This is a genomic window from Undibacterium sp. 5I2 (genome assembly GCF_035019605.1).
Lineage (GTDB): Bacteria > Pseudomonadota > Gammaproteobacteria > Burkholderiales > Burkholderiaceae_D > Undibacterium.
This window is the reverse complement of sequence record NZ_JASJVS010000016.1, coordinates 1-57,671: the sequence shown is the minus strand read 5'-3', so window position 1 is coordinate 57,671 and position 57,671 is coordinate 1. Positions and strand designations below refer to the sequence as shown.

Below are 57,671 nucleotides of genomic sequence, written 5' to 3'. Positions count from 1 at the left end.
CAATTTGATGACACGTTCGAAAAATTCCAACTCCACACATTGTGCCGTCGGGTTCGATGGAAAACCGAAAATCATCATCTTCGGTTTCGGATAGGTTTCACGGATTGCCCTTTCGAGTTCGGCGAAAAAATCCACGCCGGGGCTCATCCGTATCGAGCGAATGTCGGCACCGGCGATGACAGCACCGTAAATGTGGATCGGGTAGCTCGGGTTCGGCACCAGCACGGTGTCGCCCTTATCGAGGGTCGCTAACATCAGATGCGCCAGACCCTCTTTCGAACCGATGGTGACGATGGCCTCGGTATCGGGATTGAGTTCGACCTCATAGCGTTCGCGGTACCAATGGGCGATTGCGCGGCGTAAGCGCGGTATGCCTTTCGAGGCTGAATAACCATGCGTATCGGGACGCTGTGCGACTTCGGTCAGTTTGGCGACGATGTGTGCCGGTGTGGCACCGTCGGGGTTACCCATAGACATGTCGATGATATCTTCGCCGCGGCGGCGCGCTGCCATTTTCAGTTCGGCAGTGATATTGAACACATAGGGGGGCAGACGATTGATGCGAGCAAAGGAAAAGTTAATCGAAGGCGTAGCGCTGCCTTCACTGACTGAACCCCGGCCCGGCGGAGTAGTGGTGGTGTTGTGCATGATCGAATTGTAAGTAATACCGTAACGCCCGGAACCGTCCGAGCGACGTTGAGGCTTCATACCTCTGCTCTGATTGTACGCAGCATTGAATAATTTTTACAAGGACTTTTTTTTTCTGGTAAAACGTTCTTGCGTTATATTTGTCAGCCAGTGGTAACACGCACAGTCTATCGGAGAAATTCATGTCCCAAGCTCAAGCGGGTATTTTACAAGCCTTACCGGCGCACGCGACTTACCTCAGTTTCACCCTCTCGCCGCAGGTCACGACCGCGGCGTTGGCGCAAGCCTTGCACCAATTGCATCCCTTAGCCGATGGTCAGCGTCTGGTGCTCGGCATCGGTGCCCCATTAGCCGCGGCAATCGGCGTGACGATTGCCGGCTTACGCGACTTCGTTGCTATTGAAGCCAGTAAAATGCGCTTGCCTGCCACCCCGGCGGCGCTATGGATTTGGCTGCGCGAAGCCGAGCGCGGCGAGTTGGTGCATCAACAGGGGCGCGTGCAGCAAGCCTTGGGTGCGGCATTTGAATTGTCACAGCAAGTCGCGGCATTTCATTACGCCGATGGTCGCGACTTGAGCGGCTATATCGATGGCACTGAAAATCCGCAAGATGAGCTGGCGCAGGAAGTCGCCATCGCTGCCGATGGCAGCAGCTACGTCGCGGTACAACAATGGCAACATCGTTTCGAACGCCTGGCGGTCTTGTCGGAAGCGGCACAGGATGACTTGATCGGTCGTCACAAAGCCGATAATGAAGAATTCGACAGTGCACCCGAATCCGCCCATGTGAAACGCACGGCACAAGAAAGCTTTACCCCGCCGGCATTCATGCTGCGCCGTTCCATGCCGTGGTCGGAAGGCGCGCGTGCCGGTTTGCAGTTTGTCGCCTTTGCCACTTCGTATGCGCCGTTCGAAGCGCAGTTGCGCCGCATGAGTGGTGCCGAAGATGGTGTGGTCGATGGCTTGTTCCAATTTAGCCAGCCACTGACGGGAAATTATTTTTGGTGTCCGCCGTGTATCAATGGTCGCGTTGCTTTGGATTGGCTCAGCGCCGTTTAATCCAAACCACGATACCACTGACAGCTAACAACAGCGGCATGAGGCCGCACAAGCTGATCAAAATACGGCCGAATTCGCCGCCGGCTTGGCCGCTGTGCAGTGGAAAAAAATACCCGAGCAAGCGTTCGCTGCCACTGGCCATGAGCGGATCGACCAAGCGCACGATGTCGGCATTGGCGGCATCGAAATACACCCGCGTGGCACCGGCACCGAGGCGTAATTCCTGTTCTTGCCGCAAGCGAATTTCATACTGGTTCACGCGCTCGCTGGGCAACACGATGCGAGTAATTTTTGCATCAGGAAACAACTCTTGCGCATGTTTCAGCGCCACGTACAACACCTCTTCGCGAGCGATGTGGCGATGAGTGGGCGAAACATCTCGATAGACTTTGCGTGCCTCAGCAGCGGGCCAGACCGCGTTGAGTAAGGGTGCGATCCAGTGTGGTTTGTTAAAATATATTCCGCTCATTGCCAGCATTAAAAGCAATGGCGAAAAATAGAATCCGGCGGCGCGATGAAAGCGAAAACTCACATGTTTCCATGAACCTCGACAGACCATAGTAAGCGCCCTTCTCCAGACTACATATTGACCCTGTGGCCACCACAAAATCAGGCCACTCACGGCCAGCAGCGCGAGCCCTATACCGTTAATGGCAACCAGGGTTTTACCAATCTCACCAGCGAGCAGATACCGATGCAGGTGAAATAACATGGGCATCAAGTGCGCGCGTGTCAAACCGATTTCGCCCCATATTCTTGAGCCGAGCACGGCACCGGTATACGGATTGATCATGATTTGACGGCGCGCCATGTTGTCGGTACTGCCAGCTCGATACCACGCCGTCAACGGTGCCTGCTCATGGCTTGGTAATTCGAGCATGCTCACGCCGGAGTAGGCCGGATCGGCCTGTAATTGCTCGAGCAGAGGCAGCACATCGGTGGCTTGAAATGGGGTATCGACGTTGCCGCTGAGTTGCAGTAATTCCGGGTTGAGTGCGGTATCGAGTTCATCGATATACACCAGTATACTACCGGATAGACCGAGTAAAATGAGACCCAGCGCCAGCGGCAAAGCGAGCGATAAATGTAAGCGTCGCAGTAAGCGTTTTTGAAAAAATGTCATGCGCGTGAGTCCGTGAAAGAAATCAGAAACGATAGCGTAAGCTGACATACAAGCCGCGCGTTTCACCGGGCATATTGTAATCATTGGCACCGCTGTGGGCCGCCACAAAATAGCGCCGATTGAGAGCGTTTTTTACGCTGAGATTGAGATCGAAAGTCTTACTCTGATAAGCGGCCGCCAGGTTAAGTACGGCATAGCCGGGTAAGCTGAGCAAGTTATCGGGTGAGGCAAAACGCGCCGATTCGGCGCGGCCGCCGGCGGCCAAATACCAGCTCGGCGTGAGCCTGTATTTGAGCCACAAGTGCGCACTGTGCTGTGGTGTCAACGCGGCGCGATTACCTTGGAACGGTGTGCCGACGCTGGTCAGTTCAGGCGAGTCGCTGATCTTGCCAATCATCGAGGCATAGCCGCTTAACAATTCCCACTTTTCACTCAGTTGTCCGGCAAAACTCAGCTCCAGACCTTGTGTGCTTTGTTGCCCTATCGGCAGCGATGCCAGGCTGTTTTCCGGGTCTTGTACGGCGATGCCGGTTTGCGACATGTGAAACAGTGCGGCCGTGATGCTGGCGCGTGCTGCGAGGTCGAGCTTGAGGCCGATTTCATTATTCACCGTCGCGGCTGCTGGCAATGTGTCGGTGTTGGCACGCAAAGTAAAACTGTCCGCCAGTGGTTGAAACGAGCGACTGTGCGAGGCATACCAAGACAGTTGTTCGGTGGGTTGAAATACCACGCCCACGCGCGGCGAAAATAATTTTTCGCCGCGTTTGAGATCGATATTTTTACTACTCAAATCATCGCGTATTTGTTGCAGATAATCGTAACGCACACCGGCTAAAATTTTCCAGTGCGCGCTCAGCGTCAGCAAGTCTTGCAGATACACGGCCGTGTTGTGAAAGCGGCTGCGCGTATCGGTGACCGGTGCACGATCGGTCGGTACCGGCGGCAGATTGACTAAGCTCGGATGGAACAATTGATAAACGGCGGAATTGTTACGGTTCCATAAAATTTCGCTTTTATTTTGCTGTGCTAATTCCACGCCATACAATAATTGATGGCGTGTTGTGCCCCAAGTGAATTGTTGTTGTAATTCGTTTTGCCAGAATACCCCACGTTCATCGCGTAAACGTTTAACCGCACCGATGGCGACGCTGGGGCTGGCACCGTCTTTGATTTCACCAATGCCGGTGTAATTGCGATCGAGAGAATAATCGAAGGCGCGCACCACGCTGTGCCAGCTCAAGCTCTCGTTGAAACGGTGATCGAGGGTAGCGGTGGTGCTGAGCACCTGCGATTGCACATAGCCCCGTTGAAAACCATTGGCAGCACCATAATTGGTACTCACCGGCACATCAACCGGACGGCCATGATAGCCCGGCAAACCTTGATCGGCCAAGCGGCGGTCGTGCAGGTAGTCGGCTTGCAGCAGCAAGGTGGTGGCGGAACTCAGATTGAGCAGCAGAGATGGTGCCAGCGTTTGTCGGCGTAAAAAATATTGGTCGCGAAAATTGCGGCTGTCTTCGAGTGCTCCGGTGAGTCGCCATGCCAGCGTGCCGTTGCTGTTGCCATTGCCGAGATCGATGTCGCTGCGCTGTTGGCCATGTGATCCTAAGGTGGCCGACCATTCGGCGCGCGCGGCCGTGGTCGGCTTTTTAGAAATTCGGTTGATCATGCCGCCGGCTGAACCACGCCCATATAAAACCGAGGCCGGACCCTTGAGTACTTCGATGCGTTCAATGTTGGACAAGTCGCGGTAGTAAAACGCATCGTCACGCACGCCATCGACATACTGATCGAGAATCGCCGTGAAGCCGCGTATCGTCACTTGATCGCGCTGACCATCGCCAACGCTGAAACTGAGCCCTGCGACATTTTGTAAGGCATCTTGAAACGATGAGGCATGTTGTTCACGCATAACAACTTGCGGTACCACATTGACGATCTGTGGAATATCGCGCAGTGCTGCCATGGTTTTGGTGGCGCTGCGCGCTGCGGTGGTTTCATAGCTGTCGACTGAGATAGCGCTGTCATTCACCTGAACTTCAGGTAAATCGGCCGCGCCGTTGCTTTCTGCTGCCAGCGGCTGGCACAGCACGATAGTCAACAAGCTAAGGAGGTAGAGAGATTTTGTCATGGCAGGAAGTAGTGAGGTTCACGTCAGCGAAGGATGAGCGGCCAGAGCCAGCCAGCGACGGCGTTGCTGGTGTATCAGCAGGGCGCACAGCAGATACTCGGCGCTGACTAGCCACCAGCGCCACGCTGGCGCCAAGTAGGCCAGCGCCAGTGCACCGGCTGACAGACCAAGCAGGGCACCGGTTTTAGCCGCGCTGTTGGCCAAGCCGAGCAGATAGCCGGCGGCCAGTGTTGGTGCGGCATGGTTCAACAAACTGTAGAACACCGGTAGCAAGGCCGCCAGACAGGCACCCCAGAGCAGGCGGCACAAGACAAACAGCGCGAGGTTGTGGCTCAGGGCTTGCCAAGCCAGCAGCAGTACGCAAGCCCAACAACAGCATTCCACGTCGCGCAATATCGCCGCCGGGCTGGCGTGTTTAAAACGGCGCACCCACAAGGGCGCGGCCAAACACAGACCGAGTGCGCTGGCCGCGTAACACAGGCCGGCCAGCCAAGGCGCGGCCAGCAGCACTTGCTCAACATGTAAGGCTAAGAAAACTTGTGGTGTCATTTTCGCGCTCTGTACGATGAAGATGGCAGCTAACAGCAGCGCTAACGGCGTCGGCGCTGGCACCGCCGCGGCTGTGGTCGGTGCAGTGGGCAGCGGCGCAGCGGCAGGCGGTGGCAGGCGCGGCAAGCAGCACAGCGTGGCGAGGGCAGCCAGCAGACACAGCAAGGCGGCCAGTAAGTTGAGTTGCGCAAAACTACTGTAGCCATAGACTGCCGCCCCGAGCAGGGGGCCAAGCAGCGAGCCGAGCGCATTGGCTTGCTGCAACTGCGTCAATAAGCCGGCGCGCCCGCTCGGGCCGACCAAGACGCTGCCATAAGCTTGGGCCGCGGTAATGTAACCGGCCAAGGCACCTTGCAGCAGGCGGGCGCACACAATACTGATGAGATCGTCGGAGCAGGCAATCCAGCACTGCGTGAGTGCCAAGGCCAATAAGGCACGCAAGAGCATGAGCTTATGGCCACGCCGGTCACCCAAACGACCCCAAAATGGGCTGCTGCAGATCGCCATCACGAGCGGGCCGGCGTACACTAAGAAGCTGACGCCGGCCAAGACCGGTCCAGATAAGCTGCTGATCTGGCGCAGATGCAGCGGCCAAAACGGTGCACTCATTTCCATGGCGGCGATGGTCAGTAACTGGATTAGAAACAGTCTGCGCAATGTGCTGACGCCAGCCGACGCGTTGGCGGCTAAGGAAAGTTGCGCAGCGGATTGGGCATGCTGCCGCATAGATCCTCCTTCGCATCTTCGCAACGCATACGTAGTAATGCTTTGACCGGCCAGTCAGCATGCAAGATGGCGTGCCGCTCGCGCTCCCAGTATGCCGGTTGGCAGCGTGGGCGTAGCCGTGAAAACAGATTGGCGCTGACATGCTGAATAATTTTCCAGTAGCAGTCTTGCTCTTGTTGATAAGTCTGCGCCAGTAGCATGCCGAGCTCGGCTAAGTGGCATAACATGGTCGCGTGCAGAAATTTTTCTCGTACCGGTGCGAGCTCGGTAAATAAAATTTGTCCGGCTTGGTAGTTGTCGAGTGTGCAGTGTTGTTCCGTCAGGCGCGCGCTGTGAATCCGCAGATCACCGAAATCGCGCAGCAGCAGGCGGCACGGTTGGCCGCGCCGGTTGACGATGATGGCGCTGTTTTGTTGGTGCGCTTCGAAGGCGATACCGTATAACAAGTAGGCGCTCAAACACGCCTTGAGGACGACATGGCAGTAATCACGGAAGTAGCTGAGCGCAGCGGCTGGATGGTCACCAACGGCTGCCGTAACGAGCTCGGTGATGAATGGACGGCCACTCACCGGTGAGCTGGCGAACAGGCTGGCGACCGGCAGCGGCAAGTGTAGTTGGTCGCGTTTTTCCAGCGGATTTTCCCGTAGCAGTAGTGTTAAGTGGCCATGTTTGTCGCTATCCTTGTTGGGATCGATAAAATGCATACCGAGCTCTTCGCCGAGAATATCGAGACTGCCGTTGAAATGCTGTTCACGTAACAGTATCGCGCGCAGCAGCGTGGTCAGACGCGGCCCCATGATGCAGGCCTTATTTGATACCGTGCGCACCGCACTGGTCAGTTGTACGCCTAAGGGCAGCTTGATATGCGGAGTGCCTGGTCGGTGCAGGGGTACCACAGTGCGCATCGACATGGTGGCTGCGGCGCGCAAGCTGATGCCGGTGTCTAACAACAACTGACCCGCAGCGATTTCGCTGGCGAATTTCTGTGGCAAAACGGCGCTGGCCTGATACGGATGCAGCGGCAGCGGCAGCCACTCGGACGGCTCGCGCCCGCTGGCCCTTAAGGCCTGCTCCCAAGCTTGTAGTTCGGTGCCGAAGTGACGACTCAGCCAAGCACGGCAGGCGCGTTCGGGGCGGCTCATGGTCACGCGCATACACGCGCGCCTGACCGCTGCCAAACGCAGTGGAAATTGCGCCTGAAATTCCGGTGCATACGCCAACACCTCGTGCTTGGTTAAGCCAAGCTTACTCTTGTGTGCGGGATGAAACGGATGTCCTTGGCTACCCCATTGTTCTAACAGTAGGCAGGGGTCGGGAACCAGTTCCTCGTGCCAGAGCAGGGAAAAAAAACTGGGATGGTGATGGGTGCTTGCCAAGCGCCGCAATTGCTCGCCCCATTGCCGCCGATAATGCAGCGACAGCGCATCGTTGGCCGCACTGTTGTCGAGTTCTGCGGCCAAGCGTCGCTGCGCCGCCGGCGTAAGCGGCAGATACGGCGTGCCGCTTAAGTGTGCCAGCAGCGCGCCGGCGCTACGCAACAGTTGCGGTGCCTGCGCATTTTTGTACAGTGTGATGGCACCGCTGATGTGACAATGGCCGGCTCGCCCGAGCCGCAAACCTTCGACGCGCAGCAGCATTTGTTCAGACCATAGCGGTATCCAAGTCAGCCCGGCATCGCTGATGAGCTCAGGTTTGAATAGAAAATTTTCGCGTAGCAGGGCTTGCAGAAAACGGTGCAGACCATCGCGCTGTGCTTGTTCTAGCATCAGATCGGTGCCCGACTGCAAAGGTGCTGGCGGCGTGTGGGTGCTCACATTCATCATCGACCTCAATACAAAGGGAGATGGATATCGTAATGTAAACGAGAATTATTCGCAATGAAGCTCAGCCAGCGAGCGACATTTTGTGCGGATTCGCGACAAAGAATTGAGTTGACGCAATGATAATGAAGCGCCGCAGCAATTTCTTTGCGGCGGCGCGATTAATTCCAGCGTTTTGTTTACGCCGCCAGATGACGACTTTGACGTTGCGGTACGGCAGTGCGCGGGGTCAGCGCCGTGACCGCAGTGTTTGATCCTTGCTTGTGCTTGGCATGGCCGGCGTAATCGCTGGCCAGCAGCAGTTCGACTGCAGTTTGTGGCATGCCGCGTTCTTGCTGCAAGAAGCGCATGACCAGACCGGCCAGGCGGTCGAGTGCAATGCGATGGGTGGCATCGGTATGGGCATACACCCAGTCGGCAAAAGCGATGAAATTTTCAAACGCTGCCGTGCCCAATAATACCGGCAAGGTATGCGCAAAGCGGCCGGAATTGGCCACCAAATCCCAGTAACGGGCGAAGCGTACCAAGCGCTGCATGTCGCTGAAACCGATATCGCGATTGGCCAGAATGGTATACGGCGGCAGCGGATCGAAGGCCAAGGCGAAGGCTTCGGTATGGCGGATCAGCGGCGTGCCGCGCAAGCGCTTGAGGATACCGAATTGAATTTCATGCGGGCCGAGGGCAACCAATTGATTGAAGCCGGCGGCAAAACTCTCCAACGTCTCTCCCGGCAAACCGGCGATCAGATCGACGTGCAAATGGGCGTGCGAGTGCGTGCATAACCAGCGGATATTCTCGGCCGCTTTCTCATTGTTTTGTTTGCGGCTGATCAGTTGCTGCACTTCGGGATTAAAACTCTGTATGCCGATTTCGAATTGCAGTGTGCCATCGGGGAATTTCTGTATGCCTTCTTTGAGCGCGTCAGGTAAATGATCGGGCACGACTTCAAAATGCGCGAACACCGGGTCATCTGGTGCGGCCGCCAGCTTGTCGAGAAAAAACTGCATGATCTTGAGGCTGGTTTTGATATTGAGATTGAATGTGCGATCAACGAATTTGAATAGCCGCGCGCCGCGTTGGTACAGTTCTTCCATCTCGACCAGAAACACATCGATATCAAACGGCCAAGCGGTTTTATCGAGTGCCGACAGACAGAATTCACATTTGAACGGACAGCCGCGCGAGGCTTCCACATACAAGGTGCGGTGGCGGATATCGTCGTCGCTGTAGAGTTGGTAGGGTAATTTGAGGTCTTGTAGCGGCGCTTGAACACCGGCGTGAATTTTCATCAAGGGTTGCGGGCCCTGAAGAATTTGTCGGCACAATTCGGCGAAACTGATATCGCCCCAACCGGTAATGACATAGTCGGCCAGACGAATGATTTCCTGATCATTGGTTTCATGCGAAACTTCCGGTCCTCCCAACACTACCACCACGTCTGGTGCCACCCGTTTGAGTACCGCCACCACTTGCGTGATCTCGACCACATTCCAGATATAAACGCCGAAGCCGACGATGAATTTTTCACCGGGCTGGCGTTGATCCAGGATTTTTTCGACGATGTCGGTGCTGCGCGCACCGATGACAAATTCGTGCAGACGGGTTTGTTCGGTGAGCTCGCCCATGTTGGCGAGTAAGTAACGCAAGCCCAGCGAAGCGTGGGCATAGCGTGCATTGAGAGTGGTCAGCAGAATAGTCATGGAGCGCAAAGAACAAAGAATAAGCCGCTATTGTACGCTGTGCCGCGCGCTGGCTTGGCGCGGCATAGAAATTCCTGCCACTCAGGCTGCTAGTGACTGCCAACGAGTTGTAAGCCCATGTCTTCGGCCGTCATGAGTTTTTTGATATCGATGAGGATGAGCATGCGTTCTTCCAGCGGTGCCAAACCGATGATGAAGCTCGCTTCGATGGTCGAGCCGATTTCCGGTGCCGGCTTGATTTGTGCTGGCTTGAGTGTGATGACGTCGGACACGCTGTCGACCACGATGCCCAGTGTTTGGCCGGCGACATTGAGAATGACGACGACGGTGAATTGATCATAGACGGCGTTACCGAGTGCGAATTTCATGCGCATATCGATGATGGGCACAATCACTCCGCGCAAATTCATTACGCCTTTCATGAAGTCGGGGGCGTTGGCAATGCGCGTGACGGCTTCGTAGCCGCGTAATTCTTGCACGCTTTGAATATCGATGCCGTATTCTTCACGACCGAGCGTAAAGGAAAGAAATTCCAGCGCCGCTCCCTGCGATGTTTCATCGTCAGATGAGGATGCCGATGTGTTACCTGGACCTGCGTTTTCATTGAACATCAATACATTCCTCCAAGGGAAGCAAGCCGTCGTGAGGCTTGCCGAAAATGAGAGCGAGGACTTCATAGTAGTGCAAGCAAGACGAATTTTCCAGCAATACATGTTGTGAGTCTGACCTCGGTGTTGTATGCCGTACTTTGCTGACAATTCCTCACAATTAAATGTCTACAGACCTTATCTGTTTGCCGCTGACAAAGAGTAGTAATCTGAGCGCGTTGCCGCTGTGGCATACTATGGCTCCATTTTGCACAATACTGTCAGCATACATAATGAATACCGAAGAACGTTTGATTGATTTGGAAATTCGTCTCGCGCGCCAAGATGATCTGGTCGAGACTTTAAATACTCAGGTGTATCGTCAGCAAAAAAAGCTCGACGAAATGGCCGGCTGGATGACTGCTTTAACCACGCGCATACGTGAACTGGCCGATACGTCCGGTGGACGTAACGGTGCGGCCGATGAACGTCCGCCCCACTACTGATCCTGCCGCACCAGATCCCCGCGAGCGGCAGGCTTGGACTTACTGTGCCGGTGCGTAATTGATCGGCGTCCAGGCGTAAGCCTGGTCTTGGCTGCGTACATACCCGAGACCCGGGAAGGACAGATGAGCGGCGCCGACCAAATATCCTTGGCGTGTCGCTTCGGCATAGGCTTTTTTGCGTTCTACCGCGGCGGCCTTGCTGTCGCTGTCGAAGGCAATGGTGACGGACGGTTGATCAAACTGTACCGCGGCGACATGCATCAAATCGCCCCATAACATCAAGACTTGGCCCTTGCTTTCAATTTTATAGATGCTGTGACCAGGCGTGTGGCCCGGTGCCGCAATCGCTGTGATCCCGGCAACGAGCTTGGTGTCGCCATCGAAAGGCAGGAATTTCCCGCTTTTCACATACGGATTAAGCGAATTCACGGCATTGCTGAACGCGTTCTTTTGGTCCGCCGGGGCGGCGTCGCGCTGCTGCGGGCTTAACCAAAAATCGGCATCATGGCGATCGACCCGTACCACTGCATTCGGATAGCGCATTTGTGCGCCATCGGCTAAACCGCCGACATGGTCAGCATGCATGTGGGTGATATAGATTTCATCGATTTGTTCCGGCTGGTAGCCGGCCGCTTGTAAGCTGGCTGGCAGTTTGCCCAGAGTCGGACCGAACAGGCCGCCGGCACCGCTGTCGATGAGGATGAGTTTGCTGCCGGTATTGATTAAGTAGGCATTGACCGAGGTATCGAGCGGGCTATGTTGGTGGTATTTTTCCAGCGCGCTGTGGGTTTTTTCTGCTGTGGTATTGGTCAGCAATTTATCCACTGGCAAAGCGACGGTGCCGTCGGACAGCGCGGTGACTTCAAAGTCGCCCAGCTTGATGCGGTAAAAGCCGGGGGCGGCAGTGTTGGCTTGTGGGGCTGCGGCCAGCGCAGTGCTGACCGTGCCGGTCAGCAGAACCGCGGCGCTGACGATGCCAGCGCAGAGTAAATGAGATAGTTTCATGAGAAAGTTTCCTTGTGTCGAATAGACGAGGCAAAAATATGCCGTTCCGATTATGCCTAAGAATGAAAAAGCTTGCTGCCGTTGAGCAATTGCTCAATTTTTCAATTGCTTAAGCAAGCCGTCAAGGATGCCAAGTCCGGTTCGGCCAGTACCAGCAGGGCGCGCAAGCTGGTATCGCCGACGGCAAAATCGATGCGTGCGGCCTGTGCGGCCGAGGCCACCGGATCACGCGGATCGAGTGGCGAGGGATAGCCGCAGAGTTCATTGGCTAACAGCAGGGTATCGCCGAGATTGTCGGGTGGCGTTGTGAGCGTGCCATACCACAGCGTTTCTATGGCACTGACGACGCGCTTGGGTACCAGGAGTTTGTGTAATACGGCGCGGCCGACCACAATTTCGTGGTCTTCGAGCAGCGCATCGTCTGGGGCGCAGCGCTGTGGCTCCAGCAAGGCGGGGAATTCCTCTGCACGTGCGAGCAAATAAAAGCCGCCGACCTCATGGACTACGCCGGCAAACAAGGCCGTTTCAGGATCGACTCGGCTGATTTTGCGCGCCAACAAATGTGCCATGGCGGCGACATGGGCACAATGTTGCCATAGCAATTCCATGCGCGCGCGTAGCTCGGCATTATTGACCGCCATGCTGATTTGGCGAATCACATGCGCTGCGGTGACGGAGCGTAAAGTACTGAAGCCGAGAATGCTGATGGCGGTGCGCACGTTGGTCACGCCACCGCCAAAGCGGCTGTAGGCGACCGAATTGGCGATGGCCACCACGCGTGCGGCAATCAGCGGTTCTTTCATGATCCATTTCGCCGCGGTTTCTATGCCGCAGTCGGGCGCATTGAGCGCCTCTTGTATGCCCAGGGTAGCGCTGACATTAGTGGGAAAATACAGTTCCCCCACGCTGACTTGAGCGACAATTTTTTCCAAGGCTTGCGACTTGTTCATCATGGCTCAGCTCGCTTCAGCTTAACTTTGTTGTAGCCCTAGTGCACGAACCATTTTTTGCCGCGTGTTCAAACCGGTTTCACTGACCGGCGGTGGGCTGGCGCGGCGTAATTGCTGACGCGGGTCGCTGCCGAGTTTGAACGCGGCCACCGCACGTGCCAAGTTACCGGCTTGTTCTTCCATGCTTTCCGCTGCCGCCGCCGCTTGCTCGACGAGGGCAGCATTTTGCTGGGTCATTTCATCCATCTGTGTAATGGCGCGGTTGACTTCTTCGATACCGGCGCTTTGCTCTTGGCCAGCGGCAGTGATTTCGGACATGATATCGGCCACATGTTTCACCGAGCTGACAATTTCGTGCATGGTTTGTCCGGCAGCATCGACCAGTTTGCCACCCGATTCGACTTTTTCAACCGAATCGCCGATCAGGGTTTTAATTTCTTTGGCGGCGCTGGCGCTGCGTTGTGCCAGATTGCGCACTTCCGAGGCCACCACGGCAAAACCACGCCCCTGTTCGCCGGCACGGGCCGCTTCGACGGCGGCGTTTAAGGCCAGGATATTGGTTTGAAAAGCAATGCCATCGATGACGCTGATGATATCGACGATTTTGCGCGAGCTTTCTTTAATCGAATTCATCGTGTGTACCACTTTACCGACTTCTTCGCCACCTTTGATGGCAAAGCCTGAGGCGGAATTGACCAAGGCATTGGCTTGTCGTGCGTTATCGGCATTGTGGCGTACCGTTGCCGTGATTTCTTCCATCGAGCTGGCGGTTTCTTCGAGTGCCCCGGCCTGGGTCTCGGTGCGCGAAGACAGGTCGCTGTTACCGCTGGAAATTTCGCCGGAAGCAATCGCGATGGCATCGGTACCTTGGCGTACTTCGCTGACGATATGGAACAGGTTGTCGCTCATCTCTTTGAGGGCATTGAGTAATTCGCTGATTTCATCATGCCCTGCGTCAGCATCGCGATGCGTGAGTTCGCCAGCGGCAACGCGTTGGGCAATCTGCACGGCGTCTTGCAACGGGCCGGTGATACTGCGGGTCAGAAAGATGGAAAAAGCAATCCCGATCAGCAGAATGGCGCTACCGATGAGCAGTAGGGTGATGACCAATTTGTTGGCATTACTGGAGGCGAGTACCGAAACTTCGGCCGAGGCACTATCTTCCAAGGCCACCAGTTTATTAATTTCTAACAAGGCTTTTTGCTGCAAGGGGTCGATTTGGGTCGCAATCAGTTTGACCGCCTCTTCACCATTGAATGACAACAGCATTTTGAAGGCTTCTTTGGTCGGTATTTCAACTTGTTGATCGAAACCGGAAATGACATCGACGATTTTTTTCTCATCGTTCGACAAGCCCAGTGCGATCAACTTGTTGCGCGCTTCATAGAAGTGTTCGTGCTGGGCCTTGAGGACGAGTTTTTGTTTTTCCATTTCGCCCAAATCGCTTTGCAGGCCGATATTGCGAATCGCCAGCCCACCTTCGAGCATACTGCTTTTCATGCTGGCAGCAAGGGCGGTCTTGGTATGTGCGAGTTCCATACCGTTCGTCATGTGGGTCCGATTACTGGCGCTCAGTACGCTGCCGATAATCAGTACCACGATCAGCGAAACCATAATGAAACCGAAGCCGACCGCCAGTCGTGTTCCGATACGCATTTGACGAAGATTCATGCTTTGCTCCTTAACTTAGTAAATGGGTATGTGTCAGTACTTGAAGGACGCAAGCGGGCGAGCTGTATGCGCCGCACTGTTGTCATCCATGCACCGCAAACTATTACGAAACAGGGTGAAGCCATACGAAGAATGGCAGCCGAAACTTCGCCAACCCAGACCATGGCTGGCCATCTCTGCGCAAGTGGAAATCCTTACGCAAAGTTCCGGCACGCAAGATTCTCGTGTTTGTCCCATACTATTCTAAAATAGCTGGGCGGCAAAGATGGTTTTATGAAACTTGGTTTACATACGACAGCGGCGCGCAGTGAGCTTGGCGTTTTGCCACTCAAAATATGGCAAACAGTAGGGAGTCTCGATGTTTTATCAGTGCGGTGATAACTTGACCGAATAATACGTGGCTCGCAAAAAAATATTTTGCGGGCCACGTAAGCATCTAATTAGCTTTCCCGGTTCGGGCATTCTCTTGCTCTTGCAAGCTGCGCCACATTACTTTGCCGGTTGCTGATTTAGGTAGGGTGTCGATGAACTCGATCAAACGCGGTACTTTATAGGCCGCCATTTTTTCATGCGCCCAGAAGCTGATGTCTTCGGCAGTGACGCTGACACCGGGTTTTTTGACGATCATCGCTTTGACGGTTTCGCCGCGATAAGGATCGGCACTGGCAATAATGCAACATTCTTGTATCGCCGGATGCTGATACATCATGCTTTCCACTTCGGCCGGCCAGACCTTGAAACCGCTGGCATTGATCATGCGTTTGAGGCGATCGGTAAAGAAGAAGAAACCTTCCTCATCGATATAGCCGAGGTCACCGGAGCGAAAAAATTGTTTACCGTCGAGTTCGGCGAAGGCCTCGGCGGTTTTTTTCGCATCATTCCAATAGCCTTGGAAAACTTGCGGACCATGTATCCAAATTTCACCGCTCTGCCCTTGTGCTACTTCGAGCAGGGTCAGCGGATCAACCACGCGGGCATCGACGTTGAAGAAGGGAATGCCCAGACATTGTTGCTTCATGCGCTGTGGTGGATTGAGATGGGACGGTGCCATGGTTTCCGATAAACCGTAGCCCTCCATATAAATTTGCCCCGACAAATCGAGTAATTTTTGCGCAATCGCGGCCGGCATCGCCGCTCCGCCGCCAGAGACGCGGGTCAGGCTGGAAATATCGTACTCGCCCAAGCGTGGATTGGATAAAAAATCGATCATCATCGACGGGACCAAGGTCCAGTTGGTGACGCCATAACGGGTGATGAGCTCGCCGGCGGCGTTCCTATCCCAACGTGGCAAAATCACCAGCGTGGCACCACAGTAGATCATGCTGTTCATGACCGATTGCATGCCGGTGACGTGAAAAAATGGTAACACGGCCAAGGCCACATGATTCGGCACCACGGCACCCGACCAGGTCGGACTGGCGACGATGTTGAACATCACCGAGCGATGGCTATGGATGCAACCCTTGGGGTGGCCGGTTGTGCCTGAGGTATAGGGCATGCAAGCGAGGTCGTCTGGTCCGGCTTGATGTGGGGCTGGAATCCGTGTCGCCGCGATGGCGGCACGCCAAGTGTGGATGCCGGTTTGTTGTGGAGCATCCATTTTGGCGCGCACGAAATCCGGCACAGTCAAGTCTGTGCTGGCCGGCAGATAATCGGCGTAACTGGCGACGAGCAAATGGGATAAGGTGCCGCTGTCGAGAAAGTCGCTCAGACGCGGCATGATTTCTTGTGCGACGATGGCGACGCGAGCACCACTATCGTCCAGGTAATGCGCCAACTCATCGTGCATGAGCATGGGGTTGACCGGTACGATCATGGCATCGGCACGCAGGATGGCATAGTAGGCGATGACAAATTGCGGGCAATTTTGCATGTCGAGTAAGACCCGATCACCCTTGCGCACTCCTGCAACTTGTTGCAACCACGCCGCCAGCGCCAGCACTTCCTCATGCAGTTGGCGATAGCTGAGCACGCCATCATAAAAAATCAGCGCCGGCTTGTCTGGATAGCGCAGCGCCGAAATCTGCAGGTTGTGATAGACACTGGTGGCCGGGACTTGCAATTGATGTGGCAAGCCAATTGGCCAGTGAGGATAGTGCAAGGTATTCATCAGACGCTCCGTAAAGGAATCAGATCAGCGTCCAGAGTGCCACAGTTACGTTTGATTTGCAGCATGCACTGCAACATCGCTGCAGAATGTCAGTGTTGCGAGCGGCGGATTTTATCGCGCTGATGCTGGCGCGAGAGAGTTTGGGTGGCGACGAAAATTTCGCGCATAAAGAAAATAAAACTGCCTATCAGGGACAAGATGCCGCCGACAAACAGGGCGGCGATGAACTTGTCCAAACTCAGGCCGGTGGCGTCGCCTAGAAACAGCGCGGCAATCACCAGGCAAATCAGTAAGCCGGTGCCGGTACTGAGGGTAATGGCGCGATTGATCAGGTGCGAGCGGCGGTAGAGTTCGTCGAGTTCTTCTTCGAGCTCGTCGCGGTTACGTGCATCCTTGAGCAGCAACTCTTCCACCACACGGGCGCGATCGATGATGCGTGCCAAGCGACTGGTCAAGACCGAGAGTTTGGTACCGACGCCGGTGAGTAAAAATACCGGGGCAATGGCCAACTGTATGATGTGGCTGACATCGCCGAGTTGAAGGTTGATCATGAGAAGGCATCCTGTTGTCGTTCAAATTATCAACATGGTAGTGCAAACCCGTTGTACTCAACAAACTTTTGCTGTTCTTGCTGTCAATTAAATGCTTAAAGGCAAGCTCAGCACGACTTGCAGTCCTCCTTGCGGCAGGTTGATCAACTGTATCTCGCCGCCGTGTTGTTGCGCAATGTTTTGGGCAATGCTCAAGCCTAGTCCGGTACCGCCCGATTCACGTGAGCGCGAGGTTTCCAAGCGAAAAAACGGTTCGAATACCTTGCGGTGAAACTCAGGCGCAATGCCGCTGCCGCCGTCAGCGATCCGAATATTGAGTAAGCTGCGTTTGTTTTGTTTACTGATATCGAGGGTGATCTGCGCGTAATTGCCGTATTTCACCGCATTATCGATCAAATTAGTCAAACAGCGACGCAAGGCCTGCGGCCGGGCTTGCACGGTGATGCCTGGGTGATTGTCAAAACGTACATCTTGACCAGCTTCGACGGCATCGCTGCACATACTGTCGAGCAAAGAGTCGATGTCGACCGCGCGCAAGGCTTCGCTGCTATCCATGCTGCGTGCCAAGTCCAAGCCTTCTTTGATCATGCTTTGCATGGCAGACAAATCGCCGATCAGACGCTGGCGCAGCTCTTCATCGCTGACTTTCTCCAAGCGTAAGCGCAGGCGCGTCAGCGGTGTTTGTAAATCATGCGTGATAGCACCGAGCATATGGGTGCGCTGGGAAATATGTTCGCGCAGGCGCGCTTGCATGGCGTTGAAGGCACGGGTCGCTTGTACGATTTCGCTGGCGCCTTGTTCCGGCAAGGCTGGGCTATTGAAGTCTTGCCCCAGTGCTGTGGCCGCTTCGGCCATGCGCTGCAAGGGCTTCATGGTCATGCGTGCAACCAAGTAGGCGAGCAAGGCGATACAGAGAAGAAAGACTAATAGGAATTGCAGGAAATCAGTGTGTAGCGGTGCCGGTGCCGGGCGCGGCGGCATGATGGTCAAGCGCAATGAGGTGCCGTCGTGCAAGGTGATGCCGAGTGCCTCGCACGGCGGCGGTATCGGGCCCTTGCCCGGGCGCGGCGGTCGATCGTCGCCGCGCGGATTCGGGCAATTGCTGGCGTCATCGGGCAGAGGAATGACGCGAAAGCTTTTACTTAGTCGTTCACTGACGGCGCGCGCGTACTCGGAGTGCGAGGGCGAAGTGCTGGCGGCGGTGTTGGCTGGCAGCGAGGTGACTTGCATACCGAACGGTGGTGCGGTTGCCAGAAAGGTCTCGCGATTCGCACGCGGCAAGACGTCGAGCGCGAGCGCGAGTTGCTCAGTGCGCTCGATCGAATGCGAAACGCGGTATTGCATCAGGGTTTTTTCACGCTCGCCGAAGGCCAACCAACCGGTCAGGGCGGTCGAACTCAACATGCCGAGCAAGATGATGGCAAATACCCGGCCCCACATGGACGACCACATTTTCATAGGGATTTTTCGCTGCTCACGGCCACGGCCAAGACATAACCGCCATTGCGCACGGTTTTGATGATTTGCGGCGAGCGCGCATCTTCGCGCAATTTCTGACGCAGACGACTGATTTGGATGTCGATTGAACGATCGAAAGGATCGGCATCGCGGCCATGTGTCATATTGAGCAACTGATCACGGTTAAGAATGCGGTTCGGGTGTTCCAAGAAAATATTCAACATCCGGTATTCGGCACCGGATAAAGAAACGATCATGCCCTCGGGGCTGAGCAAATGGCGTGCCGTCATATCGAGTATCCAGCCGGCAAATTTAATTTTTTGCAGGGTTTCATGGCCCGGTGCGCTGGCAGAACTATGGGTGCGGCGCAATACGCTGCGTATCCGCGCCAGTAACTCACGTGGTTCGAACGGTTTGGCCAAGTAATCGTCGGCACCCATTTCTAGGCCGATGATACGGTCCAGCGGTTCGCCGCGTGCCGTCAGCATGATCACCGGGGTGTTCGATTTTCCGCGCAAATTACGGCATAAGGTGAGACCATCGTCACCGGGCAAATTGAGGTCGAGCACGATGAGTGTGATCTCATGTTCCAGCAGGGCCGCCCACATGGCATTGCCATCGCCGGCCATCACTGCCGTATAGCCGTTCTGGTCTAAGTATTCGGCCAACAGGCTGCGTATCTCACGATCGTCGTCGACGATCAGAATTTTATTTTGTGTATCCATAGCTTCCATTATGAGCTTGGCCCCCAAGAAAAAAAGTGTGGTTTTGTATCGGCTTGTTGTCCGGCCTTAGTCCGCGCTTCCCTAGAGTTACACAGGGATACAAAGCAAGATGAAATGGATATGATACCGTTACAAGCATAGGGCAACATAGCTCCATCGTTTGATCTCTGCAAAATTGCGATGAGCGAACGGTTTGGCTCAGCGTATCGACCCGCAGTGTGCGGTCGGGCTATAAAGTATGAGCGTTTTCCGTCTATTGAGAAAGAAAAACCATGAAAAATTGTAAACCCGCTTTGCGTGCTTGCTTGCTCGCTGTCAGTTTAGCCGCCAGTGCTTTGGTTCATGCCCAGACTGCTATGAATGATGCTCCACCTCAACACAGTGAGGCCGATCGTGCAAAATGGCAAGATCGCATGGCACAAAAACGTGCCAAGCATGAGGCGCAATTGCATGAGCAATTGAAAATCACGGCGGCCCAAGAACCTGCTTGGAAAAACTTTACCCAAGCCATGACGCCACCAGCCGGGCTGCCACCGCATGAGGCACGGGCAACGGAAGACAAGTTGACTACACCGCAAAGGATGGAAAAAATGCTGGCTCGCATGCAAGAGCACCAGCAACAGTTGCAGACACACTTGAATGCCGTGAAGACCTTCTATGCCGTATTAACACCGGAGCAACAAAAGACTTTCGATGAAAATCATCAGCGTATGAAAAAAGAAATGCAAGAGCGCATGGCGGCACACATGCATGGCAAAGATGGGATGATGGGTAGACCCTGATGCTAATGGCTAAGGGAGACGCGGAGTTAGTCCGCGCTTCCCTTCGCGCCATGATTTACTTCGCGCCGCCAAAACGGCGCGCGGCATCGAGCCCGAGTCCGGCACCAATGCTGCCGAACAAATCCCCTTCGACCTGACGTGCATTCGGCACGATCGCCGCGATTTGCTGGCGTAAGCCGCGCACGCCGCTGGAGCCACCGGTAAAAAAGACGGTATCAATTTGCTCCGGACGCAGACCGGCATGGCGCAGGACGTCAGCAACCGTATTGGCCACGCTGGTGCTGAGGTGATGAATCGCCGTTTCCAGTTCGACACGCTCAAGCGTGAGCACGCAGGGTGCCGCTACTTGCTTGCTGCGCAAGCGTTCCAGCGGCAAGCTGATACGTTCTTGGTCGGACAACAGGATCTTGGCTTCCTCTGCCTTGATGGCCAGCCAGTGGCCGTCGCGTTGTTCTACCAAATTGAGCAGACGCTCGAAGCGCTGGCGCAGTTCCGCTTGGCGGATATCGCGGTACACCTCGAGCAATTCGCGGTTGACCTTGTGGGCGTAGACCTGATTAATGGTATGCCAAGTAGCGAGGTTGAAGTAATAACTGGATGGCACCTCAATCTCACTGGCGAGCCGACCACCGAGGCCGAGCAGGGGCATGATATGCGTGAGGCTCAGATATTTATCGAAATCGGTACCGCCGATGTGCACGCCACCATTGCCTAGAATATCATCGCGCCGGTCGGTGCGATGCGAACGTTCGGGCGCGAGGCGGACGATGGAAAAATCTGAGGTACCACCGCCGATATCGGCAATGAGTACCAACTCTTCTTTGGTGATACGCGATTCATAATCGAAGGCGGCGGCGATCGGTTCAAACTGAAACAACACTTCCTTATAACCGGCTGCCCGGGCGATTTCTTCCAGCGTATCTTCGGCCAACTGATCGGCATCGCTGTTGTCATCGATGAAATGCACGGGCCGCCCGAAGACGGCATAGTCAAACTGGCGCCCGGCCGCGGTTTCGGCACGTCGTTTCAATTCGGCAATGAATTGTTCCAGCAAACCGCGAAACGGCACGGCTTTTCCCAGCACCTCGGTTTGACCATCGATGAGGCTGGTACCGAGCAGACTTTTCATCGAACGCATCAAGCGTCCTTCGTAGCCGAGCAGATAGGTGCTCAATGCCTTGCGGCCGTAACTGACCTCATTCTCCTCAGCATTGAAAAACACCACCGATGGCAGGGTGACTTTGTCTTCTTCGAGCGCCAACAACGCCGGTTGCCCGGCGCGATGCCAGCCGACGGTTGAATTTGAGGTCCCGAAATCTACTCCACAAGCTTGCGACATGAAACGTTCCTGATTAGTGTTCGATGAGATGACAAGGCTACCATTCCCGCAGCCGCTGGCCATGCATCGGATCAGCGTTTCGTTTATTCGGCGTCAGCCGGCGGCGTATCTACGCGTATGACCAATAATTGGTCGATGCGGTAGTGATCGATATCGACCACTTCAAATTTATACTCGCCGACCATCACGAAATCGGTACGTTTCGGGATTTTCTTGAGCATCGTCATCATGAAGCCGGCAATAGTCTCATAGCTGCCTTGCTCGGGCAAGGAATCAATGTCGAGGGCACGACAAACATCTTCTATCGTCGTGGCACCGTCGATCAACCATGAATTGCCGTCGCGCTGGACAATCTGGTCTTCGAGAAAAGGATGCACCAAATTACCCATCAGGGTACTGAGTACATCATTGAGTGTGATCACGCCGACGACGAGTGCGTATTCATTGAAAATGACGGCAAAATCTTCGCGTGTGCCCTTGAATTGCTCCAGCATTTCCGATAGCGTCAGCGAATCCGGCACCGCCAGTGCGGTGCGCAGCGAGAGTTCCTGCACCTTGGAAAAGGCTTGATTGGTCAACACGCGCTTGAGAATATCTTTCGACTCGACATAACCGACGACGTTATCGATATGACCATCGCAGACCAAAAACTTGGTATGGGGATGTTCGGCGATTTTTTGCCGTATCACGACATCGCTGTCTTGTAGGGTGAAATACACAATACTGTCGCGCTGCGACATCGCACTCGGCACCGTGCGGCTTTCGAGCTCAAACACATTGCCTATCATATGGTGTTCGCGCGCTTGCAAAATACCGGCTTCGGCACCGGCATCAACCATCGCGTAAATTTCATCGGAAGTGATCTGCTCATCGCGGGCAGTGGGCAAATTGAACAAGGTGAACAGCAGATTGGCAAGGCCGTTGAAGGCCCAGACCAAGGGTTTGAACAGACGCACGCATAACAACATCGGCCGCACCACAAAAATTGCCACCGATTCCGGCGCGATCATGGCCAATCGCTTCGGCATCAGATCGGCGAACAGGATGAACACCGAGGTGACGAAGGCGAAGGAAGTAAAAAATCCCAGCGTATCGACCCATACGGCGCTACCGAAAACCAGCTTGAACCAGCTGGCAAAATACGGAGTCAGGGCTTGTTCGCCAAGAATACCGCCGAGTATCGCCACGGCATTGAGGCCGATTTGCACCACCGTGAAAAAATGCCCCGGTTCTTGTTGTAATTGAAGAATGCGCGCGGCGCGCGGCTCGCCCTCGGCTTCCAGTACTTGTAATTTCACCTTGCGGGAGGCCGCCAAAGAAATTTCTGACATGGAAAAAAATGCACTGATGGCAACCAATACGCCGATAATCAGAAGGTGATCAATCAAAGCCATATTCTATCCTTCTCGCTGTTTATTTAATCTCAATCATATACTATTGAGTCTGGCGAAAAAAAGCAGCTTCGGTTCAAAGCGCCTGTCTGTCCAAATTCCTCATCGAAAGTCCGTCCTCATGCCTCTCTCCGCTCCGCCCCCGGTCATTGCGCCGGATGTACGTTTTGTTCTCATCACCGTGTTTCTCGACATTTTAGGAATAGGCTTGATTATTCCGGTGCTGCCGCGTTTGGTCGGCTCCCTCACCAGTGAAGGCAACGCCTACTGGTACGGGGCAATCGTCGCCGCCTATGGCGTCATGCAATTTTTTTTCGCGCCCTTAATCGGCGCGCTCAGTGATCGTTACGGGCGTCGCCCGGTACTACTGATCTGTGTCTTTGGTTTGGGGATGAATTTTCTGTTGCTCACGCAAGCGAGCAACATTTATTGGCTGTTAGTGATACGCGCCTTAGGCGGCGTGACGGCCGGTAACTTGTCGGTGGCGAATGCGTATATTGCCGATGTGTCGACACCGGAAAACCGCAGCAAGGCCTTGGGGAAAATCGGTGCCATGTTCGGGCTCGGCTTCATTTGTGGCCCGGTCAGCGGCGGCTTGTTGGGTGAGATCAATATCCATTACCCCTTCCATCTGGCCGCTGCCGTAGCGCTGGCCAATGTGGCGTACGGCTACTTCGCCTTGCCGGAATCATTGCCGCCCAGCCAGCGCAAAACCTTTGCGCTCAGCGCTGCCAATCCCTTCGCCGGCTTGCGCGGCTTGGCACATTTGCGTGGCACCGGTGGCTTGGTCTGGGTATACGCTTTGACCATGTTTGCTCAGTTCACTCTACAGACCACTTGGGTCTTATCGACGGAATTGCGGTTCGGCTGGAGCCCCATGCAAAACGGCTTTGCCCTGTTTTTGGTCGGTATGTCCAGCGTGTTGATGCAAGGCGTGTTTCTGGGTCGCTACATCAAGCGGGTCGGCGATGCCAATGCGATTCTGTTCGGTTTGGCATCATCGTGCGTGGTCTTGAGCTTGTACGGTCTGGCTACACAAGGCTGGATGATGTATGCGCTGATCGTTTGCAATGTCTTTGCTTTTGCCGCCGGGCCGGCGCTGCAGGCTTACTTTTCCCGCGCCGTCGATGCCAGTTCGCAAGGCATGGCGATGGGATCCTTGAGCGCTTTGGCGAGCATGATGAGTGTCTTGGCAACACTGAGCGGGACTACCCTACTCGGCCAAGTCAGCCACGCCGGTGCCGGCAGCTTGCTGCTCGGTGCGCCATTCTTTCTTGCCGCGACCATGCAATTACTGGCACTCAGCATAGCCTTCAGGCACTTGCGCGCGCACTGACCTTGCATAAAAAAAGCGGATCAGACGATCCGCTTTTTTGGGCTGCTGAGAGCAAACTTATTTATCTGAAACGTCTTTACCATTCAAGACATTATTCAGTTTCAGCATATCGACATCATTGCCCCATTTGCCGACCACAATCGTCGCCACGCCATTGCCGACCAAATTGGTCAAAGCCCGTGCTTCCGACATGAAACGGTCTATTCCCAAGATCAAAGCCAGACCAGCTACCGGAATCCCGCCGACGGCCGACAAAGTGGCGGCCAAGACAATGAAGCCGCTGCCGGTAATGCCTGCCGCGCCTTTGGAAGTCAGTAACAAGACCGCCAACAAAGTGACTTGTTGCATCAGACTCATAGGCGTATCGGTGGCTTGCGCAATGAAGACGGCTGCCATAGTCAGGTAGATCGACGTGCCGTCGAGATTGAACGAATAACCGGTAGGGATGACCAAACCGACTACCGATTTTTTCACGCCGAGTTTTTCGAGCTTGCTGATAATGCCAGGCAAGGCCGATTCCGAAGATGACGTACCCAAAACGATGAGCAATTCTTCTTTGATGTATTTAACGAACTTCCAGATACTGAAGCCATGTAATTTGGCAATCGTACCAAGTACGCCGAAGACAAAGATCAGGCAAGTCAGATAGAAGGCTGCCATCAAATAACCGAGTGAGAGCAAGGAAGCAACGCCGAATTTACCGATGGTGAAAGCCATCGCGCCAAACGCGCCTATCGGTGCAACTTTCATGATGTAACCAACGATGGTAAACAAGACTTGCGAGACTTTTTCGATCAAATCAAATACCGGTGTACCGCGGCCACCGAAGCGATGGAGTGCAAAACCGAAGAATACCGCAATCAGCAATACTTGCAGAATCTCGCCCTTGGCAAAGGCGTCGACGAAGGTGGTCGGAATGATTTGCATGAAAAAATCGGTCGTGGTCTGCATCTTACCTGGCGCAGTGAAGGCGGCAATGCCTTTGGTATCGAGCGTCAGAACGTCGATGTGCATGCCGCTACCTGGCTTGAGCACGTTGACGACGATCAAGCCGACGATGAGCGCCAGCGTACTGACAATTTCAAAGTACAACAAGGCCATGCCGCCGGTTTTACCGACTTTTTTCATATCTTCCATACCGGCAATACCGACGACGACGGTACAGAAAATAATCGGTGCGATCATCATCTTGATGAGTTTGATAAAGCCGTCACCGAGTGGTTTCATTGCGGCACCCGATTCCGGGTAATAATGGCCGAGCAGAACGCCGAGAATAATTGCCGTGATGACCTGGAAATAGAGGGATTTGTAAAGGGGTTGCTGGCGCATGCCTGGTCTCCGATGTAAGAGTAGAGGTGTCAGTCGGCCGTATGGACGCAATGACAACTGTGCAGAATTATTGTTTCCGTCACGTTGACATTATTAAAAAATGCATGGTTCACAGCAATTGTGGCTTTCCACACCCGAGCTGGTTTTGTCGGATTTACGCTGCAATGTGTTGCTTAAATGCAGATAATTTGTGAACGATTGTTCCTAAAGTGTGGATCGCTTCGTTTAATACCGGCGTATGCTCGCCGCCACAGTTGATGCGCAGGAAATGATCAAAGCGATTCGAGTTGGAATACAGTAAGCCCGGCGAAATCAGTATGTTTTCGCGCAAAGCGGCGTCGAACACCGCTTGTGACGAAATATGTTCCGGCATTTCCACCCATACCGACACGCCGCCGTCGGGAACCGTCAAGCGTGTACCGCTGGGAAAATACAAGGCAATCGCTTCGGCCATCTTGTCGCGCTGCTGGCGCAGTGCGGTACGTAATTTGCGCAAATGGCGATCATACGCAGGCGACTGCAAAAAGCTGGCAATAATACGTTGCGATAATTCTTCGTTATACCGAGTTTGTGCATATTTGAACATCGCCACTCGGGCATGCCAGCGGCCCGCCAGCATCCAGCCCAAACGCATGCCGGGGGCCAGGGTTTTGTGCAAGGACGCGCAATAAATCACATTGCCACTGCGATCCCAATGTTTGGCCGCGGTAGGAATCTTGTCGTCATTGACCAAGGCGCTGTAGGAATCATCCTCGATCACCGGAATATTTTTTTCTTCACACAGCGCCAGCAATCTTTGCTTGTGCTGGTCAGGCATGATGCTGCCGAGCGGATTTTGCAGATGCGGCACCACTACCACCGCTTTGATATTGCCATAGGTTTGCATAGCCAGTTCCAAGGCTTCGATGGAAATGCCGGTCCGCGGGCTGGTGGGAATTTCCAAGGCTTTCAGGCCCAGGCTTTCCAAGACTTGCAGCAGGCCATAAAAAGTCGGCGACTCGACCGCGATCACATCACCGGCATGGGCGACGGCACGCAAGGCCAGGTTGAGTGCTTCGATGCAACCGCTGGTGACGATCACCTCCTCGGCCGCGCAACTGATGCCGACATCGAGCGCACGCTTGGCCAGTGCCGCTTTGAGTTCGCGGTTGCCGCCCGGCGAGATGGCTTTGGTCAACAGAAAGGGATTTTGACGCAGTATGCTGCCGGCCAATTGGTGTAATTGCTTGTGCGGATACAGTTCCGGCGCGCCGGTGGCACGTGCCAGGTTGACTTTAACCGGCCGCTGTCCTTGCGCGATGATGGCTGAAACCCGTTCGTGGATGCCGACAAACTGGGCCGGATCGATGGCGCTGCTTGGCACCGGTTCGGTCACCGGTGCCAGCCGCAGTCGGCGTGGCTGGCGCACGAAATAGCCGGAGCGCGGGCGCGCTTCCAACCATCCCTCGGCTTCGAGCCAGCGACACATCTGCAAAGCCGTCGACAAACTGACGCCATGCAGTTGCATGAGCTTGCGTACCGATGGCACGCGATCACCGCAAGCCAAGGTGCCGCAGCGGATTGCGCTCAAATAATGGTCGGCCAGTTGGCGGTAAAGAGTAGACATGCTGCGATCTTCCATGATTGATGCATTTAAGCAAAGATACAGTCAGGGCAAATTTTAACAATAACAGAGCGTTATTTTCGCATGTGCTGCGATACAGAAACTACTTTTCTGTGCCTGTAATTAATTGCTCTGATTCACTATGCTGATCTTTTCAGTCAAACAAGGTGCCGTATCATGCACATTCTCGCCATCCGCAGCCAGCACAGTCTGCGTTGCTATGCCAAAGCCGGTAGCCGTTTTTACGTCAGTATCGGTGCACTCTTGTTATGCGAAACGGTGTTATATCTCGATGGTTACAGCGTGGCGCTAGAAGCGCCGCTCGCCGCTGGCGCCATTCATACCGTGCAGCGCGACGGTTGGGTGCTGTTACAGGCGCTGGAATCGAGCGAAGTGCTGTTCGATGACGCCGTGATATCACTCGCGGCTCGACTGCTCGGGGCGATTAAAAGAATTCTCGGACCAAGAAATTTTCGAGTTCGGCACTATCCTGCGGCCGTGCCGATAAAGTCACCACCCGACCGAGTCGACGCGACTCCCAACTGAAGTCGCCCGGATAGTGGCTACGAATTAACTCTATCATGCGCCGCACCATGGCGAGTTCGATATTGCCACCTAGTCCGGCATCGACTTCGATGACTTGTTTCCAGCTGCTGCCCGAATTAGCGCGCCAACCGCGGAAAGAAAAACTGCCAACCCGCGTGCTCTTGCTCAGAATTTGGAACACCCCATTGGTGCCGGCGCGCCCGGCCGCTTGCTGCATACTGTGCTTGACATTGGCTTCGGCCACTTCTTGCGGACTCATGCCTTGCGCGCTTTGATTGGCTGGCGGATTATCTTGCTGCGTTGCTTGTTCTTGGGCCTGTCGCCGCGCGCGCGCAGCATTGGCCATACTCATCATGTCTTGTTGTGGTGGCGGTTCAACAATCGGTGCCGCTGGCGTGACTGTTGTTTGTGCCACTATCGGAGCGGGCTTGGCTTGCGCGGGGGCCGATTGTTTACTGCGTGCTATGGCGGGCGTGGGCGGTTTGGGTGGGCTTTTCTGTGGCGCTGGGGCGGCTTTTTTAGCCACAGTCACCGTGTCGAGTATCAAGGTGATGGGGTTTTGCGAGGCCGCCTCATCCCCTTGTTTTTGTTTTTGCGGGGCCGCCATATGTAGTAAAAAATACAATAACACCAGATGGATCAAGAGAACCGCGACGATACCGATCAAACTGACCGGCCGGAACCGCAGATGCAGGTGAATTTCACCGGGCTGTGCCACTTCGTTATCGGGTGTTTCTAGACTCAACTTCATGGGGCGTGATCAACAATGTCAGAACTTTAAGTTGGCAAGGATACCGCAATCCTGTCCGAGCTCTGTAACAAAGATGTCGGAAAGCGGCCCTGAAAGCTGATTTTATGCGATTCACGCAGAAGTAATGTGTAACAAAAAATGACAAAAACATGGCCGGACTTGGATCAACGCCCTATGACAAGTTCGAAATGTTGACAATTAGTCTGCACTGCAATGATTTTCTTCCTGAAATACCGATAGGAAAGTATCGCTGATTCCATTAATCTATCTTTGAATCAACATTGCGGCAGCCCACTGCCATGAGTTTATTCATTCATTTCTTCATTGTTTAATTGTTTGCTATCGATAGGTCCTCCATGGAAACCCCGTCCCCCGCTGTTCTTACCGAGGCCGTGCCGCCGAGCGTTCAGACCGAGAGCGCCGCCATCGCCGCGGCCTTGTTGCTCAGTGCCTGCGGTGGCAGCGCGCCTGGCAGCGCGGCCGACAGCACGGCCGGCACTGCGCCAGTGACACCAGTGACACCAGTCACACCGCCGGTGACGAGTGCACCACCGGTACCGGTGAGCGATATCGCCGCCGCCCGTTTTCTGGCGCAGGCATCGGTCGGCGGTAGCCGCAGCCTGATGGCACGGGTACAGGCGCTCGGCTATGCCGGCTGGATCGATGAGCAAATCGCCCTGCCGGCCAGTGGCACGCGCTGGGATTGGCTGATGACCAAATCATATAATGTAGCGACCAATATTTTTACCCAAAACGGCTTTGATGCCGTCACCTGGTATAAGTTGATTAACTCGCCCGATGTGTTGAAGCAGCGCGTGGTCCATGCCTTGTCTGAAATCATCGTCGTTGGCATCGATGGCTTGGTGGGAGCTGGCTGGCAAGCCTTTTCTGCCGCCCATTTTCTCGATATTCTGGAAACCTATGCCTTCGGTAATTATCGACAATTGCTTGAAGCCGTCTCGACCAGCACGGCCATGGGCCAATACCTGACTTTCCGCGGCAATAGTAAATATAATGCGAGCACTGGCGCGCTGCCGGATGAGAATTACGCGCGCGAAATCATGCAATTGTTTTCGATAGGCTTACTCAAGCTCAATCTGGATGGCACGCCTGTGCTGGCGAATGGCGTACAGCAGGAAACCTATACGCTGACCGATATCACCGGTTTGGCGCGGATTTTTACCGGCTGGGACTTTGATTTAAGCCTGAGCAAGACCGATACCCCGGATTTCTTGAAACGGCCGATGAGCCAAGTTGCCAGCCGTCACGAGACGGCGGCATCAACTTTTCTCGGCAGCACCGTGCCGGCCGGCTTGAACGGTGCCCAAAGTTTAAGCGCCGCCCTCGACATCTTGTTTGCCCATCCGAATGTGGCACCGTTCATCAGTCGTCAATTGATTCAACGCTTGGTTACCAGCAATCCATCGGCCGCCTATGTCGGACGGGTGACGGCCGTGTTTCTCAATGATGGCAGTGGCGTGAAAGGCAACTTGGCGGCCGTAGTCAAAGCTTTGCTGCTCGACGATGAGGCGCGCAACAGCAGTAATCTCAGTAATCCGCAATTTGGTAAGCTGCGCGAACCGATTTTGCGTTTGCTGGCATGGGCGCGCGCGTATGCGCTCAAGTCCGTCAGCGATACTTGGGCCGTTGGCAACACCAGTGACCCAGCCAGTCGGCTTGGTCAGAGTCCCTTACGCTCTTCCAGCGTATTCAATTTTTTTCGTCCCGGCTATGTGCCGCCCAACAGCGCCATCGCTACAGCCAGCTTGGTCGCACCGGAATTTCAAATTACCAATGAATCGACGGTCATCGGCTATGTCAATTACATGCAGCGTTTGGTCAGCCTGGGTAACAGCGATCTGGTGCCGGACTACAGCAGTTTGCTGCCGCTGGCGGATACACCGGCCGCCTTGCTGGCCGAAATCAATCTCGTGTTAGCGGCCGGGCAACTCAGTGCTGCCACCCTGGCCGCGCTGGTCACTGCTGTCAGCACATTGGCCAGTGGCACCGATGCCAAGCGCAGCAATCGCATCTACGCGGCACTCACTTTGGTGTTGGCGGCACCGGAATTCATTGTGCTCAAGTAATTTTCCGACTTGATCGTCGGTATAAAGAGAAGGAAACTGTATGATGGACAAACACAGCAACGCTTCGCGGCGCGCTTTCTTACAACGTGCCGCCAGTTTATCGGTAGCTGGCGTGGCCACCCCTTGGGCCATCAACTTGGCGGCGATTGCCGAGGCAGCTGCGGCTGGTGCCACCGATTACAAAGCCATCGTCTGCGTGTTTTTGTACGGCGGCAACGATTACGGCAATACCTTGGTTCCTTACGATACCAGTGCTTACAATGCCTATTACAATTTGCGTCCGACTTTAGCCTATACGCATGATGCCCTGACCGGTACGGTACTCAAACCGATCAGCGATCCGCGTGACAGCGCCGGCTTTGCGCACCAGTATGCCCTGGCACCGGAACTCGCGCCACTGCTGCCGGCCTTTAACAATGGCCAGATGGCGGTCTTGCTCAACGTCGGCACCCTGATCACACCGACGAGCAAACTGCAGTACACCAATAAAAACGTGCCTTTGCCACCGAAATTGTTTTCGCATAATGATCAGCAATCGGTTTGGCAATCTTCCTCGCCGGAAGGCGCGAGTGCCGGTTGGGGCGGTCGTATCGGCGATTTGTTTCAGTCTGGCAATACCCAATCAACCTTTACCTGCATCAATGTCTCGGGCAATGCGGTCTTTCTGTCCGGTAACACCGCCGTGCAATACCAAGTCTCGACCAGCGGTTCGGTGCCCTTGGCCGGTTTGCAATCATCACTGTTCGGTTCGGCCGCCTGTTCCAGCGCCCTACAGGCCTTGGTGACGCAGAGTCGCAGCCACATGCTGGAAAACGAATATAGTCGCATCAGCAAACGCGCCATCGATGCCAATGGAATTTTGACGACGGCATTGAGTACGGCACCGGCACTCAAAACCACGTTTCCGCTGAAAAACAATCTCGGTGACCAATTGAAGCTGGTCGCTCGCATGATTTCCAGCGCCAGTACCTTGGGTGCCAAGCGACAGGTATTCTTTGTTTCCATGGGTGGTTTCGATACCCATGATGGTTTGACCACCGTGCATCCTACCCTCATGACCGGCGTCGCCGATGCCATGGCGGCCTTTTATGCCGCCACGGTCGAACTCAACGTGGCCTCACAGGTGACCAGTTTCACCGCATCTGATTTCGGTCGTACCTTGAGTGGTAACAATGACGGTTCCGATCACGGTTGGGGCAGCATGCATTTTGTCTTGGGTGGCGCGGTGAATGGCCAGCGTTATTACGGCACCGCACCGGTGATCGCCTCGAACGGCCCCGATGACGTCGGCCAAGGACGATTATTACCGACCACCTCAGTCGATCAATATGCGGCTACGCTGGCGAAATGGATGGGGGTCTCCGACACCGACTTGCTGACACTGTTGCCGAATTTGGTGAATTTCAATGTCAGTAGCCGTACGCTCGGCTTTGTTTGAGTAAGTCAGTCTGAACTCAGACGATGCCGCTCCAGCCGAGCACGGCACCGAGCGCTAACAGCCACAGCAAATGGGTGCGCGTGCGCCAGACCACCAGTGCGCATAAGGCTGCCAGCAAGCACAGCGGCAGATTGAAATGCGGTTGATTGTGTGAGTTAGCCATGATGAAGCCGGTCGAGAGCAAGAGACCGATCACAATCGGTGCCATGCCGAGTTTGAAGCTGCGCACGATTTTCAGCTCTCGGTTGGCATGGCCCCAACGAGCAGTTAAAAACGTCAGGGTGGCGCTGGGCAGCAGAATTCCGCTCATAGTGACCAGGGTGCCGAACAAACCGACCCACATGCTGCCGTTGTTGAGGCCGACATGCCAACCCATCAGGGCGACGAACAGTACGTTCGGGCCTGGGGCAGCTTGAGCAATGGCGACCGAGGCATTGAATTGCGCATCGCTGAGCCAGTGCTGTTGATCGACCAAATAGCGATGCATATCGGGCAAGGTCGAGACCGCCCCGCCGACCGAAAGTAAGGATAGCATCAGATAATGCAGCCACAGATCGACCCAGTCGGCCCAGTGCAAGTTCAGTTGCAGCAAATGTTGTGCGGTATCACTCATCGGTCCAGCTTTCGATACACTAAAAACCAGACCAAGGGGCCGAGCACCAATAACACATACACCAGCGGCAAGCGCAGCAAGGCGATGCAGACAAAACAAAAGGCGCTGATGCACAGTGCGAAACGCTGGCCCAAAGGATGTCGTTTCAGCGCCGGCAGCAATTTCAAGCCACTTGCAAAGATCAGGCCGGCCGTTACCGCACTCATGCCGCGCAAAGCGCCGGCCACGCCCGGATGGTCGGCCCAGTGGGCGTAGACCATCGCCAGCAGCAGGACCAAAATCAGCGGCACCGTCAGCAATCCGGCCAGCGCGGTGAGTGCGCCGGCCAAACCGAAATAGCGGTTGCCAACCATCATAGACAGATTGATCACGTTGGGGCCAGGCAAAATCTGTGCGACCGCCCAGTCTTCGACAAACTCTTCTGTCGTCAGCCATTGCTTTCGGTCAATTAGTTCGCGCTGCACGATCGCCAACACCCCGCCGAAGCCTTGTAAGGCCAGCAGGGTGAAAGAAAAAAACAAATCACTCAGAGAGTGCGGCCGCGGCCGTGAATCGACAGGAAGTTGGGACATGGGACTGTAGGCATCGACAAGATTGCGCATTGTAAATCAGTCTGCTCACCGCTGTACAGGTAGCATTAGTCACGTGCTTTATGATGCGCGCGTAGCCGGGCACGCCATTCACCCAGCACCGTCAAGGCGGCTTGGAATTCGCGTTCGATCAGATCAGCCTCGACATCGGTGATGACACCGTCGAGCAGCGATGTCGACACCGCTGCGGCGACGTTGCCGACCCGACTCATGACCCGGCACACCGTCTGCGACAGGTCATCTTCACTCACGGTGCCCGGTTCCGGCACCACAAACGCTGCCAAGCCGTGCCGCCCTAACAGGGCATGCAAGGGTAAATGAGCATCTTTGACACCGGCCGCTTGGCACAGCTCGATGATTTGCGAAAATTCTTCAAACGAGGGGTAATGCGATTCAATCCCCGGTGCCAGCTTATTCCGCAGTACATTGGCCGAAATACCGAGTTTTGTGGCCAAGGCTTCCAAACCGCCGGGATAGCTGCGCGCGACCTTATAGAGCGCATCATGCTGGTTCATATCGGAATACTGGCGCGTCATGCCGGTTGCCGCGGCAGATGAGGGCGTGCGCGCAGCGCCAAACCGCTGAGCCAACGGTCGGCTTCCTCGGCTTCGCTGACGACCTGAGAAAAATCGGTGACGGTACGGGCGGCGCGCTCGAGTAGCTGGATATCGGCTTCATGTTGGCGCGCGACATGCGGGTCTTCCAAAAACAAAATACGGCGGATTTTCCGTTCCAACACTAACTCGGCAATCTGGGCATCGCCACCCAGCGGACCGGAGCGAAACGCATGCACCCAATTGCGCCCGGCTTCTTGACCCTTAATTTTTTGCGCTAATTCATTGAGCAGCCCGCCGGTGGTACCGGTGGCATAGCGATGGGAAAATTGATCGAGCAGGGTGAAATGTTTTTCCGCTAAAAACAGTATTTTCTCTTTCATGGCATCATGGGCGATCAGTGCCAAACCTTCGTGGGCGAAATCAAAGCTCTGCGCCAGGCTGAGATCAGCCGGCGCACCAAGTGCGCAAGCTTCCAATTCCAGCCATTCACGCGCACCGGCCAAGGTGGCGAGAAACGGCTTTTTATGAATCACGCATTGCCGTTTCAGTGCTACCGCTTCCGGAAAAATCGATGAAGGGTCGACCGGATCGATGAGGTAGATCACGGCGTCGACGGCGCGTACCGGATCATCGTCGACTACCCGCGCGACCAGCTTCATCAAGCCGCCATCGCGCCCGTAGGGAAAGCGTTCGATCTGCATGTCAGAACTGATCAGCCCATGGTTGCTGAGGGCATCGAGGGTACGTCCGATCACCACGAATTCCGGCTGTAGCCAAGAAATGGCACCGGCGGCAGCGCGACAGAGCTGTACCAGGGCAGAATTTCCAGCCTCTTGATGACGCCGGTTGGCAATCAGGCCTATGCGTAATTTCTTGGGAGCAGCGAGAGTCACAGCAAAATCCTTTTCGGCGGAGATGAGAGTTACACTGTCATTGGCGCGGCGATGACGGCAGAAAGTGAGTGAGTACGTGAGTAAGTAAGCATCAGGCTAACATTTCGTTACCTTTTTACGCAATAAGGAAATATGTTTTTCTTTAATTTGAACGTACCATCAATTTACCTCACATGCCGTGAAAGAAAATGATGAAAAAATTGCGCCATCTGTTTTTAGCCCTCGGCATTCTGGCATCATGTGCCAGCGCCCTCGGTGATGATGACTTTGATGATGATGACAATGAGGTACAACGTTGGGCTTTACTCGGTGACCGGCAAGCGCAGAATACCTTGGCGCTGGCCTATCTCAACGGCGACTTCGGTTATCCAGATCTCGGCCAAGCGCAGTTATGGTTTGCCCGCGCTGCCGAGCAGGGACATCCGGGTGCGGCTACCAACCTCGGTTTGCTGTATTTGAGCGGAGAACTGGAAGCGAGCGATGATGCCTATGCGCTGAACTTGCTGACCGCAGCGGCACAACATGATTTTTCTCCGGCACAGTTGGTGCTCGGGACCTTGTACGAAGCCGGGCGCCATGTGCCACAAGACTACGCGCAAGCGCGTTCTTGGTACCAAGCCGCGGCCGCGCACGGTAACTCGGCGGCCCAATACCATCTCGGGATGTTGTACTGCGACGGTCATGGGGTGCCAAAAGACGATGTGCAAGCAGTGCAATGGTGGGCGCTGGCAGCCGAGCAGAATTCCGCTGCCGCCCAATTTCAGTTGGGCCGCCATTATCTTTACGGCAGTGGGGTGCGCAAAGATGTGTTTCAGGCTTACGGATTATTAATCCAAGCGAGCATGAATGTCGGTAGAAAATCGATCGACAGTCGCGATTTGGTCAGCGCCGATCTGACGGTAGAACAACTGACCGATATTCAAGAACTCAGTCGCAACTGGCCAGCCAAATCCTGATCGCAAGCTGCCGCTCAATGCAGCTCGTTCGGCTGCTGCACAGTGAGAAAGCGCGCGGTAAACTGTTCAGCCGGCAGGGCTGCAGCAAACAAATACCCTTGCATCTCGTCGCACTGCACGGCGCACAAGGAAGATTTCTGCTCCTCCGTTTCCACTCCTTCGGCGATCACCTGCAATTTCAGTGCATGTGCCAGATGCACGATGGCCGTGACGATGGCCATATCGTTTTCATCGGTGGCTAAATCATTGACAAAGGAGCGATCGATTTTGAGCTTGTGAATCGGAAAGCGCTTCAGATAGCTGAGACTCGAATAGCCTGTACCGAAGTCGTCGATAGCCAGTTTAACCCCGAGTGCGGCCAGTGCTTCCAACTTTTTCAGAGTTTCTTCGGCATCACGAATGAGCACTGATTCAGTCAATTCCAGTTCTATCGCCGCCGCCGTAACTTGATGTTCGATCAAGGCGCTGGCAACACTGTCGACGAAATTACTTTGTTGGAATTGCAGCGCTGAGACATTGAAGCCGACCCGCAGATGGTAGCCGGCGCGCTGCCATGCGGCGGCTTGGCGCAGAGCCGTCTGCATGACCCATTTACCGATAGGAACAATGAGCCCCGATTCTTCGGCGATGGGGATGAAGCGCGCCGGACTGATCTCGCCGAGTTCTTTATCATGCCAGCGCAACAGCGCCTCGACACCGAAAATTTTTCCGCTCGCCAGATCGACCTGGGCTTGGTAATGCAAGCGAAACAGTTGGTTTTCCAGCGCCCCACGCATCGCTTGATCGAGCTTCATGCGCGACAGCAGACCGACATTCATCTGCCGTTGATAAAAACGGAAGTCGGCCCGGCCGTGCTCCTTGGTATGGTACATCGCGCTGTCAGCGTTTTTAATCAGATCAGCCATATTGCTACCATCCTCAGGATACAAGGCCACGCCTATGCTGGCGGTGATGGTGAACTGCATGCCATCGAGGGTAATCGCTTGGCCCAAGGCTGCCAGCACACGTTTGGCACAGATTTCGGCACCCTCGGCATTGGCTTCATGCAGCAACAGCACAAATTCATCGCCACCGAGACGGGCGGCGGTATCGACCACACGTATGCAGCGTTTCAGCCGTTCGCTCACTTCCAGCAGCACGCGGTCACCGAAGGGATGGCCGAGCGAATCATTGATTTGCTTGAAATGATCGAGATCGAGAAACAACAAAGCAAAACACGCATTCTTACGGCTGGCAAGGGAGATCGCTTGTTGGATTCGTTCGCTCAGCAATAAGCGGTTCGGTAAGCCGGTCAGCACATCGGAAAAAGCCAGTTCTTTGATGCGTTGGCTGGCGGTGTGATTTTCCGTTCTATCCTTAAGAAAGCCGATGTAATGCAGCGTATTTCCTGCTTCATCGACGACCCGCACCAGCGTGACCATGCTCAGATAAGCTTGGCCATCTTGGCGGTGGTTCCATAGTTCGCCTTCCCAATGCCCGGCGCATTCCAATTGCTGCAGCATCTGTGTGATCAGATCGGCGTTGTTGGCATCGACAAAGAAAGTTCTCGGGGTTTTTCCTTGCACATCGCTTTCCGCATAACCGGAAATTTTTGCAAAACTGGGGTTGGTAGTAACGATGTGTTGATCGGCATCGGTGATGAAAATCGCATCGGTACTGGCCTCGAACACCTTGGCTGCCAACTGCAAGCGCGCCTCATCGGTGAGCCGACGGGTGATGTCACGATACGAAAAAACCCGGCCGATCGGGCGTCCGCGTGCCATATGCGGCATGCTCACCCGTTCGAGTATGGTTCCCGATTGCAGCACCAGCATATCGGTGGTTTCTACCAAGGGCGAACGCAAGATCATTTCCAGGCGCTCGGTGTAATGGACTTGGTCGATGAGGCAGCGATCCATCCAAGCATAGATGCCGGCATCATCGCGTTGCGTCATCAAATGATCGGGCAAGCCCCACAGTTCGGCGAACAAATGGTTATAGCTGCGTATGCTGCCGTCGAGTGTGGTCACGAGGATGCCGTCAGCGGTTGATTCCAGCGTCGCCCGTAATTCGGCGATCAGCATTTCCAGTTCGTTTTCTACCTTGTGTTGGCCGCTCTGATCGCGGATCGCCACCACGAACACCGGATGGTCGCTACCGATCTGCACCAGGCTGACGCGCCGTTCGACCTGTAAGATCACGTTATTGGCAGCGCGCAACACGGTTTCCGAATAAATATCGTGCGACAGCCCGGCCCGCACTTCTTCCCAAAAAAACACATCTTCCGGGGCCGCCGCCAAATCGACGATGGCGCTGCCGATCAGGCTCGCGCTATCTTGTTGCAGCAACTGATGCGCTGCGCGGTTGGCCGATACCACCCGCAGTTGTTCGGTATCGACCAACAGCACAGCTTCGAGCATACCCTCGATCAAGGCTTGTAATGGGTGTGAGTTCATACCCCGCCTTCGAGCAGCGTCAGGCTGCCGGCATCGACACCGCGTTCGAAAAAATAGCACAAGCGCTTGCGCGGCGATAAATAATCGTAAGCGGCTCGCGGTAATTGCAACGGTTTCAGGCTGCGTCGTATCCCCAACTGCGGTTCGCGTTCCAAATACATCAGCAAGGCATCCTCGCGCGGTACGGCCGGGTCATGCACGATTACCACCGGCTTGAGCGGTCGGGTGGCATTCACCGACATCACCATCGCATAGCGCTCATCTGTAAGTTGCACCAAGGAGCCAGGTGGGTAGACCCCCATCATGCGTATGAATGCCGTGAGCATGGGCAGATCAAAACGCGTCTTATGCTGGGCGAAAATCTGCGCCAAGGCTTCGTGCGGAGTGACCGCCAGCGCCGGATTGGTCGGATTGCACAAATTATCGTAGTGGTTAACCAAGGAAACAATCCGGCTCAGCGGCACCATCTTTTCGCCGCTGACACCGGCTGGATAACCGCTGGCATCGACATGTTCATGGTGTTGGGCGATCAGCAGCACCACATTCGGTGGCAGTTGCATCTTGCGCGCCAAATTCACACCTTGCACTACGTGGGTGCGGTAGAGTTGTTTTTCCGCTGAACTGAAGTGCTCATCGAACCAGCGTAAGCGGTCGGGCAAGTCAATTTTACCGATGTCATGCAGCATGGCACCTATGCCGAGATCAAACATTTCACTTTTTGACAAGCCTAAAGTCTTTCCCAGCAAGAGGGAAATCACCGTGACATTGATGGCGTGTAGAGAATTTTTTTCGCCGCCTTTTTCCGACAAGACGCGAATTGCTGCCTCATCCTCGTTGAGTAACTGTGCCAGAAATCCCTGTATCAGTTGCTCCGCGGCTTGCTTGGCGTGTTCCGGTTGAGCGTGGACTTGATCGCTGACTTGTCGAAAGCCCGAGGCGGCGTGGCTGAATTGCCGTTCGCACACTTGTAAGCTGGCCGCTTGCTCCGCCAGCAGCGTACGGCGCTGTTGTGCGGCCAATTGGACGGCGCTGGGCGGATTGGCGGCCTTCGGCACGACCGCTGGCAAGCTGACCATGGCTGGCTCTACTGTCACACTGCTTTTGGCCGGCGCATAACGCAGGCGCGTCAGGCCAAGACTGCGAATCGTGGCAATTTGCTCGGCGTTGCTGATTTTAAAGTTACTAGATGGAAACGGGTGCTCGAGCCAACTGATATCGAGATAGATAAACATTCCTATCTTCAATTCCGCCGGTTCGATGAACAGTGTGGAAATATCAGTCATGAGGTCGCCGTTAAGATGAAAAATAGCTAACTATTATGTTTAGCATTTTACAACTGAAAAAGCGAATTTTTTTCGCGCCAGCGACCCATTATTGTGCAAAAAACTAGAAAAAAAGACTCGCCCGACAACATGGTTACCAGGCAAGTTTCACCGCAGAAAATGCCTTACAAATTCGGTGCCAGCCAGCGCTCGACCTCCTCTTTACTCACGTCGCGGCGACGCGCCATATCGCTGACTTGATCGGCACCGATTTTACCGACGCTGAAATATTTCGACTGCGGGTGCGCAAAATAAAAACCCGATACGGCAGCACCAGGAATCATGGCCCACGACTCGGTAATCTGCATATCAATATCGGAACATTGCATTTGCGCAAACATAGCAGTTTTCACCGTATGCTCAGGACACGCCGGGTAGCCTGGGGCCGGGCGAATACCGCGGTAGGCTTCGGCAATCAATTCACTGTTGCCCAGTGTTTCTGCCGCGTCATACCCCCACAAATCCTGACGCACTCGTTGGTGCAAGTATTCGGCAAAGGCTTCCGCGAGGCGATCGGCCAGTGATTTGAGCATGATACTGCTGTAATCATCGTGCGCCGCTTCGAAACGCTGTTCATACTTTTCTATGCCCAGACCGGCCGTGACCGCGAACATGCCTATATAGTCGGCAATGCCGCTAGCTTTCGGCGCAATGAAGTCAGACAAGCACTGATTCGGCCGTGCCACGCCATCGATGATCGGTTTCTCGGTTTGCTGGCGCAGGCCGTAATAGGTCAGGGCAACTTGGCTGCGGCTGTCATCGGTATAAATCTCGATGTCATCCTCATTGACGGTATTGGCTGGCAGCAAGCTGATCACGCCATTTGCCGTCAGCCAGCGCCCGGCGATGATTTTTGCCAGCATCACCTGAGCTTCGGCAAATACCTTGCTGGCAGCCTCACCGACCACTTCATCAGTGAGAATGGCTGGATAAGGCCCGGCCAAATCCCAAGTTTGAAAGAACGGACCCCAGTCGATGTACTGGGCGATCACGCCGAGGTCGACATTTTTAAACAAACGGCGGCCGATGAATTTCGGTTTGACCGGTGTCGCATCGCCATCGAAGCGTAACTGCATTTTGTTGGCGCGCGCCTGTGCCAGGGTCAGCAGCGGCGTGGTTTTTTTATTCGCATGGGCGACGCGGATGCGTTCGTAATCGCTACCCAGATCAGCGATATATTGATCGCGGCTTTCCGGCGTGAGCAGTGACTGTGCCACCGATACCGAGCGCGAGGCATCGGCCACATACACCACCGGACCTTCGTAATTCGGTGCGATTTTCACCGCAGTATGCGCGCGGCTGGTAGTGGCACCGCCGATCAACAAAGGAATTTTCAGCATGCGGAAATGCGGATCGCGTTGCATTTCTTTGGCGACGTAAGCCATTTCTTCCAGCGACGGCGTGATCAGCCCCGACAAGCCGATGATGTCGGCATTTTCCGCCTTGGCGCGCGCCAGAATTTCCGAGCACGGCACCATCACACCCATATTCACGACTTCAAAATTATTACACTGCAACACCACCGTGACGATATTCTTACCGATATCATGCACATCACCCTTGACCGTGGCGATGACGATCTTACCCTTGGCCTTGGTATCACCACTGCGGCGTTTTTCTTCTTCGATGAACGGCACCAGATGGGCCACCGCCTGCTTCATCACACGCGCTGATTTCACCACCTGCGGCAGAAACATCTTGCCCTGTCCGAACAGATCACCGACGATATTCATGCCATCCATCAGCGGACCTTCGATCACCTGTATCGGCCGACCGCCCTGCCCCATGATTTCTTGGCGCGCTTCTTCGGTATCCTCGACAATCCACGTCGTGATGCCATGCACCATCGCATGCGCCAAACGTTTGCCGACTGGCTCGCCGCGCCATTCCAGCGTCGCTTCTTCTTTTTTTCCGCCGGCTTTCAAGGTGGCGGCAATTTCTATCATGCGCTCGGTGGCGTCGTCGCGGCGGTTCAGCACCACATCTTCGACCCGCTCGCGCAGTTCCGCGCTCAGTTCGCTGTAGACCCCGACCATACCGGCATTGACGATGCCCATGGTCATGCCGGCCTGAATCGCATGGTAGAGAAACACCGTATGGATTGCTTCGCGCGCCGGGTCATTGCCGCGGAACGAAAAGCTGACATTCGACACACCACCGCTGATTTTTGCGCCTGGCAGATTATGCCGAATCCAGCGCGTCGCCTCGATGAAATCGACGGCGTAATTATTATGTTCTTCGATACCAGTCGCCACCGCGAAAATATTCGGATCGAAAATAATATCCTGCGGATCAAAATCGAGGCTATCGATGAGCAAATGATAAGCGCGGGCACAAATCTCGATTTTGCGTTGATAGGTATCAGCCTGACCTTGTTCATCGAAGGCCATCACAATCACCGCGGCACCGTAGCGTTTGCATAAGCGCGCTTGACGCAAAAACTCAGCTTCGCCTTCCTTCATCGAAATCGAGTTGACGATGGCCTTACCCTGAACGCATTTGAGACCGGCTTCGATCACGCTCCACTTTGAGGAATCGATCATCAGCGGCACGCGTGCGATATCGGGTTCGGAAGCGATCAAATGCAGAAAGCGCGTCATCGCGGCGAGCGAATCGAGCATCGCCTCATCCATATTGATATCGATAACTTGGGCACCGTTTTCGACCTGCTGACGCGCCACCGCCAAAGCCTCATCATATTGTTCGTTGAGAATCAGCCGCGCGAACGCTTTCGAACCGGTGACATTGGTACGTTCACCGACATTGACGAACAAAGAACTTTGATCGACCGTAAACGGTTCCAGGCCCGACAAACGCAAGGCCGGCGCAACGCTCGGCAAAGTCCGTGGGCTTTGCGTTTGCAACAGATTGGCGATGGCTTCGATGTGCGCAGGTGTGGTACCGCAGCAGCCGCCGGCAATATTGATGAAACCGGCTTGGGCAAACTCGAGCAACAAGGCCGAGGTATCGGCCGGCAATTCATCGAAACCGGTATCGCTCATCGGATTGGGCAAACCGGCATTGGGATAAATACACACAAAGGTGTCGGCGATGCTCGAGAGTTCTTGTGCGTACGGCCGCATCAAGGCAGCACCGAGGGCGCAATTCAAACCGATAGTCAGCGGCTTGGCATGCCGTACAGAATTCCAAAATGCCGGCACCGTTTGGCCCGACAAAATACGTCCCGAGGCATCGGTGACGGTACCGGAAATCATGATCGGCAAAGTCTGGCCACTCTCTTCGAAAAACGCATCGATCGCAAACAAGGCGGCTTTACAGTTGAGCGTGTCGAACACGGTTTCCACCAATAATACATCGGCACCACCCTCGACCAGTGCGCGGGTTTGTTCCAGATAGGCCGCGACGAGTTGATCGAAGCTGACATTGCGTGCCGCCGGGTCGTTGACGTCCGGTGAAATCGATGCCGTTTTCGGCGTCGGTCCGAGTGCGCCGGCGACGAAGCGCGGTTTATCGGCACTGCTGTATTTGTCACAAGCCGCGCGCGCGATGCGCGCCGCTTGCAGATTCATTTCATAGGCCAACTGCGGCATATGATAATCATCCTGCGCCACCGTAGTGGCACCGAAGGTATTGGTTTCGATCAGATCGGCACCGGCGGCCAGGTATTGTTCGTGGATTTCTTGAATAATCTGCGGTTGTGTCAGCGTCAGCAGTTCATTATTCCCTTTGACGAATAATTCTTTGCCCGTCACGGCATAGTCTTTGAAACGCTCGCCGCGGTAGTCGGCTTCGCTCAAATGGTAGCGCTGTATCATGGTGCCCATCGCGCCATCGAGGATCAGTATGCGTTCTTGCAAAATCTTGCGCAAACGGGTTTCGGTGGCATTGGCAATTTTGATCATGATCTACACTCGCTTGAACAAGGATGGCCAGTCGCGCCGCACGACTAATAGCAATCCTAATAACAAAAAACCCGATCGGCTCATGCATACTGGCGGATCGGGCAACATCCTTTTAGCAGCATTTATAAGGCGCCCGCAATCTGAATCTCAAATCGGCGCAATCAGGCGTAAATTATACGTCAAATCAAGGGCTTGGGTCGTCGGCTGCGAGCTTTGGCCGTATTTCCCTTATACATTGTGGTTAGATCGATATGCGGCAAGCGCCTGGCCGCTGACGAAAAAAGAGCCTATCTCTATTGCCAGAGATAGGCCCAAAGGGAACTGAAACCAAGCGAATGATCAGTGTTTGCCGCCGCGAGTGGCAAACAGACTGGCCAAGATAGAGCCACCGAGTATGATGCCGATGACTAACAAAGAAATATTGGTCGGGATATGCATTTGTTCAACGATAAGCATCTTGATACCGACGAACATGAGTACGAAAGCCAAGCCGAATTTCAGCAAATGGAAGCGGTCTGCCATGTCGGCCAGCAGGAAATACAAAGCGCGCAAACCCATGATGGCAAAAATATTCGAAGTGAAGACGATGAAAGGGTCGGTCGTCACCGCAAAAATAGCCGGAATCGAATCGACTGCAAAGACCACATCCGAGACTTCAATGAGCAGTAACACCAACAACAGTGGCGTGAAAAAACGCTTGCCATTGATTTTGACGCTGAACTTTTCTTCATGAAACTCTTTGGTGAACGGTAGTAATTTTTTTGCCAGACGCAAAACCGGATTGGCTTCGAGATCAGGCTTGTGCTCGGCCGAGACCAGCATACGAAAGCCGGTGATGACGAGGAATATACCGAACAGATACAAGACCCAAGCAAATTGCGTGACCACCCAACTGCCAGCGAGAATCATGATGATGCGCATGACGATGGCACCGACCACGCCGTACAGCAAGACCTTACGCTGATATTGCACGGGGACAGAAAAATGGCCGAAGATCAGCAGAAACACGAATACATTGTCGATCGACAGCGATTTTTCAATCACATAACCGGTCAAAAATTCCATCGCTTTGATGCTGGCAAATTCACGGCCCACGGTTTCCGACAGATACAGCCATAAACCGAGGTCAAACAACAAGGCCAGACTGACCCAAACCAGCGACCAAGCAGCGGCTTCGCGGATACTGACCTTGTGGGCGCGCGAGCCGCCCAGTGCCAACACGTCGATGGCCAACATGCCGAGCACAAAGGCGATAAAAACAGCCCACATCCAGGGCTGTGCGATGGAATGCAACATGAATCAGTCTCTTTCTACGAAGCCAAGCAACTGCAGCAGGCTGGTGAACAGATTGAAAATTGTCACATACAGACTGACGGTCGCCATGATGTAATTGGTTTCGCCACCATTGATGATGTTGCTGGTTTCAAACAAAATCATACCTGACATCAGCAATACCATCACGGCCGAGATCGTCAGCGACAAGGCGGGGATTTGGAAGAAAATCGCGCCCAGACTGGCGACCAAGGCGACGATCATACCGATCATCAAAAAGCCGCCGATAAAGCTGAAATCACGTTTGCTGATCAGCACGTAGGCCGACAAACCGAAGAAAATCAAGCCAGTCATCGCCATCGCCGTCATCACGATACCTGTACCGCCCGGCATACCCAAATAACGCGTCAGGATAGGACCGAGCGAATAGCCCATGAAACCGGTCAAGGCGAAGACGGCACCGATGCCCCAAGCGCTGTTACGCAATTTGGTGGTGGCGAACAACAGACCGAAGTAGCCGACCAAGGTCAAGATCATGCCCGGACCCGGAATCGCGAAGGCGATCGTGGCAGCGGCCGTCATGGCGGAAAATAATAAAGTGATTGATAGCAACATGTAGGTATTGCGCAAAACCTTATGGCTGGCGCTGGCGCTACTGTCGGTAAAATCAACGGTTTGCACACCCTGTGCAGGGGAACGACTGGAAATTCGCATGCTTTTCTCCTGAAATATTGAAGACACGGAGTCTCTATATCCGCGCTTCACCCTCTCAACAGAAGGTAGGCACAGTGTAGGAGTAAGTGGTTTGAAATAAAAGTCGAATATAATTGAATAATACTTCGTAAAAACCGATGGGTCTCCACTATGTCCGGCTTGAACTATAAGCATTTGTACTATTTCTGGATGGTTGCCAAAGCAGGTAGCATCGCTCGTGCCAGTGAGCAATTGCACCTGACCCCGCAAACCATCAGCGGTCAACTCAGCTTATTTGAAGCCGTACAAGGCGAAGCCTTGTTTCGCAAACTGGGCCGCAATCTGGAATTGACCGAAGCGGGCCGTTTAGTCCTCAGTTATGCCGAAGATATTTTTGCACTGGGTCAAGAGCTGGAAGAAGTACTGCATCACCGTCCGACCGAGCGCACGGTACAACTGCGCGTCGGCGTCTCCGATGCCTTACCGAAAACCGTGGCCTACCAATTGCTGGAACCGGCCTTGAAGTTGCCACAAACCTTGAGAATCAACTGTCGTGAGGGTAAGTTGGAAAGCTTGCTGGCTGAATTAGGCATGCACAAACTCGATGTCGTGCTGTCTGACAGTGCCTTGCCAGCCCATGTTACCTTACGCGGTTACAGCCACTTGCTGGCCGAATCGGGCGTGAGTTTTTTTGCCACCGCAGCCGTGCGCGGTCACGGTGACTTGGCTTTTCCACAATGCTTGGACGCTGCGCCCTTTCTGTTGCCAGGAGAAGATGCCGCTATGCGTGCGCGCCTATTGCAATGGTTTGACGAACAGGGTTTGCACCCGCGCATAGCCGGTGAATTCGATGACAGTGCCCTTATGAGCGCTTTCGGCCAAGCCGGGGCCGGCATGTTTGCGGCCCCCAGCATGATCGCCGACATCATCATGCGCCAGTACGCGGTGGAATTGATCGGCCAAACTGAACAGATACGCGAACAGTTTTACGCCATTTCGGTACAGCGTAAGCTGACCCATCCGGCAGTATTGGCTATCAGCAAGGCGGCACAACAAAAAAGCCATGCTTGAGAGCTAATACTCTCAGGCATGGCTTGTTCTGATCCTGCAGCCGATTAACGGCGGCCCAACAAAGACTTGACGGTCCTATCCATAGGCACGGCGTAATCGTAGGTACTCAAGACGATGTTATCGCCGGGGCGGATCAGTTTCAAGTTTACAAACACCAGCTTTTCACTTTCCGCATAGGTGCCGACGATCACCGCTTGGGCGCTGTGATCTTGAGCAACTTCGCGGATTTCACGCGTCAGCAGTAATTCGCCGACATTTTGTTTCATGAACACTTTGTCACGAAACTTCATCTCTACCATTTGATAGCCGGCGTGAGAAAATTGCCCTGAGACTTGTTCCGCAACGATACGGCCGAAAGTCGAGGATTCTTCCAGCGCGTTGATATTGACCAAGGTTGCGACGATCAGCGGCCGGGTTTTGTCGATTTCACTGCCAGCCGCGCGAATCAAGGCCAGCGCCGCGCGTTGATTGGTCGGAATGAATTCGTTGGTTTCGGCTTCCTTCCAGCTCAGGGCGGTCGCACTGGTGGTCACCGTGCTGCCGGAGGAAAAACTACCGAGACTGCTACAGCCGGAAAATATCAGGGTGCAGGCCAACAGCGGAAGAATCTTTTTCATGATTATTTGCTCCCTACGATTTTGAATGTGAAGTCACGGTCTTTTTTATACAGCGATGAATCGGCGTCGCTGATGTAATACGCATCGGTGCGACGTGCTACATACTGCGCATTTTTTATCAATGAGGTGGTGACGATCAATTCGTAGCGTGGCGTGCGTCCGCTGGCATATTCCTGATTGACCCAATTGTGCCAGTCACTGGCACCGGCCACTGCCAAGCCACCAACAGCCAATGCGGCCGTTGTCGACAGTTCATGTAATGCAGCAATACCAACGCCGATGATGGTCAGGCTGGTGAATTGACGGTTCTGATCGCGGTCATTGCGGAATTCCAGCAACTGCGTATCGATATCGACCACTTGTACCGTGCTGTCTTGAGTGCGGCGGACCGTCACTCCTTGCTCGACTAAGGAAGTGATCAACTGTTCATAAAATACCTGCGTAAACTTACTGTGCGCTGCCGGTGGCGTAACATACACCGGGGCACCGATTTTATCGGTGCCGGCTTTGATTTGCGTAGCCACATCTTTGGCGATTAACAGCCAGTGTGCAGAGGCTTGCAGTTTGTTTTGCGTGGTGGTGGGAAAGTTTCCGGTAAGCGGTGTCTCGCTGTATTGAGTGGCGCATCCCGCCAGCATCATAGCTGCAACAGCCATAGGAATTAATTTCTTCATGCGCTTACTTTCGTATTTTCAGAGTGGATGACTGATACACAACACAGGCCGGGCTGGCCGATTCTATGGCGTAGAATACAACAAGTTTTTATCATCCAAAAAGAAATTACTTACAATCAACAGTTAAATCGGCAAGTTTTCCTAAAATCAATTATGGCATAACAAAAAACGACACCGAAGTGTCGTTTTTTTGTTTATAAGAACATTTAAATTTGATTCAACAGCATGCCCGGACTGAGTTGATAACCCTGCAAAAACTCTGCCGCCGGCAAGCGTTTGCCCCCAGGTTTTTGTAACTCTGTCAATTGCAATATGCCGCTGCCGCAAGCGATGCGTATGCCCTCTTGTGCCGACGCACTCAGCACTTGTCCCGCTAAAGCGCTGCCGGTCTCGCCTGGCAGTGCGACAGCAGCCCAAATTTTAATATTGTTGCCGGCACACTGAGCGTGGGTACCGGGGAAGGGAAAGAAGGCGCGAATTTTACGTGCCAGCACTTCGGCTGGCTGGTGGAAATCCAAAGCCGCCTCTTCTTTGCTGATTTTTGAAGCATAGCAAACGCCCTCAAGCGGCTGTGGCGTCGCCAGCAATGGTGCCTGTTTAAGTTGCTGTAACGCGCTGACGATCATGCGCGCACCGAGCGCCGCCAACTGATCGTGCAGCATACCGGTGGTGCTGTCGGCCGTAATCGGAATGGCTTGTTTGAGCAGCATGGCACCGGTATCGAGTCCCTCATCCATTTGCATGATCGTGATGCCGGTTTCGGTATCGCCGGCTTCAATGGCGCGGTGTATCGGTGCTGCGCCCCGCCAGCGCGGCAACAAGGAGCCATGAATATTGAGGCAACCGCGTGGTGCGATCGTCAGCACCGAGGCCGGTAAAATCAGGCCATACGCTGCCACCACCATGACCGCATGCTCAGTGGCGTGCAGCAACTCGTGGGCCGCTGCCGCTTCGTGCGGATACTTGCCGTCCAGCCGCAGCGAGCTGGGTTGGGCGACAGGAATTCCGTGTCGCACGGCAAATTGTTTCACCGCCGAGGCATGCAACTGCATGCCGCGGCCGGCCGGCCGGTCCGGTTGCGTGAGCACCAAGGGAATCTCAAACCCCGCCGCATGCACAGCCGCCAGTGCCGTTGCTGCAAATTCAGGCGTCCCGGCGAAAATGACTTTCATCGACGCCCCGGCGCTTTGCGTTGCTCTTCGCGTTCTTCTTTGAGCATCTTGGTTTTGATGCGCGTGCGTTTGAGTGGTGACAGGTATTCGACGAAAACTTTGCCGAGCAAGTGATCCATTTCGTGTTGAATACAGACCGCCAGCAAACCATCGGCTTGCAATTCAAACGGCTGACCATGGGCATCAAGTGCCTTCACGCGCACTTCCGACGGTCGTTCGACGCCGTCATACACGCCCGGCACCGACAGGCAACCTTCGTCATAGACGGAGAGCGTTGGACTGGCCCAGATGATTTCAGGGTTGATCATTACCAACAGCGCATCATTGCTTTCTGAAATATCGATGACGACCAGTTGCTCATGGACATCAACTTGTGACGCTGCCAAGCCTACGCCTGGGGCGTCGTACATGGTTTCTGCCATATCGGCGATGAGCTGTTGCAGCCGTTTATCAAAGACTGTTATCGGTTTAGCAATTTTATGCAGCCGAGGATCAGGGTAACGCAGGATATTTAATATAGACATAAGACATTTCACAACAAACCGAGTGGGCCATTGCGTGGTTTTTCTTGCTAGTTCAAGGATTTATGGGCAGAATTTGATTCAATTTGGCAATTTTTGCAAGCCTTAGCCTGCAGGTTTGCCCTATTTGCTGTCTCGCAGCATCTCGCATCGGAAAATATTCATGAAAAAGTTTAGCACAATCGCCGCCATCCTCGTTGCTGGTCTTCCTTTTGCTACGCAAATTTCCACCGCTGCGCCGGCTGATGCGAGTATTGCTCGGGCGCAAACAGTGGCGCGCGGCAGTCAATGTAGCTTTTTAGTCGATGCACCAGATAAGCATGTCGTCGTTGCCGGTGACACCTTGTGGGGTATTTCCTCCACCTTTCTCAACAATGCTTGGTGTTGGCCGCAAGTGTGGGGCATGAACAAAGCCGATATTCGTAACCCTCACTGGATTTACCCAGGCCAGATCGTCTACTTTGACCGCGTCAATCAGCGTTTGCGCTTGGCCAACGGTTCTGGCAGCGGCGAGCTCGGTGGCGCACCGGTCAGTGTCAAACTCACCCCGCACTCGCGCGTGCAAGGTTTGGGCGTCAATGCCATCACCTCGATTCCCGCCTCGGTGATTGAACCCTTCCTGTCGCAGCCGGTGGTGGTGGAAAGCGAGACCTTGGCGCGCACCCCACGCATCATCGCCGCGGTCGAAGGGCGCGTCAGCTTGGCTCAAGGCGAGAAAGCTTATGTACGCGGTGAATTGGATGGCGGCACTTCATTTCAAGTGTTTCGTCCCGGCGTGGCGCTGAAAGATCCCGACACTGACCAAGTGATCGGCTACGAAGCAGCGTTCGTCGGCACCGTCAAGCTCACGCGCACGGCCGAAGATGCTGAGGATGTCCAAAGCGATGTCCATACCTTTACCGTGGTCAGTTCCAAAGAAGAAATGTCGGCCGGCGACCGTTTGCTGCCCGTGCCGCCTTCCCCTATCATCAGCTATGTGCCGCACCCGCCGTCTGACAACTTGCGCGCGCGTGTGGTGAGTGTGTACGGCGGCGTGTCGGTGGCCGGGCAAAATCAAATCATCACCATCAACCGCGGCAGCGAACATGGCGTCGATCTGGGCACGGTATTGAGCTTGCATCGTCACGGTGAAACCATCAAGGATCACACCGATGATAATCGCCTCGTCAAATTACCCGATGAAGTTTATGGCAATGTCTTCATTTTCCGCGTGTTTGATCATATTTCTTATGGCTTGATCATGCAGGTGACGAATTTTGTTAAAGTAGGAGACGTCGCGGCATCGCCGCAGTAAGCCTATCGAGGAGCCGGGCGGTGTTGCCGGATTTTTTTTTCTGGTTGAAGCTGGAACAAACGCCGGGAGTCGGCGCGGCGACTGCGCGTCAATTACTTCAAACCTTCGGCTTGCCAGCGGCGCTGTTTGAGGCCCGCTTTGAATCGCTGGAGCAAGTGGTCGGTAGCAAGCTGGCCGCGGCGCTGCAGCAAGCACCATCGCCAGCTTTGCTGGCGCTGACCGCCAGCACCGAGCGTTGGTGCGATGCTCCCGGGCACAGCATCATGAGCCTGGCCGATGCCGATTACCCGCCGGCCTTACTGGCCATCCCCGACCCACCCTTACTACTGTATATTCAAGGCCAACGTGCCTTGCTCAGTTCTGCCGGCATTGGTGTCGTCGGCAGTCGCCATGCCAGTGTGCAAGGGCGGCGCGATGCTGAACAGTTCGCCACCGCCTTAAGCCATGCCGGCCTGACCATCACCTCCGGGCTGGCCAGCGGTATTGATGGCGCGGCCCATCAAGCAGCTTTGCGTGCCAGTGGTGCCACCATTGCCGTCGTCGGCAGCGGTGCTGATATCGTCTATCCGGCCAGCCATCGTCGTTTGGCCAGCGAGATTGCCGAGCGCGGTGCCATCGTCAGTCAATACAGCCTCGGCACGCCCCCACAGGCGGCCAATTTCCCACGCCGTAACCGGCTCATCTCCGGCTTGTCGCAAGCGATTTTGGTCATCGAAGCGGCGGCCCAGTCGGGTTCCTTGATCACGGCCAGAATGGCTCTTGAGCAAGGTCGCGATGTGTTCGCCGTGCCGGGCTCGATCCACTCGCCCTTGGCCAAGGGCTGCCATCAGTTGATTAAACAGGGGGCCAAGTTGGTCGAATCGGTGGCCGATATTTTGGAAGAATTACCGCCGCATTTCCATGCGCCGCCGGCGCGCCAACAAGCAGCGCTGCCCCTGCTCGACGCTGCCGGCGATCAACTGCTGGCCCTGCTCAGTCACCAGCCGATCAGCCTTGACGCCTTGGTCCAAGCCAGCGCGCTGAGTTTGGCCGAGCTGCATGCCCACTTGCTGGAACTGGAACTGGCCGGCATGATCGAATCCTTACCCGGCCTGCGCTTTCGTCGGCTCGCTTGAAGTGCATTTGTATTAATTGCTGACTATATTGCACCGCGGGACTTGTTGGAAACGAAGGGAGCGGATAAAGTAGGGCCATGTTTGATATCCTTGTTTACCTATACGAAACCTATTACCGTCCCGATGCCTGTCCGGATACGGCGGCCTTGGTTAAAAAATTGTCTGCCGTCGGTTTTCCCGAAGATGATATTTCAGAAGCGCTGACCTGGCTCACCGGCTTGGCCATGACGGGAGCACCATCGCAGCCGCCGGCTTTGCCATCGAGCGGCTTTCGGGTGTATGCGCAAATCGAAATGTCCGCCTTGGGTACGGCTGCCGTCGGCTTCATTCAATTTCTTGAATCTGCCGGCCTCTTGACTTCCCTTCAGCGTGAAATCGTGATCGAACGGGCCTTGGCCGTCAACGAGTCACCGTTGCCGCTCGATAAACTCCGCATCATCGTGTTAATGATGCTTTGGAGCCAAGGTAGCGAGCCCGATATGCTGATGTTTGATGAATTACTGTTGTCAGATGACGACAATGAACCACGTCTTTTGCATTAATCATTTCAATATTCCAAGACTTCTGACATAAATCGCGGGCTAACAGCGTTTTTTCCGCTGTCATATCCATCGTTGCGCGCTAATTTAGGTTAGGCTTACGCTTATTTTGCGAAAAATGTTGCACGTTAGACATTATTCGTTTGCACAGAAAACCATTCGAGAACCAAGAAATGACAAAAACGCTCATCATTGCCGAAAAACCCTCAGTCGCTGCCGACATCGCTAAAGCGTTGGGAGGTTTCACCAAGCATGATGATTATTTTGAATCGGACGACTATGTCTTGTCGTCGGCGGTCGGTCATTTGCTCGAAATCATGGTTCCGGAAGAGTACGATGTCAAACGTGGCAAATGGAGCTTCGCCCACTTACCCATGATTCCGCCCTACTTCGCACTCAATCCGATTGCCAAGACGGAAACACGGCTCAAGGTCTTGACCAAATTGATCAAACGCAAAGACGTCAGTGCCCTGATCAATGCCTGCGATGCCGGGCGTGAAGGGGAATTGATCTTTCGCTTGATTGCGCAACATGCAAAAGCCAAACAATCGGTACAACGCCTGTGGTTGCAATCGATGACGCCGGGTGCGATACGTGACGGCTTCCAAAAACTGCGCAGCGATGAAGACATGTTGCCATTGGCCGACGCCGCACGTTGTCGTTCCGAATCCGATTGGTTGATTGGTATCAATGGTACCCGTGCCATGACGGCCTTCAATTCGAAAGAAGGCGGCTTTTACCTGACCACGGTTGGTCGTGTGCAAACCCCGACCCTTTCCATCGTCGTCGAGCGCGAAGAAAAGATCAAAAAATTCGTCTCGCGTGATTTTTGGGAAGTGCGTGCCGAATTTGTTTGCGCTGCCGGGATTTATGAAGGCCGCTGGCTCGACCCGCAATTCAAAAAAGATGAACACGATCCAGAAAAACGCGCCGAACGCTTATGGAGCAAATTAGCGGCCGAATCGATCGTGGCCGCTTGCCGGGGACGACAAGGTAATGTATCGGAAGAATCGAAACCAGCCAGCCAAATCGCCCCAGCCTTGTTTGACTTGACCAGTTTGCAACGCGAAGCCAACTCGAAATTCGGTTTTTCAGCCAAAAACACCCTTGGTTTGGCGCAAGCGCTGTATGAAAAACATAAAGTACTGACCTATCCGCGTACCGATTCGCGCCATTTGCCGGAAGATTACCTTGATACCGTCAAGCAAACGCTTTCCACCGTGGCGGAAAACAATAATTACTACCAATTTGCCGCGCAAATTTTGAACAATAACTGGGTCAAGCTGAATAAACGCATTTTCGACAACAGCAAGATCAGTGATCACTTTGCGATCATTCCTACTGGCCAAGCGCCGAAGAACTTGTCGGAACCGGAACAAAAGCTGTATGACTTGGTCACGCGCCGCTTCTTGGCCGTATTCTTCCCCGCCGCCGAATTCCAAGTCACTACCCGCATTACCGAGGTAACTGGCCATCAGTTCAAAACTGAAGGCAAGGTCATGACCAATGCCGGTTGGTTGGCCATTTATGGTAAAGAAGCTCTGGAAGAAAAAGATACCGAAGGCAAAGGCACCTTGGTGGCTGTTGCGAAAGGCGAAAAAGTATTGGCCGATACGGTGGCCGCTCATGGCTTGGTCACCAAACCGCCGGCTCGCTATAGCGAAGCAACCTTATTGTCGGCCATGGAAGGCGCCGGCAAACTGGTGGACGACGGCGACTTGCGCGAAGCAATGGCTGGCAAAGGTTTAGGTACACCGGCCACGCGCGCAGCCATCATCGAAGGCTTGCTGACGGAACGTTATTTGTTGCGCGAAGGCCGGGAAATGATGCCGACCGCGAAAGCCTTTCAATTAATGACCTTGCTGCGCGGCTTAGGTGTCGATGAATTGACTTCGCCGGAACTGACCGGCGAATGGGAGTACAAACTCTCGCAAATGGAAAAAGGCAAAATCAGTCGCGAAGAATTCATGCGCGAAATTGCACAGATGACACAAATCATCGTCAAGCGCGCCAAAGAGTACGACAATGACACGATCCCAGGCGATTATGCGACCCTGCATACGCCTTGCCCGCATTGTGGTGCCATCGTCAAAGAAAATTATCGTCGTTTCGCCTGTACTAAATGCGATTTTTCCATGAGCAAGACGCCTGGCAGTCGCCAGTTTGAAGTCGCTGAAGTCGAAGAATTGCTGAGCAAGCGAGAAATCGGCCCATTACAAGGTTTCCGCTCAAAAATGGGGCGTCCATTTGCCGCTATTTTGAAAATTGTTGCCGACACCGAGCACAATAATTTGAAGTTGGAATTTGACTTCGGTCAAAACCAAGATGAGGGCGAGGATGGCGAAGGCGTCGATTTCACCGGTCAAACCGTGTTAGGCCCTTGCCCGAAATGTGCCGCCGGCGTGTATGAAATGGGCCTGTCGTATGTGTGCGAAAAAAGCATGGCCAAGCCCAAGGCTTGTGATTTCCGTAGCGGTCGCATCATTCTGCAGCAAGAGATATTGCCGGAGCAAATGGTCAAATTACTGGTCGATGGTAAAACTGATTTATTGCCAGGTTTTGTTTCACAACGCACACGCCGACCGTTCAAGGCATTTCTGGTTCGCGGTAAAGATGGTAAAGTCAGTTTCGAGTTTGAAGAACGTAAGGCCAAAGCTCCGGCTGCCGGTAAAGCGAAGGCTGTCGCTGAGGGCGACGCCGTGGCCGTGACGGATAAAGCAGTGGCAGCCAAAAAGGCACCGGCCGTCAAAAAAGCAAGCGCTGTTAAAAAAGTACCGGCCGTGAAAAAAGCCGCACCGCGTAAAACGAAAGCCGACTGAGGCTAGCGCTTTGCGGCCACCCGACCGGACGGCGGCAGTCCGAGTACTGAGTGATGTCGTCGTCTGTGCGTTGATTGAGGAAGAATATGGAGTCGGAAGAAGTACTCTCGTCTGCACGTTTGGTCTTTTTAAACGCATTCCAAGATGCGCTGCAAACCCTCGTCCCTCAGGCGATAGAAGCACTGTTCGGTAAGGCAAGTGCCAGCAATTCGAGCGCGGAACAAGCCGATATCGCGCAAGCCCGCGCCTTGCTGCAAGAGCAACGCGGACCCTTGATGCAAGCACTGAGCAACACCATGGCACAACTGCTCGCCATCAGCGTGGTCAATTGCTATAGCAGCTATCGGCCGCGCAGCAGTAGCAATCTGGCCGAAGACATGAGCTTGCTCGACTCTAGCGCGTTCGAAAGCTCGCTGCTTTCAAACAATGCGACGAATTTATTTCGTAACGCCGCCGGCCAGCAATTAATCGATGTCAACCTGCGGATTGCCGTCTTATTCAAGCAAGACGACATCTGCGAACGAGAAAATCCATTTCGTCCTTACTTAATTGCTCGCTGTATCACGCTCGCAGTACAAGAGTTGCACGTCACAGCGTCGCTCAGCCGCATCTTGATGCAGCAAATTTGCGACATCATTAAAAACCATCTGGTAGATTTATACCGTGAGTTGAATACCGAGCTGGCGAAATCCGGCTTAGCGGCACACCTGACACTGAAAATCAATAAAACCCCCGAACATATTGTCTACCGCGCCGGTATGCCAGCCTTACAGGCGACACCACTCCCACCGCATGTGATCACAGCGGCGGCCGAACAAGGCGGGTTCCCCTCCTTGATGCTCAAGCCCGCCTTAAGCATCGTGCAATGGCTCGCCGAGCTACGCGCGCGCACCGGCTTACGCTGTGCCGCCTCTGCCGAGGTGGATGAAACGCAGAGCATGCCGCTCACTTGGCTAGACGGCGTCGATGCGCTCGGCGACGTGTTGCGCCACGCCTTCGGGGATGACACAACGGTGAGTTGGGAGAGCAAGGCCAGAGCGCGGCCACCGCGCTTGAATTCTGATAGTGTGAGCAAGCCCGGCGGCCAGTATCTGTCGAGCGTGCGCGAATTGATTGTGCAGTTACAATTGGCGCATGCTGCCTCGCCGCTAGCGCAGGGGGCGAAATTCTCCTTTTCCGGCCTCGATTTTGTCGTCATCGCCGGGCAAATTCACCGTTTCCTGATTCCCGACAGCAGCGCCATGCAAAACGGCCGCGGTGAATTACGTAATTTGGTATACGAGCGGCGCGAAGCATTACAGCACTTGGCGCGCAATGCCGAGCAACAGATGTGTATCGATATCGTCATTGCGCTGTTTGAAAGCATCTTGACCGACGCCCTGCTGCCGCTGAATTTACGCCTGCAGTTGGCGAAAAGCCAGTTTCTGATATTACAACTGGCCTTGAGCGACCACAGTTTCTTGAAGACGCCCAGCCATCCGGCGCGCCAGTTGATTAATCGTATCGCTTCAACCGCTCTCGGACTCAAGTACCAAGATGCTGCAAGGCAGTTGTTTGAAGACGAATTGGCACGTGTTTTCAAAACCTTGGCGCGCCATGACTGCAGCATACCGGGCTTGTTTGAACGTATACATAATCGTTTTGATACCTTTGTCTCGCGCGAACTGCGGATACAAGACAAATCGGTCAGACGTGCCGTGAAACTGATAGAAGAAGCGCAAATCCGCTACAGCCAGTTCGAGCAAGCCTCACGCAGCATGCAAGCGGCGCTCAGCGGCTTGACGATTGCGCCGCAATTTCAAGCTTTTTTGGAAGGGGAATGGATACGCGCCATTAACCTGGCCGCGCGTTTTGACCACGACTTGGCCAAACGCTTCCGTTCCTTTGTGGCCGATGTGGTGTGGAGTATAGATCCCAAGCATAACAGCACAGAACAACAAGCACTACGCGACTTGACGCCGCAGTTATTTGCCGACTTGCAACTTGGCATGGATTTATTGAAATGGAATCGCTTCAAGCAAAATGCCTTATCGAGTTGGCTGACTGATGCGCACAGTCGCGCCATGAAAGTGAACGAGCAGGTCGCGCACGGCAGCACGCTGCTGGAAATGCATGCCACCTTCAAGGAATTCGTCGAGCAACCGGCTTTGGTGATGTCGGAAGTCGCAACGGCCGACAAGTTCGCTGAAGTTCTGCCCTATCTTTTGAGCTTATTAGAAGAATCCGGCTTAGTCGTTGAACTCATCAGTGACGAGCTCGCAGCGAAGAGCGTGATTCCCTCGCCGCAGCCGGCACACGCCGCTGTGAACTTGCAGTTACTGCGCGAACGCCTTATCAGTGGCATCGCCTTTGAGATGAGTAATGATAAGGGTAGTCAAGCGCCGCTGCGTCGCGGCTGTGTGCAATGGTGCGATCTGGCGATGAATACCATGGTGCTGAGTTTTCAAGGGCAAGCTGAACCGGCCATCATTTCGACCGAACACTTTTGTCGGCGCACACAGGATGGCAGCATCCGCTTGGCAGAACAGGCGCCGGCATTCGAGCGCGCCATCCATGCCTTATTAAAAACCGCCGACCTGGTCGACCGCTGATTTACCAATTCATATAAATTATTTACCCTACCTACTTGCGCTACCCGCCTGCGCTTGCTATAGTCCGACTCCCGCTGACGAGTGCAGCGAGATAGCAACAAGGCAAGCGTCTTACCCCGGCAATGTTTGAATAAAACGGCGTCA

47 protein-coding genes (1 of these 47 running past the window's edge) are annotated in these 57,671 nt (G+C 54.4%); 15 read left to right on the top strand and 32 right to left on the bottom strand.

Annotated elements, in window-relative coordinates; all coding sequences use genetic code 11:
- A protein-coding gene (alaC, locus tag QN359_RS08040) for an alanine transaminase (RefSeq protein ID WP_369124403.1) crosses the window boundary here: on the bottom strand, positions 1 to 708 show its 5' portion. Its footprint begins 618 nt before the window's first position; 708 of the gene's 1,326 nt are visible here — the first part of the coding sequence; its start codon is at positions 706 to 708; its stop codon lies beyond the left edge, outside the window.
- A gap of 122 nt (positions 709 to 830) precedes the next feature.
- On the opposite strand from alaC, the gene QN359_RS08035 reads away from it, so the two are divergent.
- Positions 831 to 1,706 (top strand): Dyp-type peroxidase, encoded by an 876-nt coding sequence (locus QN359_RS08035; RefSeq protein ID WP_322250295.1) that lies wholly within the window; start codon positions 831 to 833, stop codon positions 1,704 to 1,706.
- Here QN359_RS08035 and QN359_RS08030 read toward each other — a convergent pair.
- From QN359_RS08030 to QN359_RS08005, 6 genes are all read right to left on the bottom strand, one after another.
- Complete coding sequence (locus QN359_RS08030; RefSeq protein WP_322250296.1) at positions 1,693 to 2,829, bottom strand: PepSY-associated TM helix domain-containing protein; 1,137 nt, start codon at positions 2,827 to 2,829, stop codon at positions 1,693 to 1,695. The genes QN359_RS08035 and QN359_RS08030 overlap by 14 nt on opposite strands.
- Positions 2,830 to 2,851: 22 nt before the next feature.
- Positions 2,852 to 4,960, bottom strand: coding sequence for a TonB-dependent siderophore receptor (locus QN359_RS08025; RefSeq protein WP_322250297.1), 2,109 nt, complete (start codon positions 4,958 to 4,960; stop codon positions 2,852 to 2,854).
- 18 nt (positions 4,961 to 4,978) lie between these two features.
- Positions 4,979 to 6,235, bottom strand: a complete 1,257-nt coding sequence (locus QN359_RS08020; RefSeq protein ID WP_322250298.1) for an MFS transporter — start codon at positions 6,233 to 6,235, stop codon at positions 4,979 to 4,981.
- Positions 6,196 to 8,055: an IucA/IucC family protein gene (locus QN359_RS08015; RefSeq protein WP_322250299.1), complete on the bottom strand. Its 1,860-nt coding sequence runs from the start codon at positions 8,053 to 8,055 to the stop codon at positions 6,196 to 6,198. Before QN359_RS08015 ends, QN359_RS08020 begins: the two co-directional genes overlap by 40 nt.
- Before the next feature lie 179 nt (positions 8,056 to 8,234).
- Entirely contained in the window at positions 8,235 to 9,755 is a 1,521-nt protein-coding gene (locus QN359_RS08010) for a B12-binding domain-containing radical SAM protein (protein WP_322250300.1), read from the bottom strand.
- Between the two features lie 89 nt (positions 9,756 to 9,844).
- Positions 9,845 to 10,366 (bottom strand): chemotaxis protein CheW, encoded by a 522-nt coding sequence (locus QN359_RS08005; protein WP_322250301.1) that lies wholly within the window; start codon positions 10,364 to 10,366, stop codon positions 9,845 to 9,847.
- Between the two features lie 269 nt (positions 10,367 to 10,635).
- On the opposite strand from QN359_RS08005, the gene QN359_RS08000 reads away from it, so the two are divergent.
- Positions 10,636 to 10,848 carry a SlyX family protein gene (locus QN359_RS08000; RefSeq protein WP_322250302.1) on the top strand — a complete coding sequence of 71 codons (213 nt, stop codon included), beginning with the start codon at positions 10,636 to 10,638 and terminating at the stop codon, positions 10,846 to 10,848.
- A 39-nt stretch (positions 10,849 to 10,887) separates the two neighbouring features.
- Here QN359_RS08000 and QN359_RS07995 read toward each other — a convergent pair whose 3' ends face one another.
- The 7 genes from QN359_RS07995 to QN359_RS07965 form a co-directional block, all read right to left on the bottom strand.
- Positions 10,888 to 11,853, bottom strand: coding sequence for an MBL fold metallo-hydrolase (locus QN359_RS07995; RefSeq protein WP_322250303.1), 966 nt, complete (start codon positions 11,851 to 11,853; stop codon positions 10,888 to 10,890).
- Positions 11,854 to 11,954: 101 nt separating this feature from the next.
- Entirely contained in the window at positions 11,955 to 12,806 is an 852-nt protein-coding gene (locus QN359_RS07990) for an HDOD domain-containing protein (RefSeq protein ID WP_322250304.1), read from the bottom strand.
- A gap of 18 nt (positions 12,807 to 12,824) precedes the next feature.
- Positions 12,825 to 14,474: a methyl-accepting chemotaxis protein gene (locus QN359_RS07985; RefSeq protein WP_322250305.1), complete on the bottom strand. Its 1,650-nt coding sequence runs from the start codon at positions 14,472 to 14,474 to the stop codon at positions 12,825 to 12,827.
- 436 nt (positions 14,475 to 14,910) lie between these two features.
- Positions 14,911 to 16,584: a long-chain fatty acid--CoA ligase gene (locus QN359_RS07980; RefSeq protein WP_322250306.1), complete on the bottom strand. Its 1,674-nt coding sequence runs from the start codon at positions 16,582 to 16,584 to the stop codon at positions 14,911 to 14,913.
- 89 nt (positions 16,585 to 16,673) lie between these two features.
- On the bottom strand, positions 16,674 to 17,132 hold the full coding sequence (locus QN359_RS07975) for a DUF2721 domain-containing protein (protein WP_322251050.1): 459 nt from the start codon (positions 17,130 to 17,132) through the stop codon (positions 16,674 to 16,676).
- Between the two features lie 90 nt (positions 17,133 to 17,222).
- Entirely contained in the window at positions 17,223 to 18,593 is a 1,371-nt protein-coding gene (locus tag QN359_RS07970) for an ATP-binding protein (RefSeq protein WP_322250307.1), read from the bottom strand.
- A complete protein-coding gene (locus QN359_RS07965; protein ID WP_322250308.1) occupies positions 18,590 to 19,318 on the bottom strand; it encodes a response regulator in 729 nt (242 codons plus the stop codon). The genes QN359_RS07970 and QN359_RS07965 overlap by 4 nt, the downstream gene beginning before the upstream one ends.
- A 272-nt stretch (positions 19,319 to 19,590) precedes the next feature.
- Here QN359_RS07965 and QN359_RS07960 point away from each other — a divergent pair, with 272 nt between their 5' ends.
- Positions 19,591 to 20,100, top strand: coding sequence for a Spy/CpxP family protein refolding chaperone (locus QN359_RS07960; protein WP_322250309.1), 510 nt, complete (start codon positions 19,591 to 19,593; stop codon positions 20,098 to 20,100).
- Positions 20,101 to 20,155: 55 nt separating this feature from the next.
- On the opposite strand, the gene QN359_RS07955 is transcribed toward QN359_RS07960, so the two are convergent.
- Entirely contained in the window at positions 20,156 to 21,439 is a 1,284-nt protein-coding gene (locus QN359_RS07955) for an Hsp70 family protein (protein WP_322250310.1), read from the bottom strand.
- An 83-nt stretch (positions 21,440 to 21,522) separates the two neighbouring features.
- On the bottom strand, positions 21,523 to 22,833 hold the full coding sequence (locus tag QN359_RS07950) for a hemolysin family protein (RefSeq protein WP_322250311.1): 1,311 nt from the start codon (positions 22,831 to 22,833) through the stop codon (positions 21,523 to 21,525).
- 118 nt (positions 22,834 to 22,951) lie between these two features.
- On the opposite strand from QN359_RS07950, the gene QN359_RS07945 reads away from it, so the two are divergent.
- On the top strand, positions 22,952 to 24,166 hold the full coding sequence (locus tag QN359_RS07945; RefSeq protein ID WP_322250312.1) for an MFS transporter: 1,215 nt from the start codon (positions 22,952 to 22,954) through the stop codon (positions 24,164 to 24,166).
- Between the two features lie 57 nt (positions 24,167 to 24,223).
- Here the strand turns inward: QN359_RS07945 and QN359_RS07940 are convergent, their stop codons facing one another.
- Together QN359_RS07940 and QN359_RS07935 are read right to left on the bottom strand one after the other, a co-directional pair.
- Complete coding sequence (locus tag QN359_RS07940) at positions 24,224 to 25,495, bottom strand: dicarboxylate/amino acid:cation symporter (protein WP_322250313.1); 1,272 nt, start codon at positions 25,493 to 25,495, stop codon at positions 24,224 to 24,226.
- Between the two features lie 154 nt (positions 25,496 to 25,649).
- Positions 25,650 to 27,101: a PLP-dependent aminotransferase family protein gene (locus tag QN359_RS07935; RefSeq protein ID WP_322250314.1), complete on the bottom strand. Its 1,452-nt coding sequence runs from the start codon at positions 27,099 to 27,101 to the stop codon at positions 25,650 to 25,652.
- Positions 27,102 to 27,275: 174 nt separating this feature from the next.
- Here QN359_RS07935 and QN359_RS07930 point away from each other — a divergent pair, with 174 nt between their 5' ends.
- Positions 27,276 to 27,644, top strand: a complete 369-nt coding sequence (locus QN359_RS07930) for a hypothetical protein (RefSeq protein WP_322250315.1) — start codon at positions 27,276 to 27,278, stop codon at positions 27,642 to 27,644.
- On the opposite strand, the gene QN359_RS07925 is transcribed toward QN359_RS07930, so the two are convergent.
- The gene (locus tag QN359_RS07925) at positions 27,544 to 28,395 is read right to left on the bottom strand and encodes a hypothetical protein (protein ID WP_322250316.1); all 852 of its coding nucleotides are present in this window, start codon (positions 28,393 to 28,395) and stop codon (positions 27,544 to 27,546) included. The genes QN359_RS07930 and QN359_RS07925 overlap by 101 nt on opposite strands.
- Before the next feature lie 356 nt (positions 28,396 to 28,751).
- Between QN359_RS07925 and QN359_RS07920 the strand changes: the two genes are divergently transcribed.
- Together QN359_RS07920 and QN359_RS07915 are read left to right on the top strand one after the other, a co-directional pair.
- On the top strand, positions 28,752 to 30,482 hold the full coding sequence (locus QN359_RS07920; RefSeq protein ID WP_322250317.1) for a DUF1800 domain-containing protein: 1,731 nt from the start codon (positions 28,752 to 28,754) through the stop codon (positions 30,480 to 30,482).
- Positions 30,483 to 30,522: 40 nt separating this feature from the next.
- Positions 30,523 to 31,920: a DUF1501 domain-containing protein gene (locus tag QN359_RS07915; protein WP_322250318.1), complete on the top strand. Its 1,398-nt coding sequence runs from the start codon at positions 30,523 to 30,525 to the stop codon at positions 31,918 to 31,920.
- Between the two features lie 16 nt (positions 31,921 to 31,936).
- On the opposite strand, the gene QN359_RS07910 is transcribed toward QN359_RS07915, so the two are convergent.
- The 4 genes from QN359_RS07910 to QN359_RS07895 all read right to left on the bottom strand — a co-directional run bounded on the left by QN359_RS07910 (position 31,937) and on the right by QN359_RS07895 (position 34,573).
- Positions 31,937 to 32,533, bottom strand: a complete 597-nt coding sequence (locus tag QN359_RS07910; protein WP_322250319.1) for a chromate transporter — start codon at positions 32,531 to 32,533, stop codon at positions 31,937 to 31,939.
- Positions 32,530 to 33,105, bottom strand: a complete 576-nt coding sequence (locus tag QN359_RS07905) for a chromate transporter (RefSeq protein ID WP_322250320.1) — start codon at positions 33,103 to 33,105, stop codon at positions 32,530 to 32,532. The genes QN359_RS07910 and QN359_RS07905 overlap by 4 nt, the downstream gene beginning before the upstream one ends.
- 65 nt (positions 33,106 to 33,170) lie before the next feature.
- The gene (locus QN359_RS07900; protein ID WP_322250321.1) at positions 33,171 to 33,659 is read right to left on the bottom strand and encodes a phage regulatory CII family protein; all 489 of its coding nucleotides are present in this window, start codon (positions 33,657 to 33,659) and stop codon (positions 33,171 to 33,173) included.
- Positions 33,656 to 34,573, bottom strand: a complete 918-nt coding sequence (locus tag QN359_RS07895; RefSeq protein WP_322250322.1) for a methylglyoxal synthase — start codon at positions 34,571 to 34,573, stop codon at positions 33,656 to 33,658. The genes QN359_RS07900 and QN359_RS07895 overlap by 4 nt, the downstream gene beginning before the upstream one ends.
- A gap of 188 nt (positions 34,574 to 34,761) precedes the next feature.
- Between QN359_RS07895 and QN359_RS07890 the strand changes: the two genes are divergently transcribed.
- Positions 34,762 to 35,529 carry a tetratricopeptide repeat protein gene (locus tag QN359_RS07890; protein WP_323493565.1) on the top strand — a complete coding sequence of 256 codons (768 nt, stop codon included), beginning with the start codon at positions 34,762 to 34,764 and terminating at the stop codon, positions 35,527 to 35,529.
- A gap of 14 nt (positions 35,530 to 35,543) precedes the next feature.
- On the opposite strand, the gene QN359_RS07885 is transcribed toward QN359_RS07890, so the two are convergent.
- The 3 genes from QN359_RS07885 to metH form a co-directional block, all read right to left on the bottom strand.
- Positions 35,544 to 37,964 carry an EAL and GGDEF domain-containing protein gene (locus QN359_RS07885; protein ID WP_322250324.1) on the bottom strand — a complete coding sequence of 807 codons (2,421 nt, stop codon included), beginning with the start codon at positions 37,962 to 37,964 and terminating at the stop codon, positions 35,544 to 35,546.
- Positions 37,961 to 39,247, bottom strand: a complete 1,287-nt coding sequence (locus QN359_RS07880; RefSeq protein WP_322250325.1) for an HD-GYP domain-containing protein — start codon at positions 39,245 to 39,247, stop codon at positions 37,961 to 37,963. Before QN359_RS07880 ends, QN359_RS07885 begins: the two co-directional genes overlap by 4 nt.
- Before the next feature lie 164 nt (positions 39,248 to 39,411).
- Positions 39,412 to 43,149: a methionine synthase gene (metH, locus tag QN359_RS07875; RefSeq protein ID WP_322250326.1), complete on the bottom strand. Its 3,738-nt coding sequence runs from the start codon at positions 43,147 to 43,149 to the stop codon at positions 39,412 to 39,414.
- Between metH and QN359_RS07870 the strand changes: the two genes are divergently transcribed.
- A complete protein-coding gene (locus QN359_RS07870) occupies positions 43,148 to 43,474 on the top strand; it encodes a hypothetical protein (RefSeq protein ID WP_322250327.1) in 327 nt (108 codons plus the stop codon). The two genes, metH and QN359_RS07870, sit on opposite strands and share 2 nt — an antisense overlap.
- A 14-nt stretch (positions 43,475 to 43,488) precedes the next feature.
- Here the strand turns inward: QN359_RS07870 and QN359_RS07865 are convergent, their stop codons facing one another.
- The gene (locus QN359_RS07865; protein WP_322250328.1) at positions 43,489 to 44,445 is read right to left on the bottom strand and encodes a TerC family protein; all 957 of its coding nucleotides are present in this window, start codon (positions 44,443 to 44,445) and stop codon (positions 43,489 to 43,491) included.
- Positions 44,446 to 44,448: 3 nt separating this feature from the next.
- Positions 44,449 to 45,135, bottom strand: coding sequence for a Bax inhibitor-1/YccA family protein (locus QN359_RS07860; RefSeq protein ID WP_322250329.1), 687 nt, complete (start codon positions 45,133 to 45,135; stop codon positions 44,449 to 44,451).
- A 150-nt stretch (positions 45,136 to 45,285) separates the two neighbouring features.
- Here QN359_RS07860 and nhaR point away from each other — a divergent pair, with 150 nt between their 5' ends.
- On the top strand, positions 45,286 to 46,185 hold the full coding sequence (gene nhaR / locus QN359_RS07855; RefSeq protein WP_322250330.1) for a transcriptional activator NhaR: 900 nt from the start codon (positions 45,286 to 45,288) through the stop codon (positions 46,183 to 46,185).
- 44 nt (positions 46,186 to 46,229) lie between these two features.
- Here nhaR and QN359_RS07850 read toward each other — a convergent pair whose 3' ends face one another.
- The 4 genes from QN359_RS07850 to def form a co-directional block, all read right to left on the bottom strand.
- Positions 46,230 to 46,802 (bottom strand): FlgO family outer membrane protein, encoded by a 573-nt coding sequence (locus tag QN359_RS07850; RefSeq protein WP_322250331.1) that lies wholly within the window; start codon positions 46,800 to 46,802, stop codon positions 46,230 to 46,232.
- Positions 46,803 to 46,804: 2 nt separating this feature from the next.
- Positions 46,805 to 47,476, bottom strand: coding sequence for a hypothetical protein (locus tag QN359_RS07845; RefSeq protein ID WP_322250332.1), 672 nt, complete (start codon positions 47,474 to 47,476; stop codon positions 46,805 to 46,807).
- A 206-nt stretch (positions 47,477 to 47,682) separates the two neighbouring features.
- Positions 47,683 to 48,648: a methionyl-tRNA formyltransferase gene (gene fmt / locus QN359_RS07840; RefSeq protein ID WP_322250333.1), complete on the bottom strand. Its 966-nt coding sequence runs from the start codon at positions 48,646 to 48,648 to the stop codon at positions 47,683 to 47,685.
- Positions 48,645 to 49,172 (bottom strand): peptide deformylase, encoded by a 528-nt coding sequence (gene def, locus QN359_RS07835; RefSeq protein WP_322250334.1) that lies wholly within the window; start codon positions 49,170 to 49,172, stop codon positions 48,645 to 48,647. The genes fmt and def overlap by 4 nt, the downstream gene beginning before the upstream one ends.
- A 160-nt stretch (positions 49,173 to 49,332) precedes the next feature.
- Here def and QN359_RS07830 point away from each other — a divergent pair, with 160 nt between their 5' ends.
- From QN359_RS07830 to QN359_RS07810, 5 genes are all read left to right on the top strand, one after another.
- Positions 49,333 to 50,463: a LysM peptidoglycan-binding domain-containing protein gene (locus QN359_RS07830; protein ID WP_322250335.1), complete on the top strand. Its 1,131-nt coding sequence runs from the start codon at positions 49,333 to 49,335 to the stop codon at positions 50,461 to 50,463.
- A gap of 20 nt (positions 50,464 to 50,483) precedes the next feature.
- A complete protein-coding gene (dprA, locus tag QN359_RS07825) occupies positions 50,484 to 51,578 on the top strand; it encodes a DNA-processing protein DprA (RefSeq protein WP_322250336.1) in 1,095 nt (364 codons plus the stop codon).
- A 77-nt stretch (positions 51,579 to 51,655) separates the two neighbouring features.
- Positions 51,656 to 52,120, top strand: coding sequence for a DUF494 domain-containing protein (locus QN359_RS07820; RefSeq protein WP_322250337.1), 465 nt, complete (start codon positions 51,656 to 51,658; stop codon positions 52,118 to 52,120).
- A 170-nt stretch (positions 52,121 to 52,290) separates the two neighbouring features.
- On the top strand, positions 52,291 to 54,936 hold the full coding sequence (locus QN359_RS07815; protein ID WP_322250338.1) for a DNA topoisomerase III: 2,646 nt from the start codon (positions 52,291 to 52,293) through the stop codon (positions 54,934 to 54,936).
- Between the two features lie 86 nt (positions 54,937 to 55,022).
- Positions 55,023 to 57,527: a DUF1631 family protein gene (locus QN359_RS07810; protein WP_322250339.1), complete on the top strand. Its 2,505-nt coding sequence runs from the start codon at positions 55,023 to 55,025 to the stop codon at positions 57,525 to 57,527.
- The last annotated feature ends 144 nt before the right edge of the window (positions 57,528 to 57,671 follow it).

Coding starts and splice junctions, on each gene's coding strand:
- QN359_RS08035 (WP_322250295.1), top strand. CDS start 831: ATGTCCCAAGCTCAAGCGGGTATTTTACAAGCCTTACCGGCGCACGCG.
- QN359_RS08030 (WP_322250296.1), bottom strand. CDS start 2,829: ATGACATTTTTTCAAAAACGCTTACTGCGACGCTTACATTTATCGCTC.
- QN359_RS08025 (WP_322250297.1), bottom strand. CDS start 4,960: ATGACAAAATCTCTCTACCTCCTTAGCTTGTTGACTATCGTGCTGTGC.
- QN359_RS08020 (WP_322250298.1), bottom strand. CDS start 6,235: ATGCGGCAGCATGCCCAATCCGCTGCGCAACTTTCCTTAGCCGCCAAC.
- QN359_RS08015 (WP_322250299.1), bottom strand. CDS start 8,055: ATGAATGTGAGCACCCACACGCCGCCAGCACCTTTGCAGTCGGGCACC.
- QN359_RS08010 (WP_322250300.1), bottom strand. CDS start 9,755: ATGACTATTCTGCTGACCACTCTCAATGCACGCTATGCCCACGCTTCG.
- QN359_RS08005 (WP_322250301.1), bottom strand. CDS start 10,366: ATGTTCAATGAAAACGCAGGTCCAGGTAACACATCGGCATCCTCATCT.
- QN359_RS08000 (WP_322250302.1), top strand. CDS start 10,636: ATGAATACCGAAGAACGTTTGATTGATTTGGAAATTCGTCTCGCGCGC.
- QN359_RS07995 (WP_322250303.1), bottom strand. CDS start 11,853: ATGAAACTATCTCATTTACTCTGCGCTGGCATCGTCAGCGCCGCGGTT.
- QN359_RS07990 (WP_322250304.1), bottom strand. CDS start 12,806: ATGATGAACAAGTCGCAAGCCTTGGAAAAAATTGTCGCTCAAGTCAGC.
- QN359_RS07985 (WP_322250305.1), bottom strand. CDS start 14,474: ATGAATCTTCGTCAAATGCGTATCGGAACACGACTGGCGGTCGGCTTC.
- QN359_RS07980 (WP_322250306.1), bottom strand. CDS start 16,584: ATGAATACCTTGCACTATCCTCACTGGCCAATTGGCTTGCCACATCAA.
- QN359_RS07970 (WP_322250307.1), bottom strand. CDS start 18,593: ATGAAAATGTGGTCGTCCATGTGGGGCCGGGTATTTGCCATCATCTTG.
- QN359_RS07965 (WP_322250308.1), bottom strand. CDS start 19,318: ATGGATACACAAAATAAAATTCTGATCGTCGACGACGATCGTGAGATA.
- QN359_RS07960 (WP_322250309.1), top strand. CDS start 19,591: ATGAAAAATTGTAAACCCGCTTTGCGTGCTTGCTTGCTCGCTGTCAGT.
- QN359_RS07955 (WP_322250310.1), bottom strand. CDS start 21,439: ATGTCGCAAGCTTGTGGAGTAGATTTCGGGACCTCAAATTCAACCGTC.
- QN359_RS07950 (WP_322250311.1), bottom strand. CDS start 22,833: ATGGCTTTGATTGATCACCTTCTGATTATCGGCGTATTGGTTGCCATC.
- QN359_RS07945 (WP_322250312.1), top strand. CDS start 22,952: ATGCCTCTCTCCGCTCCGCCCCCGGTCATTGCGCCGGATGTACGTTTT.
- QN359_RS07940 (WP_322250313.1), bottom strand. CDS start 25,495: ATGCGCCAGCAACCCCTTTACAAATCCCTCTATTTCCAGGTCATCACG.
- QN359_RS07935 (WP_322250314.1), bottom strand. CDS start 27,101: ATGTCTACTCTTTACCGCCAACTGGCCGACCATTATTTGAGCGCAATC.
- QN359_RS07930 (WP_322250315.1), top strand. CDS start 27,276: ATGCACATTCTCGCCATCCGCAGCCAGCACAGTCTGCGTTGCTATGCC.
- QN359_RS07925 (WP_322250316.1), bottom strand. CDS start 28,395: ATGAAGTTGAGTCTAGAAACACCCGATAACGAAGTGGCACAGCCCGGT.
- QN359_RS07920 (WP_322250317.1), top strand. CDS start 28,752: ATGGAAACCCCGTCCCCCGCTGTTCTTACCGAGGCCGTGCCGCCGAGC.
- QN359_RS07915 (WP_322250318.1), top strand. CDS start 30,523: ATGATGGACAAACACAGCAACGCTTCGCGGCGCGCTTTCTTACAACGT.
- QN359_RS07910 (WP_322250319.1), bottom strand. CDS start 32,533: ATGAGTGATACCGCACAACATTTGCTGCAACTGAACTTGCACTGGGCC.
- QN359_RS07905 (WP_322250320.1), bottom strand. CDS start 33,105: ATGTCCCAACTTCCTGTCGATTCACGGCCGCGGCCGCACTCTCTGAGT.
- QN359_RS07900 (WP_322250321.1), bottom strand. CDS start 33,659: ATGACGCGCCAGTATTCCGATATGAACCAGCATGATGCGCTCTATAAG.
- QN359_RS07890 (WP_323493565.1), top strand. CDS start 34,762: ATGATGAAAAAATTGCGCCATCTGTTTTTAGCCCTCGGCATTCTGGCA.
- QN359_RS07885 (WP_322250324.1), bottom strand. CDS start 37,964: ATGAACTCACACCCATTACAAGCCTTGATCGAGGGTATGCTCGAAGCT.
- QN359_RS07880 (WP_322250325.1), bottom strand. CDS start 39,247: ATGACTGATATTTCCACACTGTTCATCGAACCGGCGGAATTGAAGATA.
- QN359_RS07870 (WP_322250327.1), top strand. CDS start 43,148: ATGATCTACACTCGCTTGAACAAGGATGGCCAGTCGCGCCGCACGACT.
- metH (WP_322250326.1), bottom strand. CDS start 43,149: ATGATCAAAATTGCCAATGCCACCGAAACCCGTTTGCGCAAGATTTTG.
- QN359_RS07865 (WP_322250328.1), bottom strand. CDS start 44,445: ATGTTGCATTCCATCGCACAGCCCTGGATGTGGGCTGTTTTTATCGCC.
- QN359_RS07860 (WP_322250329.1), bottom strand. CDS start 45,135: ATGCGAATTTCCAGTCGTTCCCCTGCACAGGGTGTGCAAACCGTTGAT.
- nhaR (WP_322250330.1), top strand. CDS start 45,286: ATGTCCGGCTTGAACTATAAGCATTTGTACTATTTCTGGATGGTTGCC.
- QN359_RS07850 (WP_322250331.1), bottom strand. CDS start 46,802: ATGAAAAAGATTCTTCCGCTGTTGGCCTGCACCCTGATATTTTCCGGC.
- QN359_RS07845 (WP_322250332.1), bottom strand. CDS start 47,476: ATGAAGAAATTAATTCCTATGGCTGTTGCAGCTATGATGCTGGCGGGA.
- fmt (WP_322250333.1), bottom strand. CDS start 48,648: ATGAAAGTCATTTTCGCCGGGACGCCTGAATTTGCAGCAACGGCACTG.
- def (WP_322250334.1), bottom strand. CDS start 49,172: ATGTCTATATTAAATATCCTGCGTTACCCTGATCCTCGGCTGCATAAA.
- QN359_RS07830 (WP_322250335.1), top strand. CDS start 49,333: ATGAAAAAGTTTAGCACAATCGCCGCCATCCTCGTTGCTGGTCTTCCT.
- QN359_RS07820 (WP_322250337.1), top strand. CDS start 51,656: ATGTTTGATATCCTTGTTTACCTATACGAAACCTATTACCGTCCCGAT.
- QN359_RS07815 (WP_322250338.1), top strand. CDS start 52,291: ATGACAAAAACGCTCATCATTGCCGAAAAACCCTCAGTCGCTGCCGAC.
- QN359_RS07810 (WP_322250339.1), top strand. CDS start 55,023: ATGGAGTCGGAAGAAGTACTCTCGTCTGCACGTTTGGTCTTTTTAAAC.